Source organism: Alteromonas sp. AO-Serp (assembly GCF_017849675.1).
Taxonomy (GTDB): domain Bacteria; phylum Pseudomonadota; class Gammaproteobacteria; order Enterobacterales; family Alteromonadaceae; genus Alteromonas; species Alteromonas macleodii.
Window position 1 is genome coordinate 1 of sequence record NZ_JAFLMX010000013.1, and the last position, 46,806, is coordinate 46,806.

Genomic DNA, 46,806 nt, shown 5'->3' on the forward strand with positions numbered 1-46,806 from the left:
AGATGTGTATTAGAGTCAGGTATCTACCAATGTTCATTGCGTCATCATCACACCGTAATCCGACAGCCATTGATTGACCGTTTTGAATAATTTGCGAGTAAGCTTGTGTTTTTCCAGCAAGTGCCGGAAGTTCATAATGGTAGTACGGTCTGGAATTGCTTTATCACGTCCAGCAATTGAGACCACGGCAACAGGTTGTCCATCCGAGATAAGAAAATCTCTTTTCTCGTCTGGCGGCGTTTGCTTGAAAACTCGCTATCTGCAAAGGTGAACTGATGGCTCATAGACGTTAATGGCTGTGATTTAATGTACTGCTATGATCTCACATCAGGGACTTATTCGCATCTTCCCTAGAAATCATACTGGCAGGTTTTGGGTATAGTGAAGAAAAGCTGAAAGAAGTTAGCACTGAAATTCCCTATGATGTCGTGAAGCCAATCTCTAACACTATCAATTAAGAAATAACGGACATTGGCTTATAATTTTCTGTAAGGTGGTAAGCCCCCAATCTTCAAGATATAGTGCAAACTTTATTTGATTGTTATCTTCCATAAATTATTTCCGTCTTCGCTGCAAACTTTGGCCTAGGTTATCTTCTGTTCGACTGACCTTGTTTACAATATCTTTCAATGCAATTTCTGATTCAGTAATGATTGCCTGGCTAACTTCTCGCTTAAGAATTTTCAGGTCAATAACCTGACTCTTAACCCACTGTGCTCTGATTTTGAGATTCAAAATAGTCTCTTCCAATCTTTTTATTTCAGATTGCTTTTCGTCGATACCGACTGACAGTTCCTTATTTTGGGTTTGTATGTGATTAGTCTGGCGAATTGCCTGTGTAAGTTTCCTCTTAACGAAGGCTTCTTTCTCAAGGTGTTTTCTGTTGTAAATGTTTCTTGTCTGGCCTCTTTTGAAGCCCCAGTTCTTAAAAATCGAGAATGCAATATCCTGTATTTTTTCAAAATTTGGATTGAGTCGGTTAGTTTTTCCATTGCCATCTTTACCTTTTTTATAGAGATGACGCAAAGGCGCATACATTTTCTTGGAAGAAAAGGAAAAATTTATAAACTGAACATGTGCATGGATATTGCGAATAAAGGAACCTTTCTTTGTTTCGATTTCACTTTGAGTATTTTTCTTATCCGAGCTTGCGCAGTCACCAATACTTGGCATTTCGTTCTCGAATCTACCCTCATCAAGATGGATATCGAATCCTAAAGGTTCGAAATGGAATGTTTTCTTTATTGCTAGTGCGTACATCTTGAGCTTTTCAATAAAAGCTTCAAGCACCCGTTTAGCAGTGTATTTCCGTTCCAGCTTCGAGTACTGGCTTTCGCTAAGTGATACAACATGTTCGAACAATACATTGCTATCACAGCGAATCTTTTTTCCGGTAACCTGTTTGTGACGTAACATCATCACTTCAAGAGCTTCCGTGCAGGACGAAGCACCATGAAAGTAAAAGCCTTTATTGAATTTACTGAATTCGGAATAGACGTTTTGTGAGGAAGTGAAGCCGTTTCTCTTTGAGTGAGAATGGTCAAGAACTGCATCGGCATTAGGCTTTTTAAAATACCTGCAGTGAACTGAAACGGATGGACGCGTACTGTTGCTCATTTTAATAGCTCCATTTCATCGGCAGAAAGATAATAGCTGTATTCAACTTTTACCAAAGGCTTTGCATGTTGACGCTTTAACTGTTCAACAAGCTTCTCAACTGCCAATACCTGTTTTTCATCACCAACATAAAATTTGTTCAAAGCGTCATGTCTGTAATCACGGTCATGCCAGATTATGCTTTTTTGTAATTCAGATGTGTCATGAGTATCAGAAAGAATAACGAACAGAGCTGTAACGTGGAATACAATCTTCGGGTCATCTATCTCACAATGGTTGTTGCAAAAATATTTGATAAATCCCCGAAGCCATCTTCTGTGCAGCCTCTTTGATATAAGGACACTAAGTGGCGCTGTAGAGTGAAACATACCGATAACCTCAATAAACCAATATACTTGATAGTAGCGAGTTTTGAGGCAAGAAGTTCCGGCAACCCGAAAATTTTTATATTTTCAATGATTGCCGTCCCCAATTTAGTATTTACAACTCTCAGGTCTGTTCTCTACTCTCGCACCGGCAATATTCATTTCAACTATTTGGTCTGAGCATCCTGCTGTATCGCATAGACGTACTCCATAATCTTTTGTTTCTATATCTACATTATGAAGATAAATCTCGCCATATTCCGATGTGGTTACGACTTGCAGGCTTTTATCTTCCCAACCAGTGCCTGAATCAACACTTACAAGTTCGTAATAGCCATTATTATTATCTGCGCCACCTAAAAATGTTGCCTTGTACAGTTGGCAAATTGGAATGCTTGCACCGAAGCTGTCAATGAACCAGCTTTGTTCACAAGTGTCTGTATCGCTAAGAGCAAAACTAATAGTGTTCATCTCTCCTTTCATCACAGCATCTGCAAAAGCGATAGCTGCCATTACATCAGGTACACCAGTGCCACATCTGCTTCCGTCACAAGAAGAGCCTAAAACCTCACCTCTGGCTGTTGCTTTTAGCGCCTGCTTAATAAGCTCTGGACTTGCCCCAGTCATTGATTTAATTGCGGTCGCAAGACCTGCTACGAGAGGTGAAGAGAATGAAGTTCCGTCCCAGAAACAGGCAAACTGAGAGTCGCCTTCTTCACATGGTGCTGCAATCCAGTCTCCTGCAGTAACAAGGTCTAGACCATCACCATAGTTAGAGAACCACTCAAGTTCACCGTCTTTATCCACAGAACCAACAGAAATTACACCCTCACAGTTGGCTGGTGCAGAGTGTGCCGAAGGCATCGTTTCGTTTCCTGATGACGCTACTATTACCCAGCCTGCTGATATTGCCCGTGAGATGGGCTCCTGTACATATTCTGGGCAACCGTTTTCCGCCAAAGCTCCAATGCTCAAATTGATAACGCCTGGGTTACCTGAATAAGGTTCGATTCCAGCAAACTGTTTACCCAGCAGGTATTCTATGTTGTTTACGGCGTCTGACATGAATCCTATTCCGCAGGTCATAACACGTCCCGCATACAGATTCACATTGTTAGTAATCCCCGCTCCAGCCATATTATTGTTCATTTGCGCAGCGACTGTTCCCGCTACACCAACCCCATGACCATTGCAAATTCCCTGTTCAAGCGAAAGAGGGTTGGGACGGAAATCCGCATGAGGCTCCTGACGGTCACCATCTTTTTCCAGCGCAGTCGTTGAAAAACTTGCACCCCCAGTGAAAATCACATCTTTGTTGTCGAAGAATGAAGAGTCCATAATCCAGACGTCTACCTTTTCGCCATCATTAAAATAGTTGCTTCCTTCCCAAGCTTCAATAACATTCATGCCTAGCTTACTTTCATTGCTGCTGCCAAGGTAGAATTCCTGCCTGATAAAGTCGTTATCGTTAACGGCTGGAGTCCCTTTCTGGTGGATTTCCAAATCGGCCTCGACTAAGCCAAAACGCCCGTCCTCAGTCAGTGCTTTCGCTACTTCTCTGGCATCGTAACCCAAGCCATCAAGAGTGATAATTTCCATCCCTGAAGATCTGTGTACAGATTTGGCCGTTACTACATCGTTAGCAACTGACTTCTTTGTATTGGAGTCAATTGTATAGTTGCCTATGCACCAACTGCTTTTGCCATCAGGTGTGGGAACACAGCCTGACATTGAAGGAGTCGCTTTCTGTGTCGCGACTTCTGACTTCACAGTGTTCGCTTTAGGCGTGATCACCAAACGAACTTCTTCACCAGCATCTACTGAGAAAGTCACTGCTGAGATTACGCTCACAAATACCGAAGTTAAAACTGATTTCATTTTCATGTTGATTTCCTTACTCTGCTGCCTGGCATGATGCGCTGCTCTGAGTCAGTTGCGCCATAAATTGATATTCATTGTTGAAAGTCCAAACCCACTCCGTTGAGTAAGCCCCCATCTGCGCATTACCTATAAACTGTGATAGAAGTAGCCCACTTTCTTTATCCAAACTAACTACCCCTAATGGGAGTTCAGGCACCGTGCCTGATGCCAGTGATACCAACTCTTCTAATACTGAATTCACAGGAATAACGAAATCACCTGAAAGCGCCAGAATGTCATCTGTCTTAGCTCTTACCTCAGTTTCGGTGATAGTGCTGTCGAGATAACTGTTAACTACCTCACTGCGAGCATTGCTGAAGTTGATCAAATCTGCGCGAGTGGTCAGATTCAAATTCACCGGAAATACCGGAATATTTGCAGTAGGCACTCCTTTCATCTTCAGAATCTTCTTAAGACGCTTGAATAATTCGCGTTCCGGCTCAAGGTTTATAAAGGTCCCTGCTCCCCAGGCAGCAATTTCGTAATTAGCCAACGCCTTTTCACCAGAACTGTTGACCAAGCTTGTGCCAATTGTGTAAGAGTCGGTTTGCCCTGCACTGTCGGTAAAAGTAACAACGATTTCATCGCTACCGTCGTTTTCCAACTCTGGTACAGCAATGTTAATCATCGCGCCGTTCGCACTAATGTCGCTGATTGAAACGGATAAGGCGGCTGGCAATAATTCTTCAACGGTAGCGGATACGTCACCATTCGCACCTGTAAATGAGACAGAAAGATCAGTAGACGTATTTTCAGCAAGTGAAATCGCCGTATTCTGCGTTGTTACTTTAAAGGCCGTCGGCTGCGGGGTGCCTGCATTGGTTCCGCCATCGTCTGGGGTTTGTGGGACATTCGAGTTACTGCTACCGCCTCCGCCACATGCGGTAAGTAGCATTGCTGACATCAACGTGAATGAAGCAACGCTAAAAATTTTGGCAGGTGCGTATGATAAATCGTGAGAGTCTTTCATATTATCTCCGGTTGAGTGAGACGACAGGCACGATGCCGTGCGTCAATACCGGAGTTATTTTCCAGATATATCCGCAGCCAGATTGCGGATACAAAGTTTTCATGAACTTTTTTTGAAATATTGCGTTTTTTGTTTATCCGCAACCTGACTGCGGATGGCTCAGGCATAAAAGGGTGTCTTACAGCAAGCATGCTTTGAGTCACTCATGACCTCAGCAGCAGCGCATAAAAAACTAAGCCAACGACAATACCGAAGTTTATATCATTTTTATCCGAAGCTAGATTGCGGATACTCAGCTTTCTGAAACTTGAAAAAAATACTGAGTTTTTTGTCTATCCGCAATCAGGGTGCGGATAGCTCAGTAATATAGGTCGGGTTAAATACAGACAACATACCCGGAGACACACATGGCCTTAGCTACAGCAAATAAAACCCAGATCCTCAACGCATACTTCGAAACATTCAGTACAGATATAAAGCAAAAGATGCTTGATGGTACAAATCAAAATGAAAAGCTTGCACTTTGCCTTGCGCATTATAAAGGCTGGCTGGATCTGAGTGATGATTTAACTGATATCGTAGATTGCAAGACGATAGAAGACTCAAAGGCACTATTTGGGCTCATTATGATAAACCTGTACATGCCGGTTACAAATACCGTTCTTGACGAAATCAGAACGGTTGGAGCGTCAATGGCGAAAGGTTATCAGGATGTGACTTTTGATAACTTTGTTTCTGATACCAGAAGACTCTTTAAAAGAGCCAACCATCAAAATGGTTTTGCATTTGATAAGTTTGCAATGTTATGTGGCCCCGAAATATTGTTTGGCGAAGACTCTCCGTCTGACTTCAATGTTGTGTGTCCGTTTTCCGGCGAGATCACCGAATATCCTTTGCACACTCAAAAAGTAAATTCAGAGCGGGCTGTAAAGAGATTGGGCAAGGTAGAAGTTGAAGATCTTTTTAGTAGCGGTGATAAAGAAGTCAGGGAGTTGCTTGACAATATCTGTTGGATAGAGAAGGCATACTGCTTAGAACAAAAAGTACAAAGACTACCGGCAACGGAAGCGATTGGTGAACAACTCTTTGTCGCTGCGGTAGCTGGGAGTGTTGGCTTTATAAAGTATATAGCTTCAGCCATCAGTACACATGCATTTCAGCTAGTTTTCCCTACATCCTGTACTGAATTGCGTAAGCGTCTCTTAGAGCAGGTAGAAAAAAGAACCATTGAAACTTACGAAGGTTCTGTCAGGGGCCCAAGCATCGATTGGTTTACTCACGCAGAAAGAGGGTGCAGAAGTAAATTAAAGCTTGAGCAGTCAGTCTGGGAGTTTTTACGCTGCTTCCTTGCGCGTAGCGAAGATGGGCAGATCATATTTCACGTAGATGAAAATACCACTTTTGATTTGGCTTGCTGGGAGGAGCCTGTTTTATTCGAAGATATCGAGCCAAAGCGATACATTGAAGAAATGCTGAAGCTGAACAAGCTCGAAGTGAGGAAGCCTCCATTTTCATATGTGAAAGCGGTTAAAAAGCGGCTACATGCTAAAGTTAAAGGTCAACATGGAGCAATAGAAAGTGTAGCCTCTTCGCTATCTAATCTTATTGTTAACGGCGGCGATTGCCACCTGGGTACGTCAGTATTTCTCGGCATGAGCGGTACCGGGAAAACGTATCTGGCAGAAGGTATTGCGGAAGCATTTGTAGAAGAGCTTTCTCTCGATTATCAGGTTCAGATACTTAATATGGAGCAGTACAATGACGAACGTGATGTGATGAAACTGTTTGGGGCTGGTTCTCAATATAGCGATTCAGCACTGGGTGAATTGACATTATCGGTGATGAAAAATCCAAGAACCCTTTTTGTTTTTGATGAAATTGAGAAAGCACATCCCAGTGTTATACAAGCGCTACTAACACTGCTCGACAAAGGGCAAGCCAATGACCGAACAGCTATGCGGGCCATAGATTTTTCGCTTTGTCATTTCGTTATCACAACGAATCTTGGCAGTAAGTTAATTGAGCGTTCGTCTGAAAATAACTTAGATGTCAGAGAGTTGCTTACCAATAAGAAAATAAATGGTGGACGCTCGCTGTCTCCTGAAATGGTGAACAGACTGCAGGCCGGTACTATCGCAGTTTTCAAACCTATTAGTGCTGCAACAATGCTCTCAATAGCCAAACAAACGTGCATGGTAACAAGAAAAATGGGGTCTGTGGCATGGCCTGAAAATGTTGAAGAACTGGCAGTTGCTACGCTAGGGGGAAGTGTGTCACCACGTTCACTGGCAACCCAGCTTTCGAAGCTTGAAGGGGACATTACTAATGAACTTGTAGACAAGGTTCCCGAAGGAGAGTTGCGCCTACTTAATAAAATCCGCTTTTCGAATGAAAGTTTCATGGATTCCCAGGATGTAAACGTACGAATTCTTTCGCCGCGAAAGCAACTCGAAAAGTTATCCGACAAAAACATGGACATTCACCGTCAGTTTAATGAGCGTGAATTAGCGGTTGCAGTGAAAGGTAATTTTGATGTGCTTTTGGTCGACACTGAAATGTTTTCCGGAAAGATAAGAGAAAGTATCGCTCTGCTGAAAAAGCATACCTCAAAGGTAATTGTGACCTTGGGCAACATCAATCAACAATCTGACGTTGATGATCTTGTTTCTGAAGGCTCGGTTTTCACTCACATCGCATTATCCCGAAATGCATCTTTGGATGATTACAGACAATGTCTGCAAAATATCAAGAGAATTGGTGCGCTGGCCAAATACACAGAACTCTCAATCGCGCGGAACATGAAGCCAACCTACTCCTTTGGCTATCAATTTCTTGAAGATGGCATTGAAGTGAACATGAAATCATTCCGTTGCAAGCAGATGGTAAGTACAGAAGATGCTGAGCTTCCGTTTATCAATTTCGCCGGAAAGCCGAAAGGTTCACTGGATGACGTTATTGGTCAGGACAGTGAGAAAAGCAAGCTGAGAGTGATAGTAAATGCGATGAATAGTGCAGACGTCAATGGAGATGATTGTATTTCTGTTCCAAAGGGATATCTGTTTACAGGCTTACCCGGCACAGGAAAAACTCATATGGCGCGCTGTCTGGCAGCAGAAAGTGATATGTTTTTCTTTAATGTAAACTCAGCAGACCTACTGGTTGGATGCGCAGTTTCAAATGTACAAAAATTGTTTGATGTTGCCAATCGATATGCACCATCGATGATTTTCCTTGATGAAATTGATTCGATAGCGAAAAGCAGGCAATCCGTCGGTCACTCTTCAGCTATTGTAGTCAATGCACTGCTGACTGCTATGGATGGTTTTAAACAGAATTCCGGCAAGGTATTCGTAATGGCTGCCACAAATAATCCACATGAACTGGATACCGCATTAACCAGAGCGGGGCGCTTTGAAAGATCTATTCATTTCAATCTACCCACAAAAACCTCAATTTCAGCCTGTGTAAATGAATGGTTCAAAATACGTAATTGTACACTGCCTGAAGAACTTCGAGCAGAGTTAACCTGCTTACTGCAGGGGGCCACTATTGGGAGAATTCGTGAAATCTTCAACAACTCCGTACTCTCTGCAAAGGCCGAAGGGATCGAATGGAAGCCCACTATGCTCATTGAGGCAGTGCGTTCGGCAAAGCTGGGAGTGGTGACCCAGACCGCAAAACAATCAAGACAGCAACTGAAATATACAGCTTATCATGAAGTTGGACATTTAATTGCGCATAAACTGTTGCTGCCAGACATTCCTGTTGATTTTGTGTCGATTCAACCTCGCGGGGCGGCTTTAGGCATGGTTGTACCCGGTAGTTCAGATGCTGAACCGCTGCTTTCCCGCAGTCGGGTTAAAGCGTATTTGCAGGTGTTTCTTGCGGGAATAGCTGCTGAGCATATGTTGGGATTAGTTGGGGACGAACAAACTGTTGGCGGCGCTGACGACAGAAGAAAAGCGACGGCCTTGGCCAAAAAGGCGATTGTTCAATGGGGAATGTCAGATTCGTTTGGATTCGCTATGCTTTCTGAGCTTGAGACAGAAAGTCAACACATTAATGATGAAGTTAGGAGCTGGTTGGCTGAAGCATTCTCCAATATAAGTGAATTACTTGGTGAGAACAGAGAGCTTCTCAGTGCAATCAGCGAATCTTTAGTTGAAAGAGAGCAACTGGACAGGTCGGAAATTGAAAAGCTCTTCGAGCAGCTTTATCAACCACAAATTTTGAAAGCTTCTTAACATTTTAGTGGAAAAGTATGGAAATGGATTTCTTACTTAAAATTTTACGGTTTTTTGCAAATCATAGAGATAGCCTTTGTCATAGCTGGCGATTAAGAAGGTTATCTCTATATTATAATGTTGGGTTAGATCTTCGAAATGAGGATAACCCGTATTCCCCACTACTTTGTATGCTACATCGTAAAGATATTGCACGCCATTTATATCAATTTTCCACTCTAAAAACTCTGTTTCAAGAACTTCGAGTTCCCCTTCGTAAACCCACTGACTTCTACTATCTTCTGAGTGAAGCAGTAGTTGCGATCCATCAATGAGGTCATTATCTAATAATTCTCTACTATCAAATTCCAAATCGTCCATATATTCAACCAAACCATTCTCTTCAATTGTTTCTTCCACTGCCGCTCTGAATTGATCTACTAGATCTTCATCTTGTCGACTTTTGAAAAAACAGAGTTTGAGGATGTCTTCGAGTAGGGCGGCTTCAATAAACTCATTTTTATCTTTTGCAAGGCGATATACGTTTCCAATTGATACTCCAAGGTCACTCGCAATTCTCTGAACGGACCTTTTCTGTTCAGCCTTAATTTTGCCTATAATTTTTGAAACTGGAGAGATAAGGAGTGGCTTGATGTTTACCAAACATTTTTCGCAAACAAACAAGGCCAGTTCGAATGTCTTTTGCCTTTCTCCAAGAATAGGGCCGTATCGCTTTGTTGTATTTGTACTGGCGTAAATGTTGTAGCCAGTTCGTTGAGTAACTTTCCACTGGTCTCCAGGAACTACTGACGCTCTGTCACTTTCTTCATGTACACATCTATGTTTGAACCAGCAAAATCCTCTGCTAAGTTCGGCCTGATTTATAATCGAGTCAAAATCGTTTCGCAGCCTCGACTCAAGCTCACTTTGAGTTATCGCGAAAGGTGACACCTTTTTATTGGAACCATTTCCGGCGTTATCATCTACTGGAGGGTAACCAAAGTACCCGAAACCTTTTGAACCTCTGCTAACTCCATTAACTTTAAAGTGAGCCAACTTATCCTGTGTTGCCTGAGAAGGCAGGTAGTAACTATCTTGATTCAATCGATATATTGTTGCTATACCAACACCAAGCTTCCCTTCACTTTCCAAAGATATAAATGTCTGGGACGGGTTTTCAGTTCTCCATTTGTCTAGCCAATCCTTAACACTGTCCCCTATTTCCCATTGCATGAATAATCCTTAAATCAGTATTTTTATCAAGTTGTGAAATTAGTTTTTTCGCTATTTGATAGTGAGTGTACCTCATTTAATCTGCCCATGTCTTCAACAAACGAGAGCAAAGCAAATGAAAAAGAATTCCAAATCCGATAACTATGAGTTCAACAAGCTACATCTCGCTGTCAAAAAAATAAGTGCTGCTTATGGGGTTAGCGAGCATCAGGTAATCAGCAGATTACAAGAAATAGTCGTCTTTGGTGTTTCTAAATCATCTTTAGGCACAGAGAGAATTATAGACCTGTGGGATGACCATTGTGCCAACGATTTTGAATATGACTGCGAAGAAATCGGATTAGTAGCGTAAGTCGAAACTGGGCTTTATTAGTTTTTGAAAGGGGACGAAGAGTATGAATCAGTCAGAACGCAGAAGAAGCATTGAGAACCATCATCTTTCAACGAAGGTTCCGGTTACAATCCCTGAATTGTCACGTGTTTTCAATGTTTCAGAGAACACTATCAAAGCAGATATGATAGCGCTTGAAGTGCTGAACGTTGCATATTGCCTTAACCCAAATGGTAAGCCACAAAAATGGTGTGCTGTGAAGCCAACAAATAAGATGACAATGTCAATCGAGCTGGCCTATGCGCTTAAGCAGGTAGCTGTAACGGCTAAGATTGCCTTGCCAGCTGCACTTTTTGAGCAAATACAGGAAGTATTTGACGAGGCAAATGATTCGTATCTTAGCAAGCACAAGTCTAACCACCAAAGTAAGGTAGTAAGATTTGAGAGAGGGACATCGCAAATAGATTTTGCAAAACACCTTCATTTGGGAAATATAAGTGCAGAAGTACTGGAGTCAGTGAAGTCAGCAATATTTTCAGAAGAAAGTATTTCCATTGTCAGTGGTAACATTGAACAGACTTTGACTGGCTTAGTGGTCAGGGAATTTGACAATAAACTGATTCTCGAGGGTAAAAGAGTGGGTTTAGGAATGGGAGTCGTGAGAATCTCCTTGCGAGAAATTACCGCTGCCAGAGTGGTTCCACCTTTTACCGATTTTCATGAAAGAAGAGCAGCTTGAGTTTGATTACATTTTACCAAAACCGAACTGACAGCACTGACATCAGCTCCAAAAGTCAGGTTTGTCAGTTTAACACTGATCAAAAAAACAGTTATAAATTGAATTTTTGGGTTTTTTATGTGATATTGAGTCACACAATATTCCCATTTTAAAATTCATGAACGAAAAGCAACTGTTGACCAAACTTCTCGAAATTTATGATCAAAAATTTCTGGCAAGTTATCTTAAAGAAAAAGTTGGTAGCTCTTTGTGCAGAGAGACTATCAACCGCTGGGTTAAAGGTAAAACGGAGCCGTCGGTGACGCATGCGGAGTATATTGCTCTGACTGAGTTATTGCCAAAGCCTGCCGTAACATCTAAAACCAGTGAATTTAGGTTCATAGATTTGTTTGCCGGAATAGGCGGAATTCGTAAAGGATTCGAAGACCAGGGCGGGTTGTGTGTTTTTACCAGTGAATGGAATAAATATGCGGTTAAAACATACAAAGCTAATTACGGAAATGATGAAGAGCACGTATTCAATGAAGATATCCGGAGCATCACTCTGTCTGACCAGGGTGATATCTCCGAGCAAGAAGCTTACGACAGTATCAGAAAAAACATTCCCGAACATGATGTCCTGTTAGCAGGTTTTCCTTGCCAGCCATTCTCTATTGCTGGAGTCTCGAAGAAAAACTCACTCGGAAGAGCTCATGGATTTGAGTGTAACACACAGGGTACTTTATTTTTCGATGTAGCCAGAATTATCGCTGCACACAGACCAAAAGCTTTTGTTCTTGAAAACGTAAAGAACCTGAAGTCGCATGACAAAGGGCGAACTTTCAAAGTTATTATGGAGGCACTTGATGAGCTTGGGTATGAAGTCGCAGACAGCACGTTCGAAGGAAAAGACCCTAAAATAATAGATGGTCAGCATTTTACACCTCAACACAGAGAGCGGATTGTATTGGTTGGCTTCCGAAGAGATCTAGGCATTCATGAGGGATTTTCTTTAAAGAACATCGATAGTCTTATACCCAGAAAGAAACCTGCTTTGGGTGACATTCTTGATGAAGAAGTTGATGATAAGTATATCCTTACTCCCAAGTTGTGGAAGTACCTGTTTGATTATGCGCAAAAACATAAAGAAAAGGGTAACGGATTTGGTTTCGGTCTGGTTAACGAAAACAGCATTGCGAGAACGCTATCAGCAAGGTACTACAAAGATGGATCTGAGATTCTCGTTGATCGTGGATGGGATTTTTCTAAAGATTTTGAAGATGAAAAAAACCTTGAAAACCGTCCCCGCAGACTTACTCCTACTGAATGTGCAAGACTGATGGGCTTCACAGTTAAAGGTCAGGATAAATTTATAATTCCAGTGTCAGATACTCAGGCATATAAACAGTTTGGTAACTCTGTCGTAGTTCCTGTATTCAGTGCAGTGGCTGAATTAATGAAGCCTTATATTCTCAAAGCTATTCAGGCTGATAACCAGAAAGTAGCCGCAGCATAAAAATGGTTGATATTCACTCTCCTAAAACCCGAAGCAGCAACATGAGGGCAATTAGGGGAGTGAATACGAAACCGGAATTAATTGTTCGGAAGCTTCTTCACAGTAGTGGTTACCGATTCCGCATTACTCCTAATCATCTACCCTCTAAGCCAGATATTTATCTTCCAAAACATAAGGCTTGTGTTTTGATTAACGGATGTTTCTGGCATGGTCACAATTGTCATCTTTTCAAATGGCCCAAAACCAATCCTCAGTTTTGGCAATCTAAAATTTCTGATACGATTCAACGCGATAATAAAAATATTAGATTATTACGTGAGTACGGCCTGAAAACGTTAATAGTTTGGGAATGTGCTTTAAAAGGAAAACTTAGATTGCCTCAGCCTGTGGCGATACAACTGATTGAGCGATGGATACATCATTCGCAGCAGGATTACGAGTTGGATTCAAATGGATTGAAGCAATGTAACCGATGAGACTTATCAGATGGATTTGGCCGCTATACAAAATAACCTATACGAACTTGGCGCAGAGCGGATAATAGTTAAGCAACTTGCTAACAATGACAATACTAAACAACAGGTTTACCTGGGCGGAAGCTTTGAAGTAATTCAGCTCTTGCCCAGCGGAGAAATCTATTCGAGTGGAATGAGTAGTAAGGGTCCAATTTTCAAAGCCTCTCTGACATTTTACTGGATGACTCCGGATGGAAAGGTCGAGCTGGCCCCAGGCGCTCAGCTAATCCTTTACCCTAAATACCCGGAAGTGCGGTTCAGCGGGTTTCTCAAAGGCTGCAAATCCTCTCCGAGCCACCTTATGCAACCTCCCACAAAAGTCGAAAGAACGGAGAGGGCGGATAAAAATCGTATCCTGTTTTTAGGTATCTGCGAAGACAGGATAATTGGTTATGTAACCCACTGGGATGACCCTGTAACACATGAACTTAATGACAAAATAAATGCAGGGCAACTTTCTCTTGTAGCATCCGTTTTTTACTCTCTTGAAGAAAAAGTTGATACTCGTACAGATCTCCTCAATAAATTAATACAAATCCACAAAGCTGGATTGGTTCCTTCTCAAAGAATTAAAGATGGAAAAATTATTCCTTATGAAGCCATGAATGGAGCCGGGTTTACTCTTGAGAGCCTTTTCGGTATTTCTCCGAATGGTATTGCCGAGCCTGATTATGAGGACTGGGAGTTAAAAGCGCATTCGGGCAGTGTTGTGACGCTAATGACACCTGAACCTGACGTTGGGTTGTATCTGGATGATCTCGAAGTTTTTCTTCGTCAGTATGGATGGTCCAGAAATTCTGAAAGGCTTGATTTTGCAAGTATCCATAAAACAAACATTGTAAACGAAAGAACCAGATTAAAACTTGTTATGGAAGGTTACGATGCCACGCGGCAGGAAATAACAGATCCTGATGGGGGTCTGCATCTTGTAGACAGCGAGGGAAACCTGGCTGCAGGATGGAGTTTTAGCAAAATATTAGAGCATTGGAAGAGAAAACATTCACGTACCTGTTTCGTTTCATATTCAAAGCATGTCGATGGTTCAGTCTTTTATCAGTTTGGTCCAGGTGTTCGTCTGGCCGAGGGCGCAGGAATAAAGAATTACCTTAGTTCACTCTATAGCCAAGCTGTTTATTACGATCCCGGGATAAATATGAAGCTGAACAATGGAAAATGGAAGTCGAAAAAAAGAAATCAATTCAGAACGAAGTGGAAAGACATTGAAGCATTGTACGACAAGGTTACTGATTTAAAGCTGGATGAACTCTAAGATGTGTCGTAAAACCAGGTTAACAAATCATCTTATTGACATTCTCTGGGCAGGCGCACATAACAAAAAGAAAAAACCAAGGCCTGCACGTCATGTCAAAGGCAGGGATTTCATAAAAAATGAATATGAAGATGCATTTTTCAACCGAGTCATCGGCTTCAGAGGTGAACTGAATTATCTTCAGAGAGCGCACAGTTTTAAAAATACCTTGGCCGGAGGGTGGTTTATTCCATACAAATGGGCAGAGGAGCCTGATTACACCAAAAGTGCCGCATATGTGACAGTACTTCCCGAGATAAATGACAGATACTCGTTTTTATATGAAGTGTTAAGGAAAGCGCTTCCTGAAATAAATTTCTTTGTTCTGACATATTCACCCAATACTGATAATTTTGCCCCGAATTTTAAAAGCTATATGTTTAAGGGAAACAGATTTGTATCCTGTGCGGTAGATTCTCTTCTAGGAAACTTTCAAATCAAGGGTAAAGATTATCAACTCGACTCATTTAGTAAAGATATGCCTGAAGTACCTGAAGAAATAAGAAGCGAGGCATACAAAAGGCTCTATATTGAAGAGGTTGAGGAAGAAATATATGAATCAATAGTGTTCGACAGACTCTTCTTCGACGTGCTGCTTAGTGGTACTTACAAAAAAGGTAGACCAACAGACATCGATGTTATTCAACTGAACCCGTTCAAACAGGAATTGCTTTTCATTGATGTTAAAGAGAAGTATACCCACGAAGGAAAAGTAGGGATCAATCAGGATCACCTTCCTTTTTTCTTACAAATGAAAAAATGCTTTGCTGAAGTGGATGGTTGGAAATTTGACAGTAGATAACTACTTCGCCTTACCCGATCTGCAACCGACAGTTCCTTTTGTGGATGGTATCAAAAGTCCATCATAGATTTTTTCGAGGGTGAAGATGCTGGTGGTAATATTGGTCAAAATGGTTCAAGTGCGCAAAACACCAAAACCATTTCGATTGATGAAATGACGAAAATTTGATGTGTGTGGATTCTGGGTAAAGACTCTATTTTTGATATATTCAGAAGGATAGAACTGCTGATGTTTATTCATGCTTTAGGGTTTAGATGGTGGAGATAGGTACGTAATAATCCTAATAAATACAGGCTTGCTTTATGTCTGGTCAGTCTGTACTGCTAAATTATTATAACAACGGGAACGAATAAATTGATTAAGGATATACGTCACCACAAATTCGTGGGGACATTGGGTAAACGCTTGTTTGGTATCGCCGGACTTATCGCTCCGGTACTGGGAATTGTCATTGACTGGGCAGGTAAGATTGATAAGCAGAAAAATGGGACGCTAGCCTCAATCCTTGACTTCATAAAAATCCACTCGCTGTACTTTTATTTTTTAATCATAATTTGCTTAATCGTAGGTTACATACTTTCTCGCGATGGTAAAAAGATCCAATGGACGACTTTACAGAGTATGTTAGATGAGTTGCAGGAGAAATCCTACAATCTGAGTGAAGGGGATGAACATGACAAGCACAGAGTCACACTCTTTCAGTATAAAAAGTGGTGTTGGCGTAGACATGGACTAAACTTTATTGCATGGTTTAGGTCAAAAAAGAACCGAAACATTCACCCAATGTGCGGGTGGTTGATGCCTGTTCTTCGATCTAACCATCAAGGTAAAAAAACTAAAGTAGTATTTGCGATTACTGACAATAGTGATAACACAGAAGGCGTAGTAGGGCGGTGTTGGGCTTCAAATCGAGCTTTGGAAGTATCCAAACTTCCCGGAATTCAGACTTCTTCAAGTGAAGCAAACTGTGAGAAGTACGCAAAAGGAAGCTTTCTACCTCTGAATTCTGTTTTAGAGGCTAAAAAAAGAGGCAAATCCCTGCCTCGAAGTATGTATGCAATGCCAATTACTGCAAACAATGGTGATCTTTGGGGTGTTGTAATCTGGGACAGTGCTAAACCGAATGGAATCGATGTTGCGAACGCCCGAGAGGCTTTCAAAGCAGTAATGAAAACAATCAGTCATCTTACTGAGGATTTATAGCTATGGATAAATGGACCAATTTAGACAGTACTGCTTTGGCCAATGAAGTAGCAGGCAAAAGCAAGCTCAATGAGCCTTTCAACGGAAGAATCGTTTTTTCTTTGCCTCCGTATGATATCCCAAAGTCAATGCGTGCTTTTATTGAAAACGCAGAAAATGAAATCAACAGTTCTCTTCAAATTGAATTTCAGTATGAAGCTATTACTGAACGAAGAAATGTGAAACGTCCTAAACCTGGATTTAGTTTTGATGTTGGAGAAAAAACTGGTCGACTTTACAAAGTAAAAATTGCACATAGTATGCTACCAGCAAACTGTGAGTTTACTATTGACGGGAACCGACTAAATCCTTCAGTTTTCATCAAAGCTATGGATTCGTTATTGGGAGCTGAACCTGAATTATATAAATATGAAGATTTGTATCAGGCCAATAAATCCGCCATAGAACAGTTCAACAGAAAGTCATCGACTGATCTGTATAATATGGCGACCAACTGACATTAGTGCCAATTCAGAGGAATTCGTGTTGCTGGGTTTTCAGAAACACAACTGGAAGAACGAGTTTGGCACTGCCAATACTGACATTAGTATAAAACTGATTTGAAATCGAACTAATGTCAGTATGGTGTTTGTGGGATCTATCTTCTGAAGTCAGGATGCTTGATGAAGCGTTTTGTTTTTCGGCCGTTGGGATTTGACTCAAATTCCTTAATGTATCCTAACGATTGAAGTATCTGGATAGCTTTATCGATACTTTTATTGTCAGTAAAACCGCTCCATTTTTTTCTGACAAATTCTCGTCGACTAAATACATCCTGTAAATCATCAAATCTGCTTAATACCTTTTCCATAAATTCATGGTCCGGGGAGTTACGACTGAATGAAATCAGCCGGCGGTAATGCCCTTCAAGAAACTTCATCCAGGCTAAAGCCTTATCAACATGTGAAACACCCACAGTTGTGTCAACATTTTCAAAATCACCGGCAGACAGTAAATGAAAAATGAGTGCTAGTTTTGCACACAAAGCTGAGTACTTGCCAAACATTGCTTCTTCATGACTCTCGACACTATTGAGACGGGCAATGTTGAACTCATGAAATTCATTAAACCGAGATTGTGCCTCTTCTGAAAATCTGAATACAGTCCTGTGATTTGCCTTTCGAAACTCCCAGAGCCCTTTAAAGATATTTCTGGCGCGATCAATCACTTCCTTATTTGGAGGGATGTCAGTTGCCTTTTTGTGATGTACCGGAAATACGGTTAGTTGCAGCCTTTCAAATAATCCGTCATTAAGTTTACCGTTTAAACGATTTTTCATAAAAGGCACAATCATGGATGGTTGAATCCCGCCAATCAGTGAAAGAATGGAAGCGTCAAGTTGGACATTTTCCCGAGAAATTCTGAGTTCGTTATGCGGGACTGACCCGTTAAAGGCTGACAGGTAGAATCCTCTTTCTGATCTGTTTGCTTTACTTTCAAGCTCTGTTAACCAGCCAGTGAGCTCATCATGACTAATTATGACGCCATGGGGTTCCTGAGAAAGCTTTATTGCCAGTGCAGCTGGAGTAGTGTCGTTAACGACTATGGTTCTTTTTTCCCCAGAAAGTGTTTTATCTTCTGGAATCAAACGAAGCCCAGCCTCCATACATGGAGTTTTCATCGTTGAGGCGGTACCGATAAGCGATGTCCACATTGTAGGGATGACCTCCCATGATTCATCTTTCTCCTTCGGCACTATCACAGCACTTCCGCCTATAATCGAAGCGGCGGCTGTGAGTACCGAGACCGCTACAAATTCAGGCGGGGCATTATCAAGCTTCTCCGCATTGTGAAAAACGTACTCACTGATGGAAGACGGAAGATCTTCTGGCCTCAGCTTGGGAGGGTGTATCAGAAAGTCGTCAGGTACGTCCGGCAAATCCCAGTCCAAATCATCATCATCAGGCAGTTGATAAGGCGGTTCCTCTGGAAAAGGGCTCTGATTATCATGTGTTTCGTTTGTTTGTGTAGAAAAAGCGTTACTGCTACGCAGCAGGTTTTTGAAAAAGTCTTTCATCGTTACGTTCCTTGTGTTGTTTAAATTTCATTCAGTTTTGGTTTTTTCTTTTCGATTACTCGAGAAGATGTTGAGACCGATGTACGCGGTAGATTCTCTATCCACTCCTGCACATCGGACATTAGCCACAAGCGTTTTCTGCCAATTTTGACGCTGATGGGTATTTTTTCTCCTTCAAAGCCTTCGCTTACAGCGTTGTAAATTGAAGGAACACTTTTCCTTATAATCTCTGCCAGCTCGTGAGCTGTTATTAACTTAAACTCTTTCATAATTGCCTCCTGTTGAAGAGTTGCAGCAATTATTGCTATCAGGATAGAATTAGTGATGGTCGAAAAAGCTTCTTTTTTTGCCTTTGACATTTGGGCTTGAATATGTATTCAGATAAATTTTTTGTAAAATTGAGGTCGCAATATCTATTCTGGTTTATTAGAAATGAGTTGCTGACACAGGAAATGGAGCGCGAAGAAGCTAAACTGAACAGTTTGGATCCTAAGAAATTTTATCCAGCTCAATACCAGAGAAAATCGAGTGAGCATACTCTTCAAATTGAAGGGCTTCTTCGCGCCACTGAGCGTCCAGAAAGAGGACAAGGGAAATATGGAATGCCTTACGTGTTGCAAAAGCTAACCAATATGAATGAACGCACAGACTGGGAGGAATTAATGAAAAAGGCTCTCAGTGGCTCGCGTCAATTTGGCGCCTCCCATGTGAATCTTATGGATAGTGAACTAACCGGTGTTCGAAATGCTTTCGAAAACGGACCTTATCACCTGTTCAACGTGATGTATGCCGAATCGCTGCTTCATGCCTCAAGCGCACTTCAGGAGTCAATAGTTGCAGCTTTAGACTCAATTCACGCAAAATATACCCACATCAAGGACGAAGTAAAACACGTACTGGAAATTAGCGGGATAACAGCAATCTTTGGTGGTGGGTTAAAGATGATGGATGGATTAGATCAAGCAATTAACTTATTGTTCCCAAAAAATGAATGGCGAAGTTTTCAGTATCCGATGGATGTGACTGATAGCAGTAAAAAAGTTAGTGAAATACCAGGTATCGAAAAGCAGATACTGCCATTGAGAAGTGCCGCCCCGATACTACTTAGTTATGCGTACATAAGAGCTTGCTACTTTGGAGAAGATAACTATCTGGCAAATATATGCTACAAAGCAAAAGTCCTGCAGATATTGCGGTCTGAGTATCTTATCAATAACAAAGGGTGGTTTGTAAAAGATAATACTGTAAAGAATGAGAAGTTGAGTCTTTCAGGTTGGCAAATTAGAAAAGCATTTCAAAATGTGAAGACATTTGGCCCTCTACCATTTTTTGCGCACTCACTTGTGTCTCCCGACTGATAAGTACCGCCGTCAAACACGAGTGCAAATCTAATTTTTTACGGATTGAAATTTAAACGCTAATGGGACATCATTGGGACACTGATTGTGTTAGTTTAGATTAACTTGAATTAACTCTGATTAGTGCGAAACGTATATGTTTCAAGGTCTGGAAGGATTATTCGCTTTATTTTCAGCCTCCGACATTGCCCCTCCGGAGGCCGAGGTCAGAGGTTCGAATCCTCTAGGGCGGGCCATTTCCTTTTCTAGTGACCTATGAAGGAATAATCCTCTTCAGCCTTTCTATATCAGAATCGGGCACGCCTACCTCAGACGTGGCTGCAACTCTAACGTCCAATCCAATGCAACATCAAAGTCATTCCAACGCATAGCAAAGTCGTTATACTGTTTTTCACTAGTTCATTTTTAAGCGTATCAACGTGCCTATAATGTCGCCGCAGTCTATTCAACGCCCAAGCTTTACTCAGTCACTACTTTGTTTTGGTGTTATTGTCGCACTGATAGCAGGCGGATTATTTGGCCTGGGCATTAGCCTGCATGCATTACTATTTCTGTGTTTGCTATGGGCTGGTATCAATGCCTTTAGCTTGGGGTACACGTACCTGCAAATCCGCGATTTAATGACCAGCGCATTAACCCGAGCCATGCCAGCAATCTATATTTTTATCCTCATTGGTATGGTTATCGCCAGCTTTATGCAAAGCGGCACTATCTCAACGCTAATTTATTACGGTTTAAGCTGGCTAAGCCCCAGTATCTTCCTGGCGGTGGGATTAATTTTGTGTGCGGTAATGTCGGTAGCTACAGGCACATCGTGGGGTACGGTGGGCACTATGGGTGTAGTGCTGATGGGTATTGGCGCTGCCATGAACATACCACTGCCCATTGTGGCAGGCATGGTGGTATGTGGTGCGACGTTTGGCGATAAAATGTCCCCGGTGTCTGATACCACCAACCTCGCATCCATGAGCGCGGGTACCAACCTGTATCGGCATATGTACGCCATGCTGCTAACTACACTACCTAGCTTTCTTCTAACTTTTGTAATTTTCTTGGTAATAGGCTTTAGCTATGCAGACCAAAACTTAAATGTTGACGAAATAACTGAAATAAAAGCTGCACTCGCCAGTCACTATAACCTTGCACCCTATATAACACTGTTGCCGCTGTTGTTGCTTACGGTAATGAGTATCAAGAAGGTGCCGGCTGAAGTAACCATGTCGTGCAGTGTTTTGCTGGCCGTTATCATCGCCATTTTCTATCAAGATACTAATACCATCAGCGTGCTTAACGCATTGTGGGAAAACACCCCTCAAAATACGGGTATCGCAAATTTAGATGCCTTACTAGGACGAGGCGGCATCAGCAGTATGAGCTGAACGTTGCTCCTCGCCTTAATGGCAATCGCATTGGGTGGCATACTGCACGGTGCAGGCTTTCTAGCTGCGTTACTGACAGGCATTATTGAACGGGTAAAACGCACAGCAACCCTAATTGCCGTGACCATTGCGTCTGGTTTTCTAGGCAATGTGGCCATGGGCGAGGCCTATATCTCTATCATTTTGAATTGCCAGCTGTTTAAACCGAAATATGAACAGCAGAACCTTGACCCCGCTGTGCTATCTCGGTCGGTAGAAGAAGGTGCCACTATGACCACAGGCCTTATTCCGTGGACAACGGCTGGTGCGTTTTACTCTGCCACCCTGGGCGTTAACGTGCTCGATTACGTGCCCTATGCGTTCTTCAACTATCTAAACGGCGTTATTGCGGTATCTATGGCCGCATTGGGCATGGGCATGCTAACAACCAAAGCACGAATGAATAAACGCACATCGATTTGAAGCAACCCATTAGCTAACACAATTCTGATAAACTGTTTTTTAAGATCGCCCGTTTAAAGCCAAACGTATAAGGCATCTATAAAAACAAAACAAAGGATCGTGTATGAGTAGTAATACCCGAGATGCGGCCTCCTCCAAGGCCATTATTAAACAGGAAGGCGCGTTTAGCGTAATCGACAAGCCCACTTTTTTTGGCTCTCTAATTCTTCTTCTCTCTGTCACCATTCCCCTAATTATTTGGCCGGACCAAGGCGCACAGTGGGTGGCAGCCGCAAAAGACTTCGTAACCAGTAAACTTGGTGTTTTATATCTCTTGCTTGGTGTTGGCGCTGGTGGGTTCATGGTTTACATCATGTTCAGCGACATCGGGCAAATAAAACTAGGCGACCCGGAAGAGAAGCCCGAGTTCTCGCCAGTATCATGGGCTGCCATGCTGTTTTGTGCAGGCATTGGCGCGTCTATTTTGTATTGGTCCATGATTGAATGGGTGTATTACTACCAAGCGCCACCGTTTCACATAGAAGGTGAAACCCCAGAAGCCGCTAAATGGGCTGCAGCCTACGGTATTTTCCACTGGGGCCCGCTTGCCTGGGCAATTTACCTCATTCCCGCCGTACCTATTGCGTACTTCTACTACGTGCGCAATCACAGCGTACTTAAAATATCTGAAGCCCTTATGCCGGTTATTGGCGAGAAAATGGCTCACGGCTGGCTGGGTAAAATTATCGACATCAGCTTTATCTTTGGAATGTTAGGCGGCGGGGCGACCACGTTAGGTTTGGCTGCGCCTATGATCAACGAAGGGGTGCACGAACTATTCGGCGTGCCTAAATCGCTTACTACCCAAGTTCTGGTGCTAGTAACCTGTACAGCTATCTTTGGTTACAGCGCGTATGTAGGTTTAAAGAAGGGCATTAAGCTGCTGTCAGACATTAACTTTTGGCTGGCCATAGGGTTGCTACTATTTATATTTGTTGTGGGACCTACGTTGTTTATGGCCAATACCGGCCTAGATGCTTTGGGCCGAGTACTTAGCAACATTATTAAAATGGCTACCTGGCTAGAGCCTTTTGCCGAATTTAATGGTTTTCAAAACACGCATTTCCCTCAAGACTGGACCATATTCTACTGGGCATGGTGGTTGGTATTTGCACCAAGCGTAGGGCTTTTTATCGCGCGCATTTCAAGGGGGCGCACCATTCGTACTATGGTGGCGGGCTCAATGTTCTTCGGCACCATGGGCTGCTTTTTATTCTTCATGGTAATGGGGAATTATGGCTTGTATTTGCAGCTTTCGGGTGAACTAGACGTGGTGAGTATTCTTAACCAAGAAAGCCCTACGGCCGCGATTTTCGCCATGCTACACACGCTGCCATTGGACTACATAGTCATTTTTGTATTCACCTTGTTAGCGCTAATCTTTACCGCAACTACCTTCGACTCCATTTCTTACATTCTGGCAGCTGTAGTGCAAAAAGAAGTAGACGAAGAGCCATTGCGGTGGAACCGTTTGTTCTGGGCTTTCGCGTTATCGTTTATGCCTATAGTGCTTATGTTTGTAGGTGGATTAGAAACGCTTCAAACGGCGTCGATAATAGGGGGCGTTCCGCTATTAGCTGTGGCCTTAATGTTATGTATTGCCATAGTGCGGGCGGCCAATTACGACATGCGTTACCAGCCCGATTACTCGGTAAAAGAAATCAATATAGGGGAATTCCCCGACGACGACCCGTGGAGCGAAGAAGGTACATGGGATATTGATGAAGAAGGCGAAGAGAGTGATGGCGAAACGCCTATTGCCGCAAAGCCTAAACAAAGACCGCCAAAAGGCCACGTTGAGGGCGACCCGCACAGCAGACCGTCGCGGTTGTAGCTTTTATCGTATCTGAATGAAACAAACGCCGCACAAGGGCGGCGTTTGTATTAGCTGAGCACAATTAGCGTACCCTAAAAAAGCGACTGTGGTACTGTAATCACCGTTTGCACCCTTTCAACTTTACGTATGTAGCAGAATGTCAGTTAAGAATTATCAGAAATTCTATCAGCCACTAAACGCGGTACATTCGGCTGATTTTAATCGCTGCATTTACTGCGGCTGCGAAGCTGCACGGCAAGACTTTATTCCACCCATAAAATTCATTCACGACTGGCAAGACGGACATCTACAGGCCGACTTTATTTCCGTGCCTGCATGCAACGAATGCACTGATCTTTTAAAAAATGAAAACAACGCCACGCTAGAACCCAGAATAACGGTGTTAAAAAAGCGGTTGGCGGAAAAGTACAAAAAGGCCATTCGGGTATTTAACCACTGGAGCATGGAAGAGATTGAAGAAATGGACGCGGCATTTCAAATAAGCCTAAAAGGCGGCATGCGATTAGGCAAAGAAACCCTTTCCCGCCTTCAATTTGCAGGGTTCGATTATGAAGTGAATGGGAGTATTACGCGGGTAGCAAAACCTCAGCGCGAGGTATTCACTGTATTCAATGAAGAATTTAGCAGTTTTAGAGAAGCGCTAGCCTTTGCCAGCGCTACCTACAAAATCAAGAAAAGCCGACTAAGCCAGCTTTATTTCGATAATGACGAAAGCTTTGATAGGGCGATTGAGGTTTTTCATGGGTTGGTTGAGGGTAACCCATAAAGCGCTGATTGGTAGCTTTGCACTTCGGAGTCAGAGGTTCGAACACTATCGGGCCCTTCATTTTTTTTAAGGTTTGGCCGTTAATCCCCAAAAGCAAAGTAGTTCAAAGGCCTAGTATGTGTTGAAAGGGCGCAACCATCATTCTTGCCCGTTTTTTAAAAAATACAAATCAGAAAACCCCATTTTTGCAACTTCGGTATCTCTGAAGTTTCTTACGGTTTTTTTGTCTTTACTGATAGCGGCAAGTTGCTGTTCAGTTTGCAGGAACTGGGAAAGGTCTATTCCCTCAGCTTCGGCCACGGCTTCATGCATATTTTGATGGCGGCTGTAAGAAAAGTTTATCTCTTTTGCCACACCTTTAAACTTATAACGTACTTTATGGGCCATGTTTTACTCAAGTTGGTCGATGTAATTCAAAAAATGTTTAACCGGTATTATAAACTCAATTAGCGCTAATAATTAGCGTGTTAAAAAAAGCGGGTGGCAAAACCATAGCGCGAGGTGTCCGATGAAGAATTTAGTAGCTTTAAAGAAGCGCTAGCCTTGCCAGTGCGACATACCAATTAAAGAAAAGCCGGCTGAGCCAGCTTTATTTCGACAATGATGAAAGCCTTGATAGGGCGATTGAGAGTTAACCCATGAAAAGCTGAGCAATGGCTTTTCACTCCGGAGGCAAAGGTCTTGTGTTGTTTTTCTGTCATATCCTTTATTTTTAAAGGGGTTTGGCGTGGTTCTTTTTGTCTTGAAATCTCTTATTAAAATATGTAGCAAATGTGTATCGGTAGGATTGAACTGAAAAGGTGTTGCTGCTAGATTTAGGCAAATAACGGAGAAGGGTTCAAATGAAAAGTACTATCGAGCTAAAGCATATTTCAAAAGCGTTTAGTTCTTCGTCATTTGGTGACTTGGTAGAGGGAAATTTAGCGAGCCTGCTAGTATTAAAGAAAGCACTCGGCTTCGACGAATCCAGCAGTGTTGAAATTCGACATTTGTACGAAAAAGCTTTTGAATATCTGAATAAAAACTACCAAAGTGAATACATTTACAAGTGCATGCTATACAAAAAAGTTGTACTAGGGAAGCATTCACCGAATACGGCAGGACTGCTCTCTGAACTGAAGCTTGGTAGTTCAAAAGTTGATGCCTTTGTAGTGAATGGAATTGCAACTAGTTACGAAATAAAATCAGAGTTTGATAATTTGGACAGGGTTAGAAAGCAACTAGAAGACTATGCAAAATACTCTGATAAAGTGTTCGTTGTCGGGCCAGAGAGCAAAGCTGACTACTTTAAGAAAAATATCGATGAATCTTTTGGTATAAAAGTTCTGACAAAGCGCGGCCAATTTTCAATAGTAAGAGATTCTAAGCTGTTTGAACCAATATACTCTCCAGCAAAGGTTCTATCTCTTCTTAACTCCAACGAGTTGAAAGACGTTGCTAGGGAGTATGGTACCGCCATAGATGAAGTTCCCAACACTCAACTATTTAGAGTATGCGAAGAGCTTCTCTCGAATATTTCTAGATATGAACTTAAAAGCATAGCATTAAGTGCTCTAAAAAAACGTGGTATAGATAACAATAAACTATTGGTTCGGTTACCGTTTGAGCTTTCTGGAAGAGCTGTCCGTCATAAGTTGTCAAAAAGAAAGCAAATGAAAGTCATAGAGGCATTGGCTACTCAGATTTAAGTTTACCAAGGTAGGTAATTATGTATTTTCCTGTGTTAAGAGGAAAACAGTTTGAACTTATAGCGCTCAGGGAACTGTCGAAACTTGGACTCCATAAATGGTTTACCCCGGTAATTGAGCCGGTAAAAACCATTTCGAATCCATTCATTAAAACTATCTCTGAACTTAATAATGGCGGGATTACGCCAATCATTATAATTAATTCTGAACTAGGCGAGGAAGAAGTATACGACGAGGTAATGAAGTCACTCCTTGAAGCTTCAGTTGATTTTACTCCTTGCATTGTGTTCGATAGCTACCACACTCTTGAAAATTATCACTTGGCTCGAAAACACATAGAAGAAAGTCCGTATGTTCTATATGTTAAAGATATATCTGATGAATCAATATTTGAAGAACTGCGAAACGTCGAACTAGTTTTACTCGAGGATAAGTCCAGTGTTGCCAGTCAAGCAGCAGCCTCGCTAAAAGTGCCTGTCGTAGTAATCGAAGATGGATTTGATAAAAAGATAAAGAACGCTGATTACCCTAAAATGACAACCTTCAGCTCTGCTATCAGCGATTATAAAAGCTTAGGCTTAGCAGGTTTTGGTGACTATACAATTACTGGGAACCTCTTTTCTGAAGGCGGTGGCCCTGCTTATGTCGTAGCTCTGCATTTAAGCCAAATTATTGAAAACAGAAAGAGTATATTTTCTCCCCAGACACAGATTGTTGTTAATCACTTTTGTTCAGAAAATAATGGCTCTTACGCCGATCCCGCAGGTAAGTTCTTTGAAGCACTAGAAAAACTTATTGAATTTTTGAATAGGGAAGAAAATGAAATTTCCGAAACATCGGCGATATCCGAGTTCAGAAAGCTTTATGATTCCAGACATTTTCCGGGATTAGGGGCAGTTAAAAAACTATCGGTGAGTCATCATGTAGAAATAATTTCTAAGTATATCGCTGAGGTCTAGAAGATGCATTGTTGCAAGGACTGCTTTTGGGATAGCGATCTTAGAGATTTTATTCAAAGAAATACGATAGGTGATGGCGATTGCGATTTTTGTGGCAGACACGCGCCGTTAATCGAACCTAGTCAACTAGGAGAAAAGTTCGAGTTCCTTAAAGATGAAATTTTCAAAGTTTCAGATGACGGGAAATCATTAGCTGATTGTTTTCAATATGAATTTCAAGTATTTGACAGTGATAATGTAAGAAATATTAACCGGTTGCTAGCTAATATTCTCGTTGATGGTGAAAATGAAAAATATGTGATTGCAACGGACAACTTGCGTTTCTGTGATGATTGGAACGAATTACGAATAGAACTGATAGAGCGAAACCGGTTTTTCCCTAACACTGAAGTGTTATCAAATTTATTTCGTAGAGTTAAATCAAGCGAGTTACGGATATTTGAAGCTATACTTTCGCAACTATCTTCGAAACTTCCTATAGATTACCCACTCTACAGAGCAAGAATTTTAAGTAATGTGGAAGACTTTCCGAGAGATTTAGATAAACCACCTGCCTCAGTGGCGAGTGATGGGAGAGCCAATCCAGTTGGGATATCCTATTTGTACTGTGCAGATGATAAAGTTACAGCGGTTACTGAAGTAAGGCCCAGCACTGGAAGTATTGTATTTATTGCTAAGTTAATCACATCTAAAAGCTTAAAATTACTTGACCTAACGTGTCCTAGAAAAATGTTTAGTGCGTTTCAGTTCGCTGATAGTGATTCTAAATTAGCACTTGAACTGATTGTCCTTTTGGAGCGGTTATCAGAAGAGTTATCTATTCCTGTGGCTGAATCGAGACACCTCAACTATCTACCCACACAATTTTTTTGTGAATTCATCAAGTCCCAAAATTTATTCGACGGGATAATTTTCTCTAGTTCTTTTACCGATAAGAAAAATTTAGTTTTCTTTTGCGAAAAGAGCGAGGACATCGTTTATTTTGATAGCTTTGAGAAAACAGAGGTGATCAGAACACATCACGAATATAAAGTGCTAGATACTTAGTACACTTATTTACAGAACTCCAAGTAAAAGCATTTGAGCCGCTATGCGGCTCTAGTACCACTGTTTTCCAAGCGCCATTCGTGAATTCTAGTAATAACTTCTTTTTCACCTAGCTTTATTCCTCGAAGCGAAATTGAAACCTCTCCGTCAAAGTAACTTTGTTTAAGTTCACCTGTTTCTGTATCAAGCTTTTCTTTGTAAAGAGGGCGAATAGCTTGGTCATTGAGCTCACAAAACACGCCACCCATAAGTTTTACAAACTCTGCCCACTTGCCTTTATCCGCTCAAGTGTATTGGAAAGACGACCTTTACCATTTTGTAAAATCTCTTTTTAGAAACTTAAATAGCAATAATTATCATTTAAATTAGCTTTAATTTATCTTATACTCCCCCGCCGTAAAGTTCTTAACCCTTCATAACCAAATAACAGAGAAAACCATGAAACTAAGCAGTTTATTTGCACTAACGCCTATCGCGTTTGCTTTGTCGGTAAATGCGCAAACAACTCAAAGCGATACAGTAGAAGTTAAAGAAGCAGACGTAGAAAAAATTCGTATTGTAGGTGTTCGCCAAAACCGTGTTAGCCGCGGTGCAACTGGCTTAACCATGGAAATCAGTGAAACGCCTCAGTCTATCAGTATTCTTTCTGAAGACCTTATGCAGTCGTTTGGTGCGTTCAACATTAACGACGCACTAAAGCTAGCACCAGGTATTAACGTAGAAGAGTGGGAAACTAACCGTACTAACTACACCGCACGTGGTTTTGAAATTAAAAACACCCAAATTGATGGTGTAGGCCTGCCTAACGACTGGGGTATTGTTACCGGTTCGGTTGAAGCTTACGGCTACGAAGAAATTGAAGTTATTCGTGGTGCGAACGGCCTGCTTACTGGTGTAGGTAACGCGTCAGGCACCATCAACTATGTGCGCAAGCGTCCTACTAACGAAGAAGGCGGCGAAGTGGGTGCAAGCATTGGCTCTTACAACTTCAAGCGCGTTCAAGGCGATTACTCTATGCTGCTTACAGAAGACGGCAGCTGGGCGGCGCGTGTAGTAGGTAGCTTTGAAGATAAAGAGTCTCACCTAGATGGTTTAGAAAACGATCGCGGCTTTGTATACGGCGTTATTGATGGACAGCTAACTGATAACGCTACGATAACCTTCGGTTTGTCATACCAAGATGCCAATACCGACGGCAACACGTGGGGCGGGCTAGTATTCAACTATACCGACGGTACGCAAGCTGAGTGGGATATTAATGACACCACTACGCAAGAATGGACCAAGTGGGATACTGAAACCACTAACGCCTTTGTTGAACTAGACTATGAATTCGACAACGATTGGCAATTGCTACTTAGCTATAACTTCCGTGGTTACGAAGATGAAAGTAAGCTGTTTTATGCTTACGGTGCCATTGATAAAGAGACTGGCCTTGGTTTAGTTGGCTGGCCAGGTCGCTACGATTCTGAAATTGACTCTCACCTGTTAGAAGGCCGTGTATTCGGTGATTTCGAGCTGTTTGGTCGCAGCCATGAAGTTAACTTTGGTGTAAGTCACGCTACTAGCGACGACGTGTCTTTTGTTCATGCGTTTGACTACGCTACTACTCCTGCATACGGCCCAACACCAGCATTCCCATACGGCTTGGATGCGATTGCTGAGCCAGAGTGGTTAGGTGTGTCTGAGTACTCAAATATTGAGCAAACACTAACACGTTATTTCGGCTCTGCTCGATTCAGCGTAACAGACGCAATGCACATCATTGCTGGTTTTAACGCGATCGACTTCGAGCGTACTGGCCAAAACGCAGGCGCGGTTATAGATAACTCAGAAAGCGAAGCCAGCCCTTATGTTGGTGCGACTTACGCGGTGACAGAAGATGTTAATGCTTACGTGAGCTACTCTGACGTGTACCAGCCACAAGAACAGTATGACGTAAACGGCCAATACCTTGACCCAACTAAGGGTAAGAACTTTGAAGCGGGCTTCAAGGCACAGTGGTTCGACGACAGACTACTAACAACTTTCGCTTACTTCACCGCTGAACAAGATAACTTGGCAGCATATGCAGGTACTAACCCTGAAACTCTTCAGTACTACTACAAAGGCGTATCGGTAGAGTCTGATGGTTTTGAGATTGAGCTAGCGGGTCAGTTAACTGATGATCTACGCATTAACGCGTCTTACACCAACATTGATGTAGAAGACGAGCAAGGTAACGACGCTAACCTATGGGCACCACGTGATGTAGTGACGTTCCAACTAGGTTACACCGTACCGCAAGCGCCAGAAATTGAAGTAGGTTTTGGCGGTAGATGGCAGTCTGAAATTAGCAACGTTGACTACAATGTTAAGCAGGGCGCTTACTTCTTAGGCAACGTTTATGCTTCACATGCGTTTACAGAAGATTTCACCGTTCGCATGAACATCAACAATATCTTCGACAAGAAGTACATTAACAGCCTACATACGGTTGGTTACTACGGTGCGGGGATCAACGCTCAGTTGAGTGCATCATATACGTTCTAATATGAACCAAAACATGAATGACAAAAATGCGGCTTAGGCCGCATTTTTTGTTTGTGATCCTTCTTTAATGAAACAGTTTTCCTAGACTCTTAATTTAAATTTTTATTAATTGATTAAAATTAGACCAGTTGCTATTGTTTTAAAACGTTCAGAAGATGGAGTTTCAAATGAATAAACACTTAAACAAAGTGTTCCCAAATGCCGTTAAGTTGTCAGTACTAACGTTAGGTGTTTTTCTTGGCGGCCACCTCGCCGCACAGACCGATAAACAAAGCTACGAAACAATCGACGTAGTGGGTGAGAAAACTTCTCCCCAACTGAAGCGTGCATTCGACAAGCAGCGTTTCGAGTTCCTAGAGTTGTATAACAGCATTAATGAGGTCGCAAAGTTCGACGTAATCTGTAAATACCACAAGCCAATTGGAAGCCAAATTGCCCGTAAAAGTTGCGAACCGCGTTATGTGAAAGACTTTCGTTCAATGATGATGCAAGTCTCGTCTACTGGCCCGGGAATTGATTTTAACCGCTTACCCAGCGATGACCATATTCGCTTTCTTACTAACGACACGAGAGAAGATGCTTTCGAGCATGTTGCAGCGTTGATTGCCACCCATCCAGAACTATTTGATAGCTTTACTAAACTAGACGCTATTCACCAGCGCATTGAGCAGCGTAAAGAAGAAGTTTACGAAGATTAATTCATGAAAATCACAGGAATTAAAATGAACCGTATTCTCAAAAAATATTTCGCACTAAGCGCTGCTTTAGCGCTTTTTTCGCTAACCAGTGGCCACGCAATGGCCCAGTTAGATAAGCAGAAGGTAGAGCGAATTAATGTTGTGGGGCAGAAAACAACGCCTCAACTCGTAACAGCTTTTGAGCAAGAGCGCTTTGCTTTTTTGGAACTCTACAACGAAATTAATAACGTAGCTAAGTTTGACATGATATGTCATCGCAGTAAGCCCACCGGCAGCCAAATTGTGCGTAAGCATTGCGAGCCTAGGTATTTGAAGTCTTACAGGGCTATGATGATGCAAAAAGCCAGCAACACGTCGACTAGCGATAATACGTACATCAACTTTGGTCTATTACCTCATGATGACGACATTAAATTTCTTACCAAAAATACGCGTGAAGAAAATCATGACCATGTCGCAGCATTAATCGCAACACATCCAGAGTTATGGGAAAGCTTCAAAAAGCTTGATGCTATTCACCGTAAAATAAAGCAGCGGGAAGAAGGCAACTAGCGCTGTTTGGTGCAGCTGTTTAACCTATAAAAAATGCGGCTTAATGAAGCCGCATTTTTTGTATCAATTATAACTACTGATACTTTTTAAGCTCTAGTCGTGACACCATGCCTTTATGCACTTCGTCAGGGCCATCAGCTAACCGAAGGGCTCTTGCACCAGCGGCAAATCGCGCCAGTGGGAAGTCGCTACACATACCCGCACCGCCGTGAATTTGTAGTGCCATATCCACCACGCTTTGTAGCATATTCGGCACCACCACTTTAATGGCTGAGATTTCGGTCATAGCGTGCTTTACGCCTAAGTTGTCAATTTTCCAAGCGGCGTGGAGCGTGAGTAAACGCGCTTGCTCAATAGCCATGCGTGCATCGGCTACGCGTTCTAAGTTGCCACCTAAGCGTATGATTGGTTTACCAAACGCAACCCGTTCGTGACCGCGTTTAAGTGCAAGCTCTAGCGCTTTTTCTGCCATGCCGATAGCGCGCATGCAGTGGTGAATACGGCCCGGGCCCAAGCGCCCTTGTGCAATAGCAAAGCCTTTGCCTAAACCCATAATTAGGTTGTCTTTGCTCACGCGCACATTATCGAAATGCATCTCCCCGTGGCCGTAAGGCGCATCGTAATCGCCGTAGGCATCTAGCATGCGCTTAATGGTGATCCCTGGTGTATCAAGCGGCACTACGACCATACTGTGGCGACTGTGCTTGTCGTTATCGGGGTTAGATAAGCCCATGAATATGGTTATAGCAGCGTTAGGATGGCCTAACCCTGTCGACCACCACTTTTTACCATTAATGACTACGTCATCGCCATCTTCAATAATGGTGGCGGCCATATTGGTGGCGTCAGACGAAGCAACATCAGGCTCTGTCATACCAAACACCGAGCGTATTTCACCTGCTAGCAATGGTTTAAGCCATTTCTCTTTTTGAGCGTCGCTACCGAAGTGATAGAGCACTTCCATATTGCCGGTATCAGGCGCATTGCAGTTAAAAATCTCTGGTGCAAAGAGATATTTGCCCATGCGCTCTGCCATAGGCGCATATTCAAGTGTGGTAAGGCCCTGGCCTAGCTCGGCATCGGGCAAAAACAGATTGGCTAACCCTGCTTCGCGCGCTTTAGCTTTAAGCGCTTCAGTTCCAGGGTGCAGCTTCCAGCTTTTCCAGTCGCCGTGATTATTCTCTTTGTGGTGAAAGTCGTAAACTTCATCTTCAATTGGCGCTATATGCTCGGCTATAAAATTATCGAGCTTCTCTAGTAAGGCTTTGGTTTTGTCGTTATGTGAAAAATCCATAGGGCACCTTTTTACATTCGTTGAATTTGTACTAATTAAATATAGAGAGTATTTGCTTCGCATCTCGCACTTGGGGCGCCGCAAGTTAAAATGCAGGGACTGTCTCTAAAGCGTGCGATAACTGTTCGTTAAACGCATAGTAGACAAAGTTGTTAAGTGAATGAAATGAAATATAATCCTTAAATGGTGTGAATCTCATTCATGGTGGTGGCAATGTTCGAAAATAGACAATTCGAGAAGTTGGATCTAAATCTGCTAAAGGTTTTTGAAGCGCTTTGGCAGCATAGGAATATGACCCGCGTAGCTGAAGCGCTTCACATTACGCCATCGGCCGTTAGCCATGCCATGCGCAGGTTTAGGGATATTTTGGGCGATCCACTTTTTGTTAAAGAAAAGCAAAGCATGTTGCCTACTGCGGCCTGCGAACGGTTAGCGCCCGCTATTCTAAAAGCCTTAAGCGATATTCGAAAAGCATTGGGGGAGTTTGCCGACTTCGACCCGTTACACAGCCATCAGCGCTTTGTTATTGCCATGCAAGAGTCTCTTGAATTAGGCGTTTTACCTGTCCTGCTTTCAACCCTTGAAAAACAAGCACCTAATGTCGAAATAGTAAGCACTCGCTTACATCGAGATACAATGCTGGCAGACTTAACAAATCGAAACCTCCACCTTGTTATTGATATTGGTCGCGCTGTTGCTGCGCCCATCTCTCACTCACTATTGCGCCGCGACACCTACAAGGTGCTTATGAATAAGCAAAACCCGTTGGCACAAAATATAGATAAGAAGAAGTATGTGGCGGCACGCCATATAACGGTGTCGAACCGGGCAAAAGGGGCGTCGGTAGAAGAAATTGCGCTGCAGCAACTAGGCATAAGCCGTCCTTCATTATGGCGTTGCCAAAACTATCGCGCCGCGGCAGATGTGGTGGCTAGCACTAACGCTTTGTTAACCTTGCCAGGTTCTGTGGCCGATGCGGTAAGCGATGATAACTTGATTAGCACCAAACTGCCGTATCAGCTTCCCGCGTTGGAAACACACCTTTACTGGCATAGCCAGCAGGAAGGTGAGCCCGGGCTAATGTGGTTACGCAATTTAATGCTACACTTGTTCGCTGAATCTGGTCTTACCAGATAGGTTCTGATAGGATTCAGCGCTATAGGCATTATCACGCAGCTCACACTTTGCCAGCGATTAGCGGGGTTTAGTGCTAGCGTACATGAGGTATGTCAGATACCACGGTTGGCGCGTGTTTTGGTGAAAAGGAAGCAGTAATGAATATTCACACACTTGCAGGCTACATACAGCATATTTATCTTGTTGAAGACAGCAAGGGGTTGCTATTGCTTGATGGCTGTAGCCGCGCCGATGTAGACAACGTGTGTCGATACATTACGCAAACCTTAGGTCGTCCGTTAAGTGACTTAAAGCTGATTGTGGTTACACATATGCATCCAGATCACGCCGGAGGCGCCATTAAACTACGTGAACGTACAGGTGCGCAGGTGGCATCTCATCCCAAAGCGATTAATTGGTATGCTGGGTTTGCTGGGCGTACTGCTCACGGCATAGATTTGTTGCTAACCTGGTGGGTGGCCAATCGTATTGGCAAGCCAAGAATGCCCATTTGGTACAACCCAATACTAGCGCCAGACATGACGCTTGCCGACAATCAGTTACTGCCCGGTTTTCCTGACTGGCAGGTTATGTACACGCCGGGCCATACCGACCACGATTTAACGCTAAAGCACATTCCCACGCAGCAGGCTTACATTGCCGATGTATTGGTACAGGTGAAAGGTGAACTAGTACCGCCATATCCGTTATGTCACCCAAACCAATACCGCGAAAGCTTAAAGAAGCTGGCCCAGTCACATATTGATACATTCTTTTGTGCTCACGTTCCGCCCACCAAAAAGTCGGATATCGATTTTGAACACGTTATTGAAAACGCGCCGCGCAAACCTAAGAATCACTGGCATTCCAGTAAAAATCGCATAAAGAAAAAGCTATTCAATAAGACTCGCGAGCATTAGTTTATTAGCCGTCGTTAGCGTTACTTATTTACGAAGCGGCGTGTTTAGCTGGCACTGCCCTTGCTTTTCCCCCTTAATAACCACATTAATCCTATAGGCATATCTATAATAACGAGAGGGCAATAATGTATAGGCCGCACTCTCTGGGTATTATTTTTAAAGGTTTAGGTTTAAGGGAATAGGAACTGCAAAGGCAGAATACAAACAAAATAATGCAAAAAAATATCGCTACGCTTTTTGACAAGACTCGGGCAATGGCGTCGCTAACTGGCGACAAACTTAGCAGTGTGTTTAACAAAGAAACTCACAGATTCACCATTACTGGGCTAAGTCGAAGCGGTAAATCTATGCTGTTCACCAGCCTTATCACTATGCTGAAAAGCCGCAGTGAAGAGGGCTATGCGTGTTTGCCTTTGCTACGTTATTTGCCGCCATCCCAAGTGCTTGATATGCGCATAGAGCCCATTGAAGGCTACAAACCGTTCCCGCATATACAGAACATTGCTGATCTTGAAAACGGCCAATGGCCTAAAGCCACCGAAGAAGCATTCGGTTTTAAGCTGGTGGTGCGTTTAAAAGAAACCGCCTCATTGAAGCGTCATGTACTGCCTCATAGCGATGTGGTGTTTGAGTTTATCGATTACCCTGGAGAATGGGTGACCGACATTCCCATGCTAAGTAAAACCTATGCTCATTGGTCAGACTCTGCGTGGGCTCAGCTTAGTAGTGGGCCGCAGCAGTATTTTGCCAACCAGTGGAAAGCGTTCGTTAATCAGTTTGATTTTGAGCAAGAGCCAACCGAACAGCGTATTCAGCTGCTGGTTAATGCCTATCGCGATTATTTAGTAGACGCGAAGGCCAACGGCATATCTCTTCTTCAGCCGGGCAGTTTTTTATTGGAATCGAGCGACTTCGATTGGCAGGCCTTTGGTTTTACGCCGCTTCCGTCTAGCATCACCAGCGATGTATCACATCCTTGGTTTAAAATATTCGACAAGCACTTTGCTAAATTCCAAAGTGGGTGGTTAACGCCGCTGAAGCAGTCCATTTTCAAAGAAACCGACAAGCAGATTATTCTAGTCGATTTGTTTGAAGGGCTTAACCACAGCAGACAGCATTTGTATCAGTTAAAAGAAACTCTGAGTCATCTGGCCGACACCTTTGTGTACGGGCAAAGCACGTGGTTTTCACGCAATGTGCTGAAAAAAGAACAAATAGGCAGAGTGGCGTTTGTGGCCACTAAGTCTGATTTAGTGCCTGTAAGTCAGCGCGCTAACTTACTTAATTTACTTACCCAAATTACCGAAGGGGCGAGAGCACGGTTTGACGGTAAACCCATACAATTCGAGCATTTTTTAGTGTCTAGCATGCAAGTAACCGATGAAGGTAGTAATGATGATGCTATTCGTTACAAAGACACTGATGGCCGCTATGTAGAATCTACGTTCGAACCTATTCCCAGCACTTTGAAAGAGATGGAAGAGGGTAGCCACTTTCCAGTACCTGATGTGAGTGTACCTAGCGATTTTAAGGCGCGTATTTTAGCGGGTAAGGGCGTAGATAGATTGCTTCAGTTTTTACTGGGCAAAGGAGAGTAAGAATGAGCGATAAACCTTATACATTTGACGAAAGCCCAGAACAAACAAGCCAGTCTACGCTTAGAAGCGATGCAATTTACGGCGGTGTCGGTGAGGAAGCGCAGCGCAACACGGCGACTGGCTATGGTAAACCCAACAATGACAGTGAAAGTGATGCGGTAACAAAACCGCAGTACAAAACCAAAATTAAAACACAAACCTTAGACATAGCGCAGCCTGAAACCAAACTTCCGCAACAAGTTACTGAGGATGTATGGGAAGTGGATACAAAAAAAGGTGGCCTGTCGTTAGGTGCGGCAACATTAGGGTTTGGCGTGGTTTCATTAATTGGGTTTTTCGTATTTGAAGCTTATACCACCCTTGCGGCAAACGTTTCTGAACACCCCATCGGTACAGGTGTACTAGGCGCGCTATTAGTTGGGTTTGTTAGCTGCTTTAGCTTTTTGAGTTTTAAAGAGTGGAGAGGCTACAAGCAAGTAAATACGGCAATGGAAGATGCAAGCGTTATCCGAGATTTGCTGGCTAGCAAGGGAGCAAAGCCTTCAGCGCAGAAAGAGCCTTCAGCGAAACAAAAGCCTTCAGCGGGAACAGAAGCATCGCCACAGAAAATTGATCGCGTGCTAAGCCAGCACGGCAAACGCTTTTCGCGAGGGTCTTACGCAGCGCATTGTTTCGACCGTTATAAGCAGCAGCTTCAAGACGACATGACAGGCCCAGAACGATTAGGCCTGTACGAAGACACGGTACTAAAACCGATTCAAGAAAAGGCGCACAAGGTGCTGAATAAAGAATCGGTGACCGCCGGAAGCCTTGCGTTTATAAGCCCAAATAATCTTATTCAAACTTTTGCTGTGGTATGGATTAGCTTTCGTACCATTCGTCGAATGGCCCGCGTGTATGGACTAAGGCCAAGTACAGCAGGGAACTGGAAGTTACTTAAAGTGTTGGCGCAAAACATTGCGGCGCAAGGCGTGTTTGACTTAGCTACCGACGAAGTTGCCAATCAAATTGGCGGCAGCTTGTCGGCGAAGTTTATGGAAAATTCTGCTGAAGCGATTGCTGCGGGCGCGCTCAACGCCCGTTTAGGGCGAGCGTTGATCAAGTTACTTAAATAGCGCCTTTTGCCCGCTTGTTAGGCTGCGCTAGTGATTTTGCGCAGCCTAGTTGCACCAGCCGCGCTCTAGCGCGAAACTCTTTAGGTTACTGTATTTACGTTATAGCGCCTTTTTAGTGGGCACCACCACGTTAGCAAAGATTAATCCCGCCACTAGCGACATAAAGATAAGAAATACTTCCTGCCCCAAATGGTCTGCCTTCACAAAGTCTTGGCCCGTCATAAACGAGTTCAAGCCAATATAGGTCTTAGACCCCGGCACCAGCACTATAAGTCCGTGCATAGCCACAATGGTCGCGGGTTGGTTAGCAATGCGGGTGAACGCATTCGCAAAAATGCCTAATGCAAACGCACCCACGAACGCGCCCAGCCCAGGGCTCATGTAATCAGAGCTCCATGCGGTAGCACTGTAGGCAATAAATGCTGCTGCCAATGCCCATGGAATGTGTTTAATACGCGTTCTGAATATTGCAACTAGGGCAATACACAGCAAGAATACCGCTAGCCAAGTAGCCCAGTAAGGCAGCGATTCTGCAGGGGTATACACGTTTTCACCAAATGCACTAAAGCCCACTGACACACCCAAAAAAGCACCGAAATATAGCTTAAACAGCTGCATGATGGCGTCCATAGTACGAGCCGTGCCCGACACCATGTTTCGCGATGAAAGCTCGGCAAGGCCCATTGTCAGCGCTAGTCCGGGTACAAATACAATGACCGATGAAAGCACAACCAGCGGAATGTTAATGCCAGGGTCAACGTATTGACCAATAGCACAGGCAAGAATGCCGCCAACGAACGCGGTGACAGGCTCTAGCATCAAGTTTACGCGTTTAGACTGCTGTGCCCATAAGGTCCAAAGATAAGCCACTATACCCAAGGCACCCGACCAGCCAATTTCACTCCAGCTTGCACCCATTAGCATAGCAAACGCGCCGGTGGCCATAGCAAAGGCAACGCCTGTCACCCATTTACCATAAGGGCTGCCCATGGCATCTATTTCATTTAAGCGCTTGTCAGCTTCACTTAAGGTTAATTTGCCCGACAGCAGTTCGCTGGCCAGTTCATCGGTAAGCGACAACGCGTTCATGTCTAATTCGCCAGGAAGCAAACGCGCAGCATGGTTATATTCGTCTTCGTGACGGTCACTCCAGATAACAAAAGTCAGTGAAGTTGGCGTTGAAATAAATGAAGCGTGTACGCCTAAATACTTAGCGACTTCACCTAGGTAAGCTTCAAGACGGAACGCAGGGGTACCGTACTTGTGCAGCATTTTGCCTAGCTTCACTATAAATCTACGAATTTGAATAAATTCAACGGTATCCAACGCACTGCCCTTTAGTTTTGATAAATCTAATATGAGATAAATGAGACAAAAAAGCCAGACGCATAGGTAAAGTGTCTGGCTAAAATTTGGGCGGATTGTACGGAGGGTTTTGCACGAAAGCAAAACAAATTTTCTCTTATTTTCCCTTACAAAAACTAATCGATTAATCCATTAAAAGTGCGCTATTTTAGCGCGAGTTTTCAAACGAAAAATACAGGTATTCTTGCGCTTAAACACGTTCTGTAAACGGCATCCAGTCTTTCCATACGGGTTCCAGTCCTTTCATTGAAAGTGCGCTCACGACATCTGATACAGATCGGTTATCGTCAATATCGAATTGATTTAGTGCCTTCGATGGGGCGCTGTAACCGCCAGGCTGTGTTTGCGACGCTGCACTCATAGACGTTATGCCAAGTGGCATTACGCCATCCCGAAATACTGCCGACTCTCGGGTAGACAGCGAGAGTTCTGCTTGTGGGTTAAAAATGCGGTGGGCGCATATTAGCTGCAGCAGATCTCGCTCGTTAGGGAGTTTACTGTTGGTGAGGGCGTTGCCGCCAGTGCTGTTACCTTCACAGCTACGAAGGCGCGGAAAAGCAATAGATACACGGCTTTGCCAGTAGTGTTGCTGTATTAACTTGCCGTGAAGGGCGGTCATGGCGCTATCAACCCGCCAGTCGCCTAAACCCAGTAGTGCGCCAATGCCTATTTTATCAATGCCGGCTTTCCCTATGCGATCGCTGGCTTCTAAGCGCCATAGGAAGTCCTGTTTTTTACCTCGAGTGTGGTAATTAGCGTAATGCTGCGGTGAGTAGGTTTCTTGATACACTAACACCGCGTCTAAGCCCAGGTGCTTCAAGGTTTCATATTGCTCACGCTTTAAGGGTTGTACCTCCATCATAAGGTAGCTCACCTTTTCGCGAATGGCGCTTAGTGTTTGCTCAAAATATTCCATCCCCACTTTGGTTTCATGTTCGCCAGTAACCAGCAATACCTGTGAAAAGCCTAAATCTCTGATGGCTTCAATTTCGGTCAACACTTCGCTTATAGACAGGGTTTTGCGCTTTATTTTGTTGCTCATTGTAAAGCCGCAGTAGGTACATTCGTTGGCACACAAGTTTGACAAATACAAAGGTACAAACAGCTGCATGGTATTGCCAAATCGATGGCGAGTAATTGTTTTTGCGCGATAGGCCATGGCTTCTAAGTACTTAGCGCCAGCGGGAGAAATTAATGCCATAAAATCGTCTAAAGAAAGTGTATCTTTACCTAGCGCTCGTTCTACGTCGCCCGCTGTTTTACTGTTTATCGACATAGCCACATGCGACAAGTCTTGCTGCATTAATGCCTGTGCTACCTTCATACCGCCGGCTCCAAAAAGGCGGTAAGCGGGCTAGAGGCTTGGGCAAAACTGCTGGTAGCACCAAGTCCAGCTTCAAAGGCTTTTCGCCCCGTTTCTACGGCGCTTGCGAAAGCTGCTGCCATAGCAACTGGGTCCTTAGCCGTGGCGATAGCCGTATTCACCAGTACCGCGTCTACTCCCAGCTCCATGGCCGCCATAGCTTCGCTTGGCTTACCAATGCCTGCATCTACAATGACGGGTATCGACGCTTGCTCAACAATAATTTGCAAAAAGGGTTTGGTTTGTAAGCCCTGATTACTGCCAATAGGCGCGCCCAATGGCATAACGGCAGCGCAGCCTACCTCTTCTAAGCGTTTACATAAAACGGGGTCTGCTCCGCAGTAGGGCAAAACGTGAAACCCTTTTTTAACCAGTGCCTCTGCGGCAAGAAGGGTTTCGATGGGGTCGGGCAACAAGTAGCGTTGGTCTGGGTGAATTTCCAGCTTCACCCAAGGGCTACCTAATGCTTCGTATGCAAGTTCGGCGGCGAATATGGCTTCTTTTGCGTTCTTCGCTCCCGACGTATTCGGCAAAAGAATAACGCCCAATGCTTTTAATGCCGAAAGCGTTTCATCTTGTGAGCTATGGCTGGCGACACGCTTCATTGCCAAGGTCACCATACTGCTCTTGGCTGCCTGTACCGCGCTTTTCATGGTGTCTGGGTTACTAAATTTGCCAGTGCCAGTTAACAGGCGGGAAGGGAAGGTGTGATTTGCGAGTGTAAGCATTTTAGCCTCCTGCCACTAGGGTGAAGATATCCACGGTATCGTTGTTACTTAAGTAGGTTGTTGGCCATTCATTCCTGCTGATAATGGCGGCATTTTTGGCAACGGCGGTGCCTTCGTCTTTCAATTGTTTAAGAGCAATTAATTCACTAAGTGATATAGGAGAAATCACGCTCATTGGTTGATTGTTCACGTTGATATTAATTTGGGTCATTGGCATACCTCACAAGAAGAAGAGGGGGGAAGCTTGAAACTTTGCAGCGTACCTTGGCCTGCGTGGGCGTTTACGTAATGGCCCCATTTAATATCGGCATCGAAGCCCCTTGCCAGAAATAACAAGGCTTGGGTAGCTTGGTGGCATGCTGCCATGCCTACTACTGGGCCTAGTACACCTTTGCTAACGCAATCTTCGCGTATGGCAACATTATTCACTAAACACTCGTAGCAACCGCAGGTGGCTGAGTTTTGAGGCAAGTTCAGCGCTTGCCAGGTAAGCCCACTGGCTGCTGCAATAAAAAGCGGAATAGAGGCGCGAAACGAGGCCAGGTTTATCTGCCTTCGTACCGTAACGTTGTCGGTGCAATCCAGCACGCAGGTGGCTGATGCAATCAAGGTTGGTAAGTTGTTACTATCAGCAAATAAGCATTTAAACTGTATGTTTAAATGCGAGTTCACTTTACGCAGTTCATTGTAAAGCGATTTAGCTTTAAGCTCGCCTAGGTGCATTTCGTTGTAGCTTATTTGGCGCTGCAAATTACTAATGTCGACGGTGTCACCATCTATAAGTGTAATGTTGCCCACGCCTGCGCCTGCTAAATAGCGGGCGGTTAAGCTGCCTAATCCTCCTAAGCCAACGATAACAGCGTGTGCACTCGCCAAATTAAGCTGTCCGTCGTGATCAATGCAATCGAGTAAGAGTTGTCTGCTGTAGCGACGTATATCCTGATGCGCTAACTGCTGGCCTACCGAGTGACTAAGTGAATGAGTAGCTGAATGACTAAGCAAACCCAGCCTCCTCAACCAATGCTTGGTAGGCTTTTAGCGGGTGTTCTGCCTGAGTGATTGCACTTACCACAGCAATGCCGCTAACGCCGGTTTTAGCTACATCGCCTATACGCGATAAGTTAATACCACCAATAGCAACGGTGGGAATGCCATCGCAAAGCTGCACGTACTTTTCTAAACGTGCTACACCTTGGGGCTTCGAAGGCATGTCTTTGGTATTGGTGGGGAAAATATGACCAAGGGCAATGTAAGACGGGTTTAAAGCGCGAACACGTTGAATTTCAGCGAAGCCGTGCGTTGATATTCCAAGCCGTAAACCCGCACTACGGATGGCGTTTAGGTCTGCGGTGTCGATATCCTCTTGCCCCAAGTGCACACCGTAAGCCCCGAGTTCTATGGCCAGCTCCCAATAGTCATTAATGAATAATTGGCAGTCGGTGTGTTTCACCAATTCTATTGCCTCTTTTATTTGCTGACGAATGTCTTCTTGGGAGCCTTGCTTAACCCGTAGCTGCATTATTTTTACGCCCGTTGGCCAGAGGCGGGCTATCCATTGCACGCTATCCACTACAGGGTAGATGCCTAAATGAGTATGAGTAAGTGCAGGAAAGTGGGCTTCTTTACAAGACGAGGCTTTAAGAAGGGAATCCTTATCCCGCTCTTTTTCATTAGCAGTGGCGCCACGTTGGTGAAAGGTCACCAGCGGAAAGCTCTCTGGTTTTGCTGGAAAGCCGTTGGTTTGTGCAAAGTAGGTGGTTAATTCGTTACTTATGGCGTTTGCGTTAGCCGCTGCGCATTGCTTTGGTAGTGTATGGCCACGAACTTCGCTGACGTAAGCATTAGCAAGCGTAAGTGCGTCTTCAATGCAGTAGTCGTGCACAATGAATGCCGCTACTGCGCTGGCTAACATGCAGCCTGTGCCGCGAAGTTTGCCGTTAGCGTATTTCGGCTGGCTAAAACGAAGAGTGTGAGAGGCACAAACAAAAATATCGCTTACATTTTTTTGCCAGTGGGCGTGACCGCCCTTAACGTAAACGCTCTTTGCGCCTTTACCCCTTAGCCGATTGATTGCATTTAGCAAGCTCGCTTCATCAACAACTGGCAAATGGGTGAGCCACGCAAGCTCATCGATATTTGGCGTAACGATATCTACCGTATTCAATAGTTCGTCAACTACGCTTTCGCTTAACTCACTCAGCACGCCACCTGACGAGGTAGACAGTACAGGGTCCCATACAACGAAGAGGCGAGGGTTAGATGTTTTTTGAATACGAGCACACAACAACAGCGCTTGCTCATCATTAGCAATAGCGCCAATTTTAATAGCGCGTGGCGGGGTATCTTCAAACAGCACCTGCCACTGCTGATTTAATGCCGACGCGCACATGCTTTCCTTACTAAGCATGATTGAGTTGGACTGCACGGTAAGCTGTGTAGTGAGCACACAAGCATGGATGTTCAGATCGGCCAATGTAATGGCGTCGCGGGTAACGCCCGCCCCACCGCTACAGTCAACACCTCCCACACACCACACTACAGGAAGTGCAGTGGTGAGGTTGTTGGATGCAGGGCTTATGGACGCTTTCGCCATCATGGTAGCTCTACCTTGCTATCTGCAGTGTGATAAAGTTCTGCGCCAGACTGATTGAATGCCTGGGCCATGTCTTTCATTCCTTTTTCTTTCTCAAACTCTTGCTGCTCTGCTTGTTTAGCCACATCGCGCACTTCCTGAGAAATTTTCATGCTGCAAAATTTAGGGCCACACATAGAGCAAAAGTGCGCAACTTTGCCAGACGCCTGCGGCAAAGTTTCATCGTGATAAGCGCGCGCTGTATGCGGGTCGAGAGCTAAATTGAACTGGTCTTCCCACCTGAATTCAAAGCGTGCTTTCGACATGGCGTTGTCGCGAATTTGTGCACCTGGGTGGCCTTTTGCCAAGTCGGCAGCGTGGGCTGCAATTTTGTAGGTGATCAGCCCCTGTTTAACGTCTTCTTTGTTAGGTAGGCCTAAATGCTCTTTAGGTGTTACATAGCACAGCATTGCGCAGCCATACCAACCAATCATGGCGGCACCTATACCTGAAGTGAAGTGATCATAGCCAGGAGCGATATCGGTGGTGAGGGGGCCAAGGGTATAAAACGGTGCTTCGTGGCAGTGCTTAAGCTGCTCTTCCATGTTCGCTTTAATCATATGCATTGGCACATGTCCCGGGCCTTCAATCATTACCTGAACATCGTACTCCCATGCAATTTTCGTCAGCTCACCAAGGGTACGTAATTCAGAGAATTGCGCGTCGTCGTTAGCGTCAGCTACGCTACCAGGGCGCAGGCCATCACCTAGCGACAGCGCCACATCGTACTTAGCGCAAATTTCGCAAATATCGTGAAAGTGCTCATACAGAAAGCTTTGCTGGTGGTGGCTTAAGCACCACTTTGCCATTATCGAACCGCCGCGCGATACAATGCCGGTAACCCGCTTTGCGGTAAGGTGTACGTATTCAAGCAGCACGCCAGCGTGAATCGTGAAGTAGTCTACGCCTTGTTCGGCTTGCTCAATTAGGGTGTCTTTAAACATCTCCCACGTTAAGTCTTCGGCTACACCGTTTACTTTTTCTAGCGCTTGATAGATGGGTACGGTGCCAAGAGGAACAGGACTGTTTCGCAGCAGCCACTCTCGGGTTTCGTGAATATTTCTGCCGGTAGATAAATCCATGATGGTATCGGCGCCCCAGCGCGTTGACCACACCAGCTTTTCTACCTCTTCTTCAATAGACGAGGTGACTGCTGAATTACCAATATTGGCGTTAATCTTTACTAGAAAGTTACGCCCTATAATCATTGGTTCCAACTCGGGGTGATTGATGTTGCATGGAATAATGGCGCGGCCTGCGGCCACTTCCTGGCGTACAAATTCAGGCGTGATGGTATCGGGTAAATTCGCGCCAAAGTGTTCGCCTTTGTGCTGCTGCGTCAGTTCGGCATCTTTAATGGCTTGGCGACCCATATTCTCGCGAATGGCAATGTATTCCATTTCAGGGGTAATAATGCCCTGTCTTGCGTAGTGAAGCTGGGTAACGTTTTTGCCTGCTTTTGCTTTTAGTGGTTTGCGGCTGCGAATAAAGCGGAAATCTTCGGTAAATATGTCGTTTTCTCGCTCTTTTGCAAAGCTTGACGAAACGCCCTCTAATTCAAGGGTATCGCTACGCTCTTCAATCCACGTTTGGCGAAGCGGAGCTAGGCCTTTGTGCACATCTATGTTTTCTTGTGGGTCGCCGTAGGGGCCTGAAGTGTCGTAAACAGGAATGGGCGGATTTGGTTCTAAAATAGGGTTGTCTTCTGTTCCACCCACTAAACTGTCGTGTTGGTGAATAAGGCGCATGGCCACACGAATATCGTCACGGCTGCCACACTCGTAGTGGCGTGTTGAATTTGGGTAAGCTTCGCCCGCAAGTTCATTAATGAATTGTTGTGCTTGTTGGCGCTGTTCGCGTCTGTTCGACATAGCATTTTACCTTGTAAAGTTAGGTTCTAAAAATGCTTGTCAGGAGTGAAGGAGAATACAAAGTGTAAGTGTAGAACGGGATAATCCCGTTACTTTAGCGAGATTGTTGGTAAAGGTTCTGGTGATTACAGCCCTTTACACCGTTGATGCTGACTTGGGGATAAACTTGAACAGTTTACCTTGAGTGACGAGCAGCACCGTAATGGGTGTGTCTGTATCATCAACAGCAAAACAACTTCGCTTCACAACGCTAAACCACGGTTTAACATTGTGCACATTGTATTTTCTTGTTCCCTTCGCAGGTATTAGCCTGATCAGGTTCTACGGATCCCACTTTCGCGGTCTCAGCTTACTGGGTTAACAGTGAAGCACTCCGACAAGTTGTTTAAGTCAATTCGGGTTGTTGTTGAAACAACCCGAATTGAGAATTCCTTTTTACTATATCTTCAATTTTACGGGTAATACAAGTACTACCAGAAAGCTAAATGAATATTCATCTAGCTGGCTAGCTGCTGACCTTCCTTGTAAAGCTGAAGTGCAGTGGCTGTGTCGTGCTTGCGTTCGCTAATTGCAGACAACAGCAATAAGTCTTCTTTGCGCGACTTCATTTTAGTGGCTTTAAGCAGCGCTTTTTCCGCCAACACATCATCGCCGGAATTGAATGCAACTTGGCCTAGCGTGGAGTATAGCGACACGTTTTCTTCGTCTT

39 protein-coding genes, 3 pseudogenes and 1 riboswitch are annotated in these 46,806 nt (G+C 43.9%); of the genes and pseudogenes, 23 read left to right on the forward strand and 19 right to left on the reverse strand.

Translation table 11 applies throughout. The features are described 5' to 3' along the window. Window positions 1–36: 36 nt before the first annotated feature. From QVA83_RS01020 to QVA83_RS01040, 5 genes and pseudogenes are all read right to left on the reverse strand, one after another. Window positions 37–284 (reverse strand): annotated as a pseudogene (locus QVA83_RS01020) (IS5/IS1182 family transposase); the annotation flags it as partial. Between the two features lie 271 nt (window positions 285–555). Beyond that, the gene (locus tag QVA83_RS01025; RefSeq protein WP_287498016.1) at window positions 556–1,617 is read right to left on the reverse strand and encodes a hypothetical protein; all 1,062 of its coding nucleotides are present in this window, start codon (window positions 1,615–1,617) and stop codon (window positions 556–558) included. Beyond that, window positions 1,614–1,985: a hypothetical protein gene (locus QVA83_RS01030; RefSeq protein WP_287498017.1), complete on the reverse strand. Its 372-nt coding sequence runs from the start codon at window positions 1,983–1,985 to the stop codon at window positions 1,614–1,616. Before QVA83_RS01030 ends, QVA83_RS01025 begins: the two co-directional genes overlap by 4 nt. Before the next feature lie 105 nt (window positions 1,986–2,090). Continuing rightward, window positions 2,091–3,866 carry a S8 family peptidase gene (locus QVA83_RS01035; RefSeq protein WP_287498018.1) on the reverse strand — a complete coding sequence of 592 codons (1,776 nt, stop codon included), beginning with the start codon at window positions 3,864–3,866 and terminating at the stop codon, window positions 2,091–2,093. 10 nt (window positions 3,867–3,876) lie between these two features. Then, a complete protein-coding gene (locus QVA83_RS01040; protein WP_287498019.1) occupies window positions 3,877–4,872 on the reverse strand; it encodes a hypothetical protein in 996 nt (331 codons plus the stop codon). A 407-nt stretch (window positions 4,873–5,279) separates the two neighbouring features. Between QVA83_RS01040 and QVA83_RS01045 the strand changes: the two genes are divergently transcribed. Next, window positions 5,280–9,116 (forward strand): AAA family ATPase, encoded by a 3,837-nt coding sequence (locus QVA83_RS01045; protein WP_287498020.1) that lies wholly within the window; start codon window positions 5,280–5,282, stop codon window positions 9,114–9,116. Between the two features lie 36 nt (window positions 9,117–9,152). Here QVA83_RS01045 and QVA83_RS01050 read toward each other — a convergent pair whose 3' ends face one another. Beyond that, complete coding sequence (locus tag QVA83_RS01050; protein ID WP_156077680.1) at window positions 9,153–10,328, reverse strand: TetR/AcrR family transcriptional regulator; 1,176 nt, start codon at window positions 10,326–10,328, stop codon at window positions 9,153–9,155. A 115-nt stretch (window positions 10,329–10,443) separates the two neighbouring features. Between QVA83_RS01050 and QVA83_RS01055 the strand changes: the two genes are divergently transcribed. The 8 genes from QVA83_RS01055 (at window position 10,444) to QVA83_RS01090 (ending at window position 17,219) form a co-directional block, all read left to right on the forward strand. Next, complete coding sequence (locus QVA83_RS01055; RefSeq protein WP_075607647.1) at window positions 10,444–10,680, forward strand: hypothetical protein; 237 nt, start codon at window positions 10,444–10,446, stop codon at window positions 10,678–10,680. Between the two features lie 43 nt (window positions 10,681–10,723). Continuing rightward, the gene (locus QVA83_RS01060; protein ID WP_075607646.1) at window positions 10,724–11,398 is read left to right on the forward strand and encodes a hypothetical protein; all 675 of its coding nucleotides are present in this window, start codon (window positions 10,724–10,726) and stop codon (window positions 11,396–11,398) included. Between the two features lie 157 nt (window positions 11,399–11,555). Next, complete coding sequence (dcm, locus tag QVA83_RS01065; protein ID WP_156077681.1) at window positions 11,556–12,893, forward strand: DNA (cytosine-5-)-methyltransferase; 1,338 nt, start codon at window positions 11,556–11,558, stop codon at window positions 12,891–12,893. Window positions 12,894–12,895: 2 nt separating this feature from the next. Beyond that, window positions 12,896–13,369 carry a very short patch repair endonuclease gene (locus QVA83_RS01070; protein WP_156077682.1) on the forward strand — a complete coding sequence of 158 codons (474 nt, stop codon included), beginning with the start codon at window positions 12,896–12,898 and terminating at the stop codon, window positions 13,367–13,369. A 10-nt stretch (window positions 13,370–13,379) separates the two neighbouring features. Beyond that, on the forward strand, window positions 13,380–14,678 hold the full coding sequence (locus QVA83_RS01075; RefSeq protein ID WP_287498021.1) for an MvaI/BcnI family restriction endonuclease: 1,299 nt from the start codon (window positions 13,380–13,382) through the stop codon (window positions 14,676–14,678). Between the two features lies 1 nt (window position 14,679). Next, window positions 14,680–15,519 (forward strand): hypothetical protein, encoded by an 840-nt coding sequence (locus QVA83_RS01080; protein WP_287498022.1) that lies wholly within the window; start codon window positions 14,680–14,682, stop codon window positions 15,517–15,519. A gap of 354 nt (window positions 15,520–15,873) precedes the next feature. Next, entirely contained in the window at window positions 15,874–16,722 is an 849-nt protein-coding gene (locus tag QVA83_RS01085) for a hypothetical protein (RefSeq protein ID WP_156077685.1), read from the forward strand. Window positions 16,723–16,724: 2 nt separating this feature from the next. Next, the gene (locus QVA83_RS01090; RefSeq protein ID WP_156077686.1) at window positions 16,725–17,219 is read left to right on the forward strand and encodes a hypothetical protein; all 495 of its coding nucleotides are present in this window, start codon (window positions 16,725–16,727) and stop codon (window positions 17,217–17,219) included. 140 nt (window positions 17,220–17,359) lie between these two features. Here the strand turns inward: QVA83_RS01090 and QVA83_RS01095 are convergent, their stop codons facing one another. Both QVA83_RS01095 and QVA83_RS01100 read right to left on the reverse strand, forming a co-directional pair. Next, entirely contained in the window at window positions 17,360–18,778 is a 1,419-nt protein-coding gene (locus QVA83_RS01095; protein ID WP_156077687.1) for a DUF3987 domain-containing protein, read from the reverse strand. 20 nt (window positions 18,779–18,798) lie between these two features. After that, window positions 18,799–19,137 (reverse strand): helix-turn-helix transcriptional regulator, encoded by a 339-nt coding sequence (locus QVA83_RS01100; RefSeq protein WP_287498023.1) that lies wholly within the window; start codon window positions 19,135–19,137, stop codon window positions 18,799–18,801. Between the two features lie 12 nt (window positions 19,138–19,149). Between QVA83_RS01100 and QVA83_RS01105 the strand changes: the two genes are divergently transcribed. From QVA83_RS01105 to QVA83_RS01120, 4 genes and pseudogenes are all read left to right on the forward strand, one after another. After that, window positions 19,150–20,136, forward strand: a complete 987-nt coding sequence (locus QVA83_RS01105; RefSeq protein WP_156077689.1) for a hypothetical protein — start codon at window positions 19,150–19,152, stop codon at window positions 20,134–20,136. A gap of 428 nt (window positions 20,137–20,564) precedes the next feature. Next, window positions 20,565–21,977: pseudogene (gene nhaC, locus QVA83_RS01110) on the forward strand (Na+/H+ antiporter NhaC). A gap of 103 nt (window positions 21,978–22,080) precedes the next feature. Then, complete coding sequence (locus QVA83_RS01115; RefSeq protein WP_014947777.1) at window positions 22,081–23,850, forward strand: BCCT family transporter; 1,770 nt, start codon at window positions 22,081–22,083, stop codon at window positions 23,848–23,850. 139 nt (window positions 23,851–23,989) lie between these two features. Next, window positions 23,990–24,619: a hypothetical protein gene (locus tag QVA83_RS01120; RefSeq protein WP_287498024.1), complete on the forward strand. Its 630-nt coding sequence runs from the start codon at window positions 23,990–23,992 to the stop codon at window positions 24,617–24,619. A 138-nt stretch (window positions 24,620–24,757) separates the two neighbouring features. Here the strand turns inward: QVA83_RS01120 and QVA83_RS01125 are convergent, their stop codons facing one another. Next, window positions 24,758–25,006, reverse strand: a complete 249-nt coding sequence (locus tag QVA83_RS01125; RefSeq protein WP_287498025.1) for a DUF2960 family protein — start codon at window positions 25,004–25,006, stop codon at window positions 24,758–24,760. 455 nt (window positions 25,007–25,461) lie between these two features. On the opposite strand from QVA83_RS01125, the gene QVA83_RS01130 reads away from it, so the two are divergent. From QVA83_RS01130 to QVA83_RS01140, 3 genes are read left to right on the forward strand one after another with little or no spacing between them, the layout of a single operon-like run. Then, window positions 25,462–26,307, forward strand: coding sequence for a sce7726 family protein (locus QVA83_RS01130; protein WP_287498026.1), 846 nt, complete (start codon window positions 25,462–25,464; stop codon window positions 26,305–26,307). 20 nt (window positions 26,308–26,327) lie between these two features. Next, complete coding sequence (locus QVA83_RS01135) at window positions 26,328–27,266, forward strand: sce7725 family protein (RefSeq protein WP_287498027.1); 939 nt, start codon at window positions 26,328–26,330, stop codon at window positions 27,264–27,266. A gap of 3 nt (window positions 27,267–27,269) precedes the next feature. Further along, window positions 27,270–28,313 carry an RES family NAD+ phosphorylase gene (locus tag QVA83_RS01140; RefSeq protein WP_287498028.1) on the forward strand — a complete coding sequence of 348 codons (1,044 nt, stop codon included), beginning with the start codon at window positions 27,270–27,272 and terminating at the stop codon, window positions 28,311–28,313. A 41-nt stretch (window positions 28,314–28,354) separates the two neighbouring features. On the opposite strand, the gene QVA83_RS01145 is transcribed toward QVA83_RS01140, so the two are convergent. Then, window positions 28,355–28,561, reverse strand: coding sequence for a hypothetical protein (locus QVA83_RS01145; RefSeq protein ID WP_287498029.1), 207 nt, complete (start codon window positions 28,559–28,561; stop codon window positions 28,355–28,357). 190 nt (window positions 28,562–28,751) lie between these two features. Between QVA83_RS01145 and QVA83_RS01150 the strand changes: the two genes are divergently transcribed. From QVA83_RS01150 to QVA83_RS01160, 3 genes are all read left to right on the forward strand, one after another. Next, a complete protein-coding gene (locus QVA83_RS01150) occupies window positions 28,752–30,845 on the forward strand; it encodes a TonB-dependent siderophore receptor (protein ID WP_014947783.1) in 2,094 nt (697 codons plus the stop codon). Between the two features lie 167 nt (window positions 30,846–31,012). After that, a complete protein-coding gene (locus QVA83_RS01155) occupies window positions 31,013–31,543 on the forward strand; it encodes a hypothetical protein (RefSeq protein WP_039227006.1) in 531 nt (176 codons plus the stop codon). 24 nt (window positions 31,544–31,567) lie between these two features. After that, entirely contained in the window at window positions 31,568–32,095 is a 528-nt protein-coding gene (locus tag QVA83_RS01160) for a hypothetical protein (protein ID WP_287498030.1), read from the forward strand. A 73-nt stretch (window positions 32,096–32,168) separates the two neighbouring features. Here the strand turns inward: QVA83_RS01160 and QVA83_RS01165 are convergent, their stop codons facing one another. Next, window positions 32,169–33,389 carry an acyl-CoA dehydrogenase family protein gene (locus tag QVA83_RS01165; RefSeq protein ID WP_014947786.1) on the reverse strand — a complete coding sequence of 407 codons (1,221 nt, stop codon included), beginning with the start codon at window positions 33,387–33,389 and terminating at the stop codon, window positions 32,169–32,171. 213 nt (window positions 33,390–33,602) lie between these two features. Between QVA83_RS01165 and QVA83_RS01170 the strand changes: the two genes are divergently transcribed. The 4 genes from QVA83_RS01170 to QVA83_RS01185 all read left to right on the forward strand — a co-directional run bounded on the left by QVA83_RS01170 (window position 33,603) and on the right by QVA83_RS01185 (window position 38,138). Further along, on the forward strand, window positions 33,603–34,526 hold the full coding sequence (locus QVA83_RS01170) for a LysR family transcriptional regulator (RefSeq protein WP_075177690.1): 924 nt from the start codon (window positions 33,603–33,605) through the stop codon (window positions 34,524–34,526). Window positions 34,527–34,663: 137 nt separating this feature from the next. Beyond that, window positions 34,664–35,425, forward strand: a complete 762-nt coding sequence (locus tag QVA83_RS01175) for an MBL fold metallo-hydrolase (RefSeq protein ID WP_014947788.1) — start codon at window positions 34,664–34,666, stop codon at window positions 35,423–35,425. Window positions 35,426–35,637: 212 nt separating this feature from the next. After that, the gene (locus QVA83_RS01180) at window positions 35,638–37,023 is read left to right on the forward strand and encodes a YcjX family protein (protein ID WP_014947789.1); all 1,386 of its coding nucleotides are present in this window, start codon (window positions 35,638–35,640) and stop codon (window positions 37,021–37,023) included. A gap of 2 nt (window positions 37,024–37,025) precedes the next feature. Beyond that, a complete protein-coding gene (locus tag QVA83_RS01185; protein WP_287498031.1) occupies window positions 37,026–38,138 on the forward strand; it encodes a DUF697 domain-containing protein in 1,113 nt (370 codons plus the stop codon). Window positions 38,139–38,237: 99 nt separating this feature from the next. Here QVA83_RS01185 and QVA83_RS01190 read toward each other — a convergent pair whose 3' ends face one another. From QVA83_RS01190 to QVA83_RS01225, 8 genes and pseudogenes are all read right to left on the reverse strand, one after another. Further along, on the reverse strand, window positions 38,238–39,464 hold the full coding sequence (locus QVA83_RS01190; protein WP_014947791.1) for a threonine/serine exporter family protein: 1,227 nt from the start codon (window positions 39,462–39,464) through the stop codon (window positions 38,238–38,240). Window positions 39,465–39,693: 229 nt separating this feature from the next. Further along, window positions 39,694–40,827 (reverse strand): 2-iminoacetate synthase ThiH, encoded by a 1,134-nt coding sequence (gene thiH / locus QVA83_RS01195; protein WP_287498032.1) that lies wholly within the window; start codon window positions 40,825–40,827, stop codon window positions 39,694–39,696. Then, window positions 40,824–41,594, reverse strand: coding sequence for a thiazole synthase (locus tag QVA83_RS01200; RefSeq protein ID WP_287498033.1), 771 nt, complete (start codon window positions 41,592–41,594; stop codon window positions 40,824–40,826). The genes thiH and QVA83_RS01200 overlap by 4 nt, the downstream gene beginning before the upstream one ends. A 1-nt stretch (window position 41,595) precedes the next feature. Then, window positions 41,596–41,805, reverse strand: coding sequence for a sulfur carrier protein ThiS (gene thiS / locus QVA83_RS01205; protein ID WP_287498034.1), 210 nt, complete (start codon window positions 41,803–41,805; stop codon window positions 41,596–41,598). After that, entirely contained in the window at window positions 41,802–42,596 is a 795-nt protein-coding gene (locus tag QVA83_RS01210) for a HesA/MoeB/ThiF family protein (protein ID WP_287498035.1), read from the reverse strand. Before QVA83_RS01210 ends, thiS begins: the two co-directional genes overlap by 4 nt. Beyond that, window positions 42,589–44,190, reverse strand: a complete 1,602-nt coding sequence (gene thiE / locus QVA83_RS01215) for a thiamine phosphate synthase (protein ID WP_287498036.1) — start codon at window positions 44,188–44,190, stop codon at window positions 42,589–42,591. The genes QVA83_RS01210 and thiE overlap by 8 nt, the downstream gene beginning before the upstream one ends. Beyond that, a complete protein-coding gene (gene thiC, locus QVA83_RS01220; protein ID WP_287498037.1) occupies window positions 44,187–46,097 on the reverse strand; it encodes a phosphomethylpyrimidine synthase ThiC in 1,911 nt (636 codons plus the stop codon). Before thiC ends, thiE begins: the two co-directional genes overlap by 4 nt. Window positions 46,098–46,371: 274 nt before the next feature. Further along, window positions 46,372–46,483, reverse strand: a riboswitch (TPP riboswitch). 111 nt (window positions 46,484–46,594) lie between these two features. Continuing rightward, a pseudogene (locus tag QVA83_RS01225) lies at window positions 46,595–46,806 on the reverse strand (heme biosynthesis HemY N-terminal domain-containing protein); the annotation flags it as partial.

Excerpts from the sequence above, each read along its gene's own strand:
- QVA83_RS01025 (WP_287498016.1), bottom strand. The coding sequence starts at position 1,617 with ATGAGCAACAGTACGCGTCCATCCGTTTCAGTTCACTGCAGGTATTTT.
- QVA83_RS01030 (WP_287498017.1), bottom strand. The coding sequence starts at position 1,985 with ATGTTTCACTCTACAGCGCCACTTAGTGTCCTTATATCAAAGAGGCTG.
- QVA83_RS01035 (WP_287498018.1), bottom strand. The coding sequence starts at position 3,866 with ATGAAAATGAAATCAGTTTTAACTTCGGTATTTGTGAGCGTAATCTCA.
- QVA83_RS01040 (WP_287498019.1), bottom strand. The coding sequence starts at position 4,872 with ATGAAAGACTCTCACGATTTATCATACGCACCTGCCAAAATTTTTAGC.
- QVA83_RS01045 (WP_287498020.1), top strand. The coding sequence starts at position 5,280 with ATGGCCTTAGCTACAGCAAATAAAACCCAGATCCTCAACGCATACTTC.
- QVA83_RS01050 (WP_156077680.1), bottom strand. The coding sequence starts at position 10,328 with ATGCAATGGGAAATAGGGGACAGTGTTAAGGATTGGCTAGACAAATGG.
- QVA83_RS01055 (WP_075607647.1), top strand. The coding sequence starts at position 10,444 with ATGAAAAAGAATTCCAAATCCGATAACTATGAGTTCAACAAGCTACAT.
- QVA83_RS01060 (WP_075607646.1), top strand. The coding sequence starts at position 10,724 with ATGAATCAGTCAGAACGCAGAAGAAGCATTGAGAACCATCATCTTTCA.
- dcm (WP_156077681.1), top strand. The coding sequence starts at position 11,556 with ATGAACGAAAAGCAACTGTTGACCAAACTTCTCGAAATTTATGATCAA.
- QVA83_RS01070 (WP_156077682.1), top strand. The coding sequence starts at position 12,896 with ATGGTTGATATTCACTCTCCTAAAACCCGAAGCAGCAACATGAGGGCA.
- QVA83_RS01075 (WP_287498021.1), top strand. The coding sequence starts at position 13,380 with ATGGATTTGGCCGCTATACAAAATAACCTATACGAACTTGGCGCAGAG.
- QVA83_RS01080 (WP_287498022.1), top strand. The coding sequence starts at position 14,680 with ATGTGTCGTAAAACCAGGTTAACAAATCATCTTATTGACATTCTCTGG.
- QVA83_RS01090 (WP_156077686.1), top strand. The coding sequence starts at position 16,725 with ATGGATAAATGGACCAATTTAGACAGTACTGCTTTGGCCAATGAAGTA.
- QVA83_RS01095 (WP_156077687.1), bottom strand. The coding sequence starts at position 18,778 with ATGAAAGACTTTTTCAAAAACCTGCTGCGTAGCAGTAACGCTTTTTCT.
- QVA83_RS01100 (WP_287498023.1), bottom strand. The coding sequence starts at position 19,137 with ATGTCAAAGGCAAAAAAAGAAGCTTTTTCGACCATCACTAATTCTATC.
- QVA83_RS01105 (WP_156077689.1), top strand. The coding sequence starts at position 19,150 with ATGTATTCAGATAAATTTTTTGTAAAATTGAGGTCGCAATATCTATTC.
- QVA83_RS01115 (WP_014947777.1), top strand. The coding sequence starts at position 22,081 with ATGAGTAGTAATACCCGAGATGCGGCCTCCTCCAAGGCCATTATTAAA.
- QVA83_RS01120 (WP_287498024.1), top strand. The coding sequence starts at position 23,990 with ATGTCAGTTAAGAATTATCAGAAATTCTATCAGCCACTAAACGCGGTA.
- QVA83_RS01125 (WP_287498025.1), bottom strand. The coding sequence starts at position 25,006 with ATGGCCCATAAAGTACGTTATAAGTTTAAAGGTGTGGCAAAAGAGATA.
- QVA83_RS01130 (WP_287498026.1), top strand. The coding sequence starts at position 25,462 with ATGAAAAGTACTATCGAGCTAAAGCATATTTCAAAAGCGTTTAGTTCT.
- QVA83_RS01135 (WP_287498027.1), top strand. The coding sequence starts at position 26,328 with ATGTATTTTCCTGTGTTAAGAGGAAAACAGTTTGAACTTATAGCGCTC.
- QVA83_RS01140 (WP_287498028.1), top strand. The coding sequence starts at position 27,270 with ATGCATTGTTGCAAGGACTGCTTTTGGGATAGCGATCTTAGAGATTTT.
- QVA83_RS01145 (WP_287498029.1), bottom strand. The coding sequence starts at position 28,561 with ATGGGTGGCGTGTTTTGTGAGCTCAATGACCAAGCTATTCGCCCTCTT.
- QVA83_RS01150 (WP_014947783.1), top strand. The coding sequence starts at position 28,752 with ATGAAACTAAGCAGTTTATTTGCACTAACGCCTATCGCGTTTGCTTTG.
- QVA83_RS01155 (WP_039227006.1), top strand. The coding sequence starts at position 31,013 with ATGAATAAACACTTAAACAAAGTGTTCCCAAATGCCGTTAAGTTGTCA.
- QVA83_RS01160 (WP_287498030.1), top strand. The coding sequence starts at position 31,568 with ATGAACCGTATTCTCAAAAAATATTTCGCACTAAGCGCTGCTTTAGCG.
- QVA83_RS01165 (WP_014947786.1), bottom strand. The coding sequence starts at position 33,389 with ATGGATTTTTCACATAACGACAAAACCAAAGCCTTACTAGAGAAGCTC.
- QVA83_RS01170 (WP_075177690.1), top strand. The coding sequence starts at position 33,603 with ATGTTCGAAAATAGACAATTCGAGAAGTTGGATCTAAATCTGCTAAAG.
- QVA83_RS01175 (WP_014947788.1), top strand. The coding sequence starts at position 34,664 with ATGAATATTCACACACTTGCAGGCTACATACAGCATATTTATCTTGTT.
- QVA83_RS01180 (WP_014947789.1), top strand. The coding sequence starts at position 35,638 with ATGCAAAAAAATATCGCTACGCTTTTTGACAAGACTCGGGCAATGGCG.
- QVA83_RS01185 (WP_287498031.1), top strand. The coding sequence starts at position 37,026 with ATGAGCGATAAACCTTATACATTTGACGAAAGCCCAGAACAAACAAGC.
- thiH (WP_287498032.1), bottom strand. The coding sequence starts at position 40,827 with ATGAAGGTAGCACAGGCATTAATGCAGCAAGACTTGTCGCATGTGGCT.
- QVA83_RS01200 (WP_287498033.1), bottom strand. The coding sequence starts at position 41,594 with ATGCTTACACTCGCAAATCACACCTTCCCTTCCCGCCTGTTAACTGGC.
- thiS (WP_287498034.1), bottom strand. The coding sequence starts at position 41,805 with ATGACCCAAATTAATATCAACGTGAACAATCAACCAATGAGCGTGATT.
- thiE (WP_287498036.1), bottom strand. The coding sequence starts at position 44,190 with ATGATGGCGAAAGCGTCCATAAGCCCTGCATCCAACAACCTCACCACT.
- thiC (WP_287498037.1), bottom strand. The coding sequence starts at position 46,097 with ATGTCGAACAGACGCGAACAGCGCCAACAAGCACAACAATTCATTAAT.